Genomic DNA, 55,162 nt, shown 5'->3' on the forward strand with positions numbered 1-55,162 from the left:
CAGCCCCAGAACCTTCGTGTTGCACCAATCCCTGGCCGAAGCGACGGAGACACAGGTAAGTAGTGGTGGGGGGTGTGTCGCGCTGCGCGCGACCTTCGAGCCTGTCCCCGAAGGTCACGGTCGTGTGGTGGGTACTGCTTCCCAGCGAGCGCGGGAACACACCGCGAGATCAACACCACCCATGCAAAGAGCCGCCCCGATCAGCCTGGCAGCTTCCGGGCGGCTCTGAGCGAGCCCAGTGGACCCGCGATGCCCGCGACCCTAGCAGCACGAGTCCAACCCGCGCATGCCGCACACCCGTCAGTCCTCCTCGACGAGCTCCAGCAACAGTTCCGGCGTCCCGAACCCCTCGCGTCGGTACAGCTCCTCGCTGCGTTCCGACGGCCACACGATCACCGTCTCCAGGGGCCTCGCGGCGGCGTATTCCCTGGCCGCGGCCAGTAGTCGGCCACCGTGTCCGCGTCCTCGGTGTTCGGGCACGGTGTAGAAGTTGGTGAGGTATCCCAGGGGCTCGTTGGGTTCGTAGGGGTCCGGCACTCGTTCGACGATGGCGAGGAACACGTGTGCCACGACTTCGCCGTCCTCTTCGGCGACCCAGGCGATCCAGTCGGCGCGGGCGAGGCGTTCGGCGATCCAGCGTTCCGCCGTCGCCGGGTCCTTGGCGGCGGGCCGGTTCGGTGGGGTCGCGTCTTCGGCCTTGAACCGCCAGCGGAGCCTGGCGAGCGCGGCGGCGTCGGCGGGTTCCGCTCGGCGGATCACACCTTCGCCTTGAGGGCTTCGCGGATGACGCCGGGGCGGTCGCTGATGATCGCGTCGACGTTGTGGCGGGCGAGCATGACGGCGTCGGCGGGGTCGTTGACGGTCCAGACGAACACCTTGCGGCCGCTGCGGTGGGCGCGTTCGATCATGTCGGTCCGCTTCTTGACGAGCCTGACGTCGACACCGATCGTTCCCGCGAAGGGCGGGGGCGGGCCCAGGGGGTACTGGAACAGCCAGACGAGCGGTGTGTCGGGTGACATGACGCGGGCTCGGTGGAGCGCCGTGCGGGAGAACGACATGACGGTCGTTTCCACCTGGGGGTAGCGCTTGAGCAGGGAGAACAGTCTGCGTTCGACGCGTGCGCCGTACCGGGTCGGGTGTTTCGTCTCGACGCACAGTTTGACGGGGCGGGGGGCTCCCGCGGCGAGTTCGAGGAGCTGGGGGAGTGTCACGATCTCGCGGTGGGCGGGGCCGGTGGGGACGCCTTCGCGGTTGACGGAGAAGTCGAGTCGTTTCAGCGCCGACAGGGTGAGGTCGCTCACGGCCCCGACGCCGTCGGAGGTGCGGTTGACGAGCCTGTCGTGGTGCAGGACCAGATGCCCGTCCTTGGTGAGCCGCACGTCGCATTCGAGCGCGTCGGCGCCGAGGGCGATGGCCTCGGCGTAGGCGGCGAGCGAATGCTCCGGCAGCGTCTCGTTGGAGCCGCGGTGCGCCACGATCATGGGTTGCCTGCGTGCTTGGCCGGACATGCCGGAAGGCTAACCCACGCGGGCGTGACAGCATGTCCGGGTACGGGAGATCAACAGACGGGGTACGCACATGGACGCCGACGCCACGCGCGCGCTTTTGAGCGCGGTCGCGGCCGGTGAGGTCGCGGTCGAGGCCGCGCTGGATCGCTTGTCGGAGGGCGTCTTCGGCGACGGCGAGGGCTTCGCCGACCTCGGTTTCGCCCGGGTCGACACGCATCGCGCGCTGCGCACCGGCGACCCCGAGGTGATCTACGCGGCGGGGAAGACGCCCGAGCAGGTCGTCGCGATCGCGCGGCGGCTGCATGAGGCGCACCCCGCGCATCCGGTGCTGGTGTCGCGCGCCGACGACGCGGTGCGGGGTGCCCTGCGCGACGCGTTCGGCGGGCTCTGCACCGAGGAGCCGGTGGGGCGGATGGTGGCGGTGGGCGCGCCGCCGGTGGTGAGCGGCGGGAAGGTCACCGTGCTGTGCGCGGGGACGTCCGACCTGCCGGTGGCGACGGAGGCCGCGTTCACCGCGCGCGTCTGCGGCGCCGAGGTCGTGCAGGTCAGCGACGTCGGGGTGGCCGGTATCCACCGTTTGCTCGCGACGCGTCCGGTGCTGGCGGCCAGCGACTGCGTGGTCGTCGTCGCGGGCATGGACGGCGCGTTGCCGAGCGCGGTCGGCGGCATGGTGGGCGTTCCGATCGTGGCGGTGCCGACCTCGGTCGGCTACGGCGCCGCCTTCGGTGGCCTGGCGCCGCTGCTGACCATGCTGAACTCGTGCGCCCCGGGCGTCACGGTCGTCAACATCGACAACGGTTTCGGCGCCGGCCTGGCCGCCGCGCGCATCGTCCGCGGACCACGCGGGAACACGGAGGCAGGCAGATGATCGGCTGGCTCGACTGCGGCGCCGGCGCCAGCGGCGACATGTTCCTCGGCGCGCTCGTCGACGCCGGTGTCCCCCTGGAGATCCTCCAGGAGTCCGTCGACGCGCTCGGTGTCGAACGCGTCGAACTGCACGCCGATCCGGTGACCCGGCACGGCCTGGCGGCCACGCACGTGCGCGTCGAGTGCCCGCCGACGAAGGTCGACCGTCGCTTCGTCGCGATCCGCGAGCTCATCCAGGCGGCGCCCTTGCCGCGGGAGGTGCGCGACGAGGCCGTCGGTGCCTTCACGCGTCTCGGGCACGCCGAGTCGGCCGCGCATCGCGTGGAACTGGAGCGCGTCCACTTCCACGAGGTCGGCGCGCTCGACTCCCTCGCCGACATGGTCGCCGCCTGCGCGGGCATGCACTGGCTGCGCGTCCATCGTGGACTGTCCACGGTGACCGCGAGCCAGGTCACCGTCGGCGGAGGCGTCACACGTGGAGCCCACGGCGGGATTCCGCTGCCGGCACCGGCGACACTCGCCGTCCTCGGCGCCGCCGACGCGCCCGTCAGCGGCGAGGTCCCCTATGAGGCCTGCACGCCGACCGGGGCCGCGCTCATCGCCGCCTTCGCGTCCGGATACGGGCCCCTGCCGCCGATGCGGGTCCGCGCGATCGGTGTCGGCGCGGGCGGCCGCGACCCGAAGGAGCGCGCCAACCTGCTGCGCCTCGTCCTCGGTGAGCCCGCCGGGGCCGTCCCCACCGGGACGGCGACGGTGCTGGAGACCAATGTGGACGATCTGGATCCGCGCCTGTGGCCGGCCGTGCAGCAGGCCCTGTTCGGCGCGGGCGCCTCGGACGCCTGGCTCACGCCGATCCTGATGAAGAAGGGCCGCCCCGCCCACACCCTGCACGTCCTGTGCCGCGACGACGTCGCCGGAGCCGTCCGCGAGGCCGTCTTCGCCCACACGACCGCGATCGGGCTGCGCAGCCTCACCGTCGGCAAGCACGCCCTGGACCGGGAGATGTCGACGGTGGAGGTCGAGGGGAGGCCGGTGAGCATCAAGCTCGCCCGGGTCGGCGACCGCGTCGTCAACGTCTCCGTCGAGTACGAGGACGCCGCCGCGCTCGCCGCCGAGGTGGGCGTGCCGGTCAAGCAGATCCTGGCCGCCGCCACGGCGAAGGCCTACGACCGTTACCGCGACGGTGAAGCGTGAACGGTGTCGCGCTGCTGGCGACCTTCGGGCTGATCTTCATCGCCGAACTGCCGGACAAGACCATGATGGCGACGCTCGTCCTGTCGAGCCGGTACCGGCCGTTGCCGGTGCTGGTCGGTGTCTGCGCGGCCTTCCTGGTGCAGACGGTCATCGCGGTCGCGGCGGGCGGTTTGCTGCGGCTGTTGCCGCAGCAGGCGGTCCTCGCGGTCGTGGCGGTGCTGTTCGCGGTGGGCGCGGTCCTGCTGGTCCGGGAGAGCATGGCCGAAGACGATGACGACGAGGACGAGAACGGCAGGAAGGTCACCGGATTCGGCCGCATCGCGCTGACGAGCTTCCTGGTCCTGTTCGTCGCCGAATGGGGCGACGCCTCACAACTGGGGACGGCGGCCCTGTCGGCACGCTACGGCGACCCGGTCGCCGTGTTCATCGGAGCCTTCGCGGCCTTGGTGACGATCGCGACGATCGCGGTACTGCTCGGGCGGGTCATCGTGCGCTACATCCCGCTGAAGTGGATCCAGCGTGGCGCGGCGGTCCTGTTCGCGATCTTCGCGGTGATCGCGGGCTACGAGGCGATCTTCGGCTAGCGGCCGAGGATCACGATCTGGCCGCCGAATCCGACGACCAGGCGCTGCGAGCCGTCTCTGCTGAATCCCAGCAGCGGCGGGCGCTCACTCAGCCCGAGCTGGTACTCGCCGACTTCCGTGCCCGTCGCGAGGTCGCAGACGCGCAGCGTGCCCTCCCGGTCGACGGTCGCGGCGAGGAGGCTGTTCCCGTCGCGCAGCACCGCGAGGCCGCCGTCGGTGACCTCGGCGCCGAGATCGACGTGGGTCTTCTCGTCGCCGGTCGTCAGGTTCCAGGCGCTCAAACGGCTCCCGACGGCCGTGACCAGGTCGCCGTCGGTGGTGCCCGCGAAAGCCGGGCGGCCGGGAAGCACGAAGCGCGGCGAGGCGGCGGTTCCGTCCCGCAGGTCGAAGCCGGGTGTGACTCCGGTGGCGTCGGCGAAGACCGCGACCGGCACACCGTCGTGGTTGAGGACCCCGGTGTCACCGCTCACGTCCGCGCCCGTGTCGAACCGCTCCCGCAAGGCGCAGTCGCCGAGACTCCAGACGCCGAACTCGTCGCCGCGGCCACTGACCAGGAGCGGGAGTCCGTCGACGATCATGGTCGCCAGTTCGGTGAAGGAGCCGGGATCTTCGATGGTGCAGAGTTCCTCGCCGGTGTCGGTGGCGATGACACGGGCGTAGCCGAACTCGCCCACCACGGCGGTGTCGTGGCCGCCCACATAGGACAGTGCGAGGTCGGTGATCGGCCCGGACCCGGTCTCGAATGTCCCGCTCAACTCGCCGGTGGCCGTCGAGAACACGTCGATCTCGCCGTCCGGTCGCGCGCCGACGGCCATCGCCTCGCCCACGGCGATGTCGGTGTAGGCCGCTGCCGCCTCGGCGGTGGCGAGCAGACGCAGTTTCGGGGCGTCCTCGGTGGCCGGGCGCCACGGCGGACTGACCACCAGCGTCGACGACAGGGCCGCCACGACCGCGAGAGCCGTGAGAACCCGGCGGGCGGTGGCGATCCGGCGCCACGACGGGCCGACCGGCGCCCGGTACCAGTCCGCGCTCGACCGTGCGGCCGCGAGTTCCGCGCCCACGATCCCGGCGGCGACGAAAGGCAGCCGGGCCGCGATCTCCGGCCAGCCGGGCGGACCCGCCAGCACGACGCCCGCATGTGCGGCGACGTAGGCGAGCTGTCCCGTGATGAGCAGCCGCCGGGCGGTGGGAACACGCAGCCAGAGGGGGATCTGCGAGCCCAGGAGGACGATGAGGGCGGCGAAGAGGAGCGGTCCGGCGGCACCGTCGGGTTTCAGGATGTCGGCGTCGCCGATGGTGACGAACGAGACGAGGGTCTCCAGGCCGAGCAGGAAGCCGAGCGACCAGACGGTGAGCGGGATGCGGGCCGTTCGCGGTGCCGGGTGGACGGGCACCGCACGGGGCGGCGGAACCACCGGCGGCCCGGGTGCGGGAGCCGGTGCGGTCGCGGGCGACGGCTGCGGAGCCGCCGGCCCCTCGTCCAGGATCGCCCCATGCGCCACGACCAGCTCGATGTGGTCGGCGAGCACCGGCGCGCGGCCCAGCTCGCGGTGCAGCAGGGTCGCGATGAGGGGCATCCGGCTACCGCCGCCGACCAGGAACACTCCGGCGATCCGCTCGGGCGGGACCCCCGACTCCTCGATGACCGCCGAGGTCACCTCGACCGCCCGTGACAGCAGCGGCGCCGTGATCCGTTCCAGCTCCTCGCGTGTGACGTGGACGTCCCGGTCCGGCAGCGGGATGTGGAGGTCGGCGATGGACCTGCGCGACAGCATCTCCTTGGCCAGCCGCACGTCCTCGCGGAACAGCCGGGCGTGACGCCGGTCGGCGGTCGAGTCCGGTGCCAGGAGACGCACCCAGGAGCCGGGATCGCCGTACTGGGAACGCAAGTGCTGGACGAGTACCTCGTCGATGTCGACGCCCCCGAGGTCGTCGAGCCCGTCGACGGCGAGGACCTCGAAACCGTCGGCGGTGCGCCGGACGACGCTCGCGTCGAAGGTGCCGCCGCCGAAGTCGTGCACGACGACCGTCGCGCCCACCGGCACGTCGTGTCCCAGCTCCCGCGCGTAGTACGCCGCCGCCGCGACGGGTTCGGGGACCAGCCTCGCTGTCGCGAACCCCGCCTTGACCGCCGCCGACCGCAGGATCCGCCGCCGGCGCGGACCCCACGCCGCCGGATGTGTCAGTGTCACCGCCTCGGGCACCGACCGCGCGACTTCCACGCAACGCGACCGGACCTCGGCGAGCACCGCCGCGAACAGATCCTCGACGGGGAACTCGTGCTCGCCGAGCAGGACCGTCCCGTCGTCGATGCGGCGCTTGGGATGCGGTTCGAACGCGGCCGGGTCGTTCCGCGCGGCGTGTGCCGCGTCGGACCCGACCGCGAGAGCGCCGTCCCGCCCGGCCGCGACCCCCGACGGCAGGAGGGCCGTCCCGCCGAACATCAGGGCCTCGACCCGGCCGTCGGCGCGGCGGAGGACGGCCACGGTGTGCGACGTGCCGAAGTCGACACCGAGATGGGGCGGGGCGGGCATCCGCTCAAGCTAGCGGATCCCGGCCAGGCGCGGGCGGTGCCGGAACACCGCCCGTGCAAGGACTTCACACCCCCGCGACCCCCTGCTTGAGCACCTCGTCGAGCACACCGGCCGCCACCCCGAAGCGCGCGCGGATCGCGCTGTCGTCCACAAGGTACGGACGGTCCGACATGTACTCGGTCTCCCCGAGCTCCCCCCAGAACGGGTTGCCGAAGGCGAGTAGTGCGCGATCGCGTTCGGTGAGCCGCTCGAACCGCGGCCGTGGCGAACCGGTCAGTTCGGCGAGCCGTTCGGCGACCTCCCGAGCGCTCGCCTTGATCATGGGCGCGTGCCAGGCACGTCCCCAGTCATCGTCGTCGGAGGAGTCGGCGACGGCGACCAGCGCCCTGGCGGCGTCACCGACCGCGGTGAAGGAGTGCGGCAGGTCGGGGTCGCCCGGGAAGAGGATCAGCCTGCCGGACAGGACATTGGGCTGCGCGAGCAGGCTGAACAGCGAGTAGGCGCCGGCGCCGAGGAAGGATCCGGCCCGCACTTCGGCGGCCTTGACGCGCCCGGCGTCGTCGGCGGCCTTCGCCTCCAGCCACATCTCGGCGCGGACCTTGCCCTTCGGGCCGTCGAAGGCGAAAGGCGAGTCCTCGGTGTAGACGCCTTCCTGGGGGCCGTAGGCGTAGAGGTTGCCGAGCATCACGTACTTCGCGCCGGTGTTCTCGGCGACGGTCAGGATCGACCGGAACAGCGGGGGAATCGTCACCGGCCACGTCTCGTAGGCCGGCATCGCCGCGTTGACCAGGCTCGCCGCGCCTTCGGTGAGGGCGGTCAGCTTCCCGGTCTCCAGCGCGTCGAGGGCGACCCGTTCGACGCCGGGACGGTCCGGGCCGCTTCCCCTGCGCGACACCAGACGGACGGTGTCGCCCCGGTCGGCGAGGATCTCGGCGGCCGCCACGGCCGTGCCGCCCGCGCCGATGATCACGTGAAGTGCCATGTTCTCCACCTTTGTCTCAAAGCCGGTCTTCTCGGTTCGAAAGGCCGGTGAGACCAAGGTTTCCTCGCGGAGGCGGGCTAGGCTAGTGGCCCGAGAGCCAGGTATCCCAAGGATCGAGCCATGACCGATACGCCCCACAAGGTCGCCGTTCTGGCGGTTCCGCCGGTCAAGTCCTTCGACTTTTCCATGCCCTCGACGGTCCTCGGAGCGGTCGCGGTCGAGGGGCGTGCGGGTTATGAGATCCGTGTCTGCACCGCTGATCCCGGCGTCGTCGAGGGCGGGACCGGCGTCGATGTTCTCGTCCGGCACGGCCTCGACGCGCTCGACTGGGCCGAGACGGTCATCGTGCCGAGCACCGGTGCCCGCCACGACGCCGACGGGCGCGCCCTCGACGCGCTCCGCCGTGCCGCCGGGGACGGCAAGCGCGTCGCCTCGATCTGCAGCGGCGCCTTCGTTCTCGCCCAGGCGGGCCTGCTCGACGGGCGTCCCGCGACGACCCACTGGGGCCTCGCCGAGGAGTTCGCCGGGGCCTTCCCCGCCGTTGATGTCCGGCCCGACGTGCTGTTCGTCGACGAGGGTCCGGTCCTGACCTCGGCGGGCGCGGCGGCCGGGATCGACCTGTGCCTGCACCTGGTCCGCTCCGACCACGGGTCGGCGGTCGCCGCCGCCGCGGCCCGCGCGACGGTCGTGACGCCCGTCCGTTCCGGCGGGCAGGCCCAGTTCATCGAGCATCCGCTACCGCCGGAGAACGGCGGATCCCTTGCCGCGACGCGGGACTGGGCCCTCGCCCGGCTCGACCGGACGCTCGGTCTCACCGAACTCGCGGCCCACGCGCGCATGAGCGTGCGGACGCTGACCCGCCGCTTCCGTGCCGAGACCGGGGTGTCACCGCAGCAGTGGCTGCTGCGGCAGCGGATCGAGCGCGCCCGCGCGATCCTGGAGTCGACGACGCTGCCCGTCGACCGGGTCGCGCGCGAGAGCGGCATCGGCAGCGCCGAATCCCTGCGGCAGCACATGATCCGGCATGTCGGGCTGACGCCGAGCGCCTATCGCGCGGCCTTCCGGTCGGCGGCGTAGGGCTCAACCGCCCGGGCGGACGATCCCGTTCTCGTAGGCGTAGACGACGACCTGCACGCGGTCGCGGAGTTCCAGTTTCGCCAGGATCCGGCGGACGTGGGTCTTCACCGTCGCCTCCGCGACGGTGATCGCGTCCGAGATCTCGCCGTTGGACAGGCCGCGCCCGATCAGCGCGAGGACTTCGCGTTCGCGGTCGGTCAGCCGGTCGAGCCTGGTGTCCACAGTGGACTTGCGCGATGGCAGATGCTGGGCGAAGGTCTCGATCAGGTGCCGGGTGACGCTCGGGGAGAGGACCGAGTCCCCCGCCGCGACCGCGCGGATGCCGCCGATCAGTTCGGCGGGCCGGGCGTCTTTGAGCAGGAACCCGCTCGCACCGGCGCGCAGGGCCTCGTAGACGTACTCGTCGACGTTGAACGTCGTCAGGACCAGCACGCGCGCGGTGGGCACCTCGGCCGCGATCGCCCTGGTCGCCTCGATGCCGTTGAGCACGGGCATCCGGACGTCCATGAGCACGACGTCCGGCGACAGCGCCCGGGCCATCCGCACGCCCGAAGCGCCGTCGGCGGCCTCCCCGACGACCTCGAAGTCGGGCTGTGTCTCCAGGACCATCCGGAAACCGGCCCGCAGCAGCGACTGGTCGTCGACCAGTAGGAGCCTCGTCATCGTGCCTCCTCGAACGACAGCCATGCCCGTACCCGCCAGCCCCCGCCGTCGGGCGCCGGCCCGGTTTCCACACCGCCACCGTAGGACTCGGCGCGTTCGGTCATGCCGGGGATCCCCAGGCCCGCGGCGGGTCCGGGCGCGAAGACCCGGCGGGCGCCGTCGTCGTCGATCTCCAGTTCGGCCCGTTCGCGCGTGCAGCGCAGGCGCAGCACGGCGCGGGCGCCGGGACCGGCGTGCTTGATGGTGTTGGTCAGGGCCTCCTGTGCGATCCGGTACAGCGCGAGCCCGGGCCCTCTCCCGCAGCCGCCCTCGTCGCCGTCCCAGTCGAGGACGGTCTCCACGCCCGACGCGCGAACGCGTTCGACCAGGCCGGGGAGATCGGCGAGGCCGGGCTGCGGTTCGTCTACTCTGGACTCGTCGTCGGTGCGGAGCACCCCGAGGAGCCTGCGCATCTCCGACAGGGCCTCCCGTCCCGTGGAGGCGGCGTTGCGCATCGCCTCGGCGGCCCGCTCGGGGGAGCTCGGTACGGTGAGCGAGGCGCCGTCGGCCAGCGCGATCATGACCGCGAGGTTGTGGGCGACGATGTCGTGCATCTCGCGGGCGATCCGTTCCCGTTCGCCGCGCCGGATCCGGGCCCGGACCTCCTCGGCCCACGCCGCCCGTGTCCGGAAGGTCAGGCCGAGGAGGGTGACGGCGCCCGCGACGCTGACCACCGGGATCAGCGTACTGCCGGGCGCGTCCTCGAAGAGGGCGGCGAGGACCACGACGACGGTGACACCGCCGAGCGCGGGAAGCAGGTGGCGCCAGGAGCGGTGGCGGGCGACGGCGTGGAGCGCCACCATCGGCACGATGAGCTGGTAGGCGCCGGGGACGTCGAGCGGTGTCGTGGCCACGGTGTAGGCGTAGACGGCCCAGAACACCGCGCTGGGCGCCTTGCGGCGCCAGACGAGCGGGACGTGAGCGCCGAGGAGCACCGCCCAGCCGAGGACCCCGGCCTTCCCGATGCTTGCCATGGAGATGGCGTCGACCGCCAGCACGTGCCCGAGCATGGTGACGTCGGCCAGGCGCGGGTGTCGGCTCAGGAAGACCGGGATCCGTCGCATCACGGCAATTCTGTCCGCTCAGACGTCCCGGCGGCGCAGGAGCACGGCCCCGGCGGCGACGACGAGGACGACGTAGGCGGCGAGCACGAGCGCGCCTGGACCCGGCCGCAGGTAGGGGATCGGGCCGCCGCCGCCGTCGACGGAGTACATCGCGCCGCCGGCGAACATCGGCGTGTACTTGCCGACCTTGTCGCCGGAGTCGGCGGGCAGGGCCGCGGCCAGCACCGGCGGCAGCATCATCAGCACTCCGATGTAGACGGTGATGGCGAATACCAGGTTCCGCAGCACCACGCCGATCCCGAGGCAGAGCAGTCCGATGCCGACGAGGTACCCGGTCGCGCCGAAGATCGCGCGGACCACGCCCGGCTCGGACAGGCTCACCCCGACGTCACCGGCGAGGGCCTGCGCCAGCAGGAAGGCGGCGAAGTTGGTGACCAGCATCAGCGGCCCGACGACGGCGGTGAACACGATCGCCTTCGCCCACAGCACGGGCAGGCGCTTCGGCACGGCCGTCAGGCTCGCGCGGATCTGACCGGTGCCGTACTCGCCGGTCATGAGCAGGACGCCGTAGACGCCGAGGATGAGGGCGGCGATGTCGACGCCGAACAGGGAGGTCTCGATCGCGGTCTGCGGTCCGGCGGGGATGTCGCCGTCGCGGATCGCCTGGGCCGAGGTGCGGCCGATGAGGCCGCCCGCGGCGACGGTGATGAACACCGTGGTGGCGAGGCTCCACCAGGTGGAGCGCAGGCTGCGCAGCTTCGTCCATTCGGAGCGGATGACGCGCGGAAGCGTGACGCGGTGACGGTTGTCGGCGTTCACGACCGGCCCCCTTCGTATTCGACGGTGTCGCGGGTGAGTTCCATGTACGCCTGCTCAAGGGACGCGCGCTGCGGGACGACCTCGTACAGCGGCAGTCCGGCCGTGGCGGCCAGTTCGCCGATGCGCTCGGCGGGCAGTCCGCCGACCAGCAGCCGCCCGTCCTCGTCGGTCTCGACGGTGGCGCCCGCGCCGGTCAGCAGGTCGCGCAGTGCGGGCGTCCGTGAGGTGCGCACGACGACGGTGTCGACGACGACTCGCGCGATGAGCTCGTCGACGGTCGTGTCGGCCAGGAGCCTGCCGCGGCCGATGATCACGAGGTGTTCGGCCGTCACGGCCATCTCGCTCATCAGGTGGCTGGAGACCAGGACGGTGCAGCCCTCGGCGGCCAGATCCTTGAGCAGGGTGCGGATCCACAGCACGCCGTCGGGGTCGAGGCCGTTGACCGGCTCGTCGAGCAGGATCGTGCCGGGGTCGCCGACGAGCGCGGCGGCCACCCCGAGCCGCTGGCTCATGCCGAGCGAGAAGGTCCCGGCACGCTTGTGCGCCACCGAACTCAGGCCCACGAGGTCGAGCAGCTCGTCGGCGCGGGAGGCCGGCAGTCCGTGCGTCTGGGCGAGCGCGACGAGGTGCGCCCGCGCGCTGCGTCCTTTGTGGACGGACTTGGCTTCGAGGAGGGCACCGGCCTGGCGCAGTGGCGCGGGGTGTGCGGCGTAGGGGATGCCGTTGACGGTGGCGCGACCCGAGGTGGGCCGGTCGAGGCCCACGATCATCCGCATGGTGGTGGATTTGCCCGCGCCGTTGGGACCGAGGAAGCCGGTGACCTGGCCGGGCCGGACGGTGAAGGAGAGGTCGTGCACGGCGAGTTTGTCGCCGTAGCGTTTGGTGAGGGCGTCGACTTCGATCATGTCTTCGACGCTATGGCCGCGTGCGCCCCGGCGCCGACCGTCCCAGGGCTGGTCATGGCCGGTGCGGCGTACGCCCATGGGCGTACCGACTCACCGGAATCTGCCACCCCGGCCGCGATACCCCCGGACTGACGGCGGTGGATGCGATAGTGGCGTTTCCCCCGCTCAAGGAGCCGCCCGTGCCGGTCCGACTCATCGGTCCCGTCGTCATCTCCGCCGCCGAGCCCGTGCCGGTCACGGCGGCCAAACGCGCCTGCGTGCTCGCGGTCCTCGCCGCGCGGCCGGGCGTCCCGGTGTCGAGGGCGGACCTGATCGACCGGGTGTGGGACGGTGCGCCGCCCGAGACGGTGACGAGCGTGCTCTACAGCTACATCACCCGCCTGCGCGCCGATCTGAAGCACGCCGACGCGACGATCCGGCGGGCCGGTTCGCACGGTTACCTGCTCGACGCCGACCCGGAGACCGTTGACGTGCACCGGATCCGGGCGATGGCGGCCCGGGCGGCCGACACCGGTTCGCTGGAGCTGTGGCGCGAGGTGTGCGCCTCGGCGCGAGGCGAGGTCCTCGCCGGCGTCACCGGCCGGTGGGCGAAGGAGTTCCGCGACGGTTTCGGCCACGAGCGGCGCGGCTGGTTCGATGCCCGCTACGCCGCCGAACTGGCCGCCGGGAACGACGCGCTCGTCGCCGACGAACTCATCGCCAGGGCCGCCGGGGAGGTCCTCACCGAACCGCTCGTCGCACACCTGATGCTGGCCCTGCACCGCCGGGGGCGGTCCGCCGAGGCGCTGCGATGGTTCGAGGCGACCCGCCTGCGCCTGCGCGACGGGCTGGGCGCCGACCCGTCCCCGGCGCTGCGCGACCTGCACGTCCGCATCCTCGGCCAGGACCCGGATCTGCTCGCCTCGGGCACCGACGGCGGCGGACGGGCCCCGGCGATGCTGCCGGCGGGGATCCCGAGCTTCACCGGCCGCGCCCGCCAGCTCGACGCCCTCTCGGCGCTCGCCGGACGCGAGGGCCCGGTGTTGCTGACCGGACACGCCGGTGCCGGCAAGACCGCATTGATCGTCCACTGGGGACAGTCGCGTGTGGACGATTTTTCGGGCGGGCTGCTCTACGTGAACCTGCGCGGCTTCGACCGCGGCGACCCGGTGTCCCCGCGCGAGGCTCTCGGGCGACTGCTGCTCGCCCTCGGCGTCGGCGGCGAGGCCGTCCCCGGCGACGTCGACGCCGCCGCCGAACTCTTCCGGTCCCGCACGAGCGGCCGCCGCATGCTCGTCGTCCTCGACAACGCGGGCACCGCCGAACAGGTCCGGCCCCTCCTGCCCGGCGCGGGCTGCTTCACCGTGGTCACCAGCCGCGACAAGCTTCCCGGCCTCGTCGCGGTCGACGACGCGCGCGTCATCGACGTCGGCGTCCTGCCCCGCGAGGACTCGACACTGCTGCTGCGGCGCCTGCTCGGCGACGACGCCGACCCGTCGGCGATCGACGACCTCGCCCGGCTCTGCGGCGACCTTCCGCTGGCACTGCGCATCGGCGCGGCGAACGTCGCCGGCGGCTTCAACGGCCGGATCGTCTCCTACGTCGAGGAACTGCGCCGCGACCGGCTCGCGCTGCTCGCCGTCGACGGTGACGCCGACGCCGCCGTGACCGCCGCCCTCGACCTCTCCCACGCCGACCTCGACACCGCCACGCGGCGACTCTTCGCGCGGCTCGGCGCGATACCCGGCGAGAGCCTCGGTGAACACCTCGTGCTCGCCGTGTCCGGGCTGGAGCCCGAGGCGGCGCGCCGTGCCCTGCGCCGACTCGCCGCCCGGCATCTGATCGAGCAGTACAAGCCGCGCCTGTACCGGATGCACGACCTCGTCCGGCTCCACGCGGCCGCGCGGGCCGAGGCCGAACTGGGCGAGGAGGAGCGCACGGAGGTCGTCGAGGCCTTCATCGAGGCCCTCGACGCCAACCGGGTGACCGAGGACATCGACGAGGAGCTCGGCGTCTTCCCCGCCGTCGAGGCCCTCGAAGGCCATCCCCGGCTGTGGCGCCTGATCCGGCGGTTGGCCACCGCGCTCGCCGGCGGCCGCTTCGTGGACCGCTGCCGGGTACTGGTCCATGAGGGCCTGCGCCGGGCCGAACGCGATGGCGACGCCGAGGGCGTGTTCGAGCTGACCATGATGGCATCCAATGTGGACTCCGCCGTGGGCGACGTCGACGCGTGCCTCGAACGGCTGCGCGAAGCCGTCGGCCTCGCCGCCGGACTCGGTCTCCAGGAACGCATCCGCGCGAAAGGGACCTACGGCCTGCGGATGCTCGACCGCGACCACCGGACCTCGGCCGCCCTGATCGGCGAGGTCGTCGACCTCGCCGTCGCCGAAGGCGACACGGCCAACACGATCGTCTACCGCCGCAACATGGCCTACGTCAGCGCCCCACTCGGCCGGTTCGCCACCGCCGCCCGCCACCTCCACGAAGTCGCGGCGGCCATGGACGGCAGCCTCGCCCAGCGCGCCCGCACCAGCAGCGGCCACACCTGGCTGCTGTTCAACCGCCGCGCCGACGCCGCGCTCCTCGACCACAGCGCGGAGACCATCGGGCTCGCGCGCGAGATGGACAGGCGCATCACCGAGGCGCTGATGCTGCTGTACCGCTCGATCGCGCTGCGCCGGCTCGGCAGGGCCGCCGACGCGCTCGCCGAGATCCAGGACTGCCGGGGCATCCTGCGGGCCGGGCACATGGTCCTGCTGCGGCCCGACCTCGAACTCGCCAACGCCTACACCGCCGTCGGGGAACCGGGCAACGCGCTCGACATCCTCGCGGCCGTCGAGCGGGCATGGCCGACGATGCCGCGCCTCGACCGCTCCGACTACGAGGTGACCCTCGCCCGCGCCCACCGCGCCAACGGCGACCTGGACATCGCCGCGACGCACGCCCGGCGCGCGGCCTCGGCGTACGAAGCGATCGCCGCCCGGGTCCCACAGGCCGACGCCCTCGACGTGCTGGCCGGGATCCTCAGCACGGCGGGCCGGGACGCCGAGGCCGACGCCGTCCGCGCGGCCCTGGCCACATTGGTCGGCGAGTTCGAGGAAGGGTGGGAAGGGCCGGGACGCTAACCCGCCAGTTCCCCCAGAGGCCCCCGCAAGCGTTCCGCCAGCCCCGGATCCACCGCCGCGACCTCCGACAGCAGACCCCGCACCGCCGCCGCGAAGGCCCGCCGCAGCGAGGCCTCGTCGAGCGACCCGACCAGGGCTCCGGTCAGCCCGCGCGTCACCTCCGGCGGCAGCAGGTCCATGCCCCGCCCCTGGCCCGCCGGAACTCCGTGGCGAACGCACGCCAGTGCCAGCACGTGATCGCGCAGGCCGCTGATCATGTACTCGGCCTGCCACGCCTTCCCACGCTCGACGCTCGACCGGGCGTGCAGCGCGTACAGCCACGCCCACCCGATCAGCCCGGTCGTGTCCGGCGGACCCGGCCGGGGACGCTCGACCGCCTCACCGAACAGCAGCCGGAAAGTAGGCGCGATCGCCCCGAACTCCCCCGCCGGAGCGAAGGCCAGATCCACCTGCAAGGTGCTCGCCAGCAGGAACACCCGGTACACGGTCCCGCCCAGACGCACGTCCATGTGCTCGACGGCGCCCGCCTCCGCCCGCATCCACGCGGTCCAGTCGGCGAGGACCGCGTCCTGGTCGGCGCCCTCGGCCAGCCCGAAGAACAGGTCGATGTCCGACCAGCGGTCCTCCGTCCCGCCCGCCGCCGACCCCGTCAGCGCGGCACCCGCCACCCGCGCGTCGGCGCGGGCGCGGGCGATCAGCGCGTCGCGCAGTCTTTCGCGCTCGGCGGGTGTGAACATCTCAGTCGGCCCCGTCGCGGTCGATCGGGCACGACATGCAGCGCGGCCCGCCACGACCCGAACCCAGCTCCGAACCGCTGATCGCGATGACCTCGATCCCGGCCTCCATGAGCCGCTCGTTGGTCTCCACGTTCCGTTCGTAGGCGACGCACAGGCGCGGCCCGACCGCGAGGGTGTTGTTCCCGTCGTCCCACTGCTCGCGCTCGGCCGTCACCGGGTCCAGACCCGTGTCGATGACGCGCAGGACATCGATCTTCATCGCCTCGGCCGCCGCGGCCAGGAACGGCCGCGGACCCGTCACGCGCGGATCCTCACCGTCGTCGGTGATCGTGTACGCCACCAGCGTGTCGGCGATGTTCGGGTACATCACCACCGCGTCGACGTCGACCATCGTGCACACCGTGTCCAGGTGCATCGTGGCGCGCTCCTGCGCGATCGGCACCGCCAGCACCGTGTGCGCGAGCTTCCCCGCGAAGATCCGGCGCGCGAGCCGCTCGGCCCCCGCCGGGGTCGTGCGCTCACCGACGCCGACGGCGACCACGCCCGGCGCGAGCAGCAGCACGTCGCCGCCCTCGACCGACTCAAGGCCGGGCTCGTAGAGCCGCGTCGTCGCGGTGAAACGCGGGTGGTGACGGTAGATCAGCCCGGTCAGTGAGGTCTCACGACGGCGGGCCGGCATCGCCAGGCTCGTCACCGCGACCTGCTCGCCGATCCACACCGAGGAGTCGCGCGTGAACAGCAGGTTCGGCAGCGGGTCGATGACGAAGTCGTGGCGGTCCATCATCATGTAGGCCAGCCCGGTCCCGGTGCGCAGTTCCTCGTGCGCGAGACCGGCCATGAGGGCCGTGGCGAGGTCCTGCCCGTCGAGCCCGTCGAGGTGGGCGCGGACGATCCCGCGCAGCGCCTGCCCGAGCCGCTCGTCGGCGAGGACGTCGGCGATGGCCGACTCGCGCGCGTCGGGCACGCTCAAGGTCTCGGTGAGCAGGTCGCCGAGGTACAAGACCTCGACGCCCCTCCCACGGAGGGCCTCGGCGAAGGCGTCGTGTTCCTCCTGGGCACGCCCGACCCAGGGGATGCCGTCAAACAGCAGCGAATCGTTGTTGCGCGGGGTGAGCCTTTTGAGCTCGGGACCCGGCCGGTGCAGCATGACCGTGCGCAGTCGCCCGACTTCGCTGTCGACGTGATGAGCCATGTGGGGGAGTGTAATGCCGCCGGAGGAATCGCTTTGCGCACAACGGCTCTGACCAGCGTTCCGGACCCGATTCCGCAGGCGCCCTACGTGTTAGGGTGCCCGCTATGAAGCTCGCGGTTCCGCCGAAGCCGGATGCCGCACGGGCGACCGGGCCGACGGCCGAGCGCGCCGGCCTCGTCTCCCGGGCGGCCCTGGTGAACATCGCCACCACGTCCGCCGGACGCGGTCCGAACCGGCACCGCGGACTCCCCGGCGCGCGGTCCCGTGCCGTCCGCGAACGCGGGGTGCCGATTCCGGGAAGCTGACGGAGACTTGTCCCAGAGCGCGGTCGCCCACCCCCAGGTCGGCCGGAGAGGAGTGCGGCCATGCCTTTCGTGGAGCTGACCCTGTCGGGCGACGACGAGTCCGTCGAGGCCGACGGCGCCGTGCTCGAAAGGTGGGCGAGCGCCGTGCGGGGTGCCGGTGATCCCTGCCTGCTCCTCGACGCGCGGGGACTGATCGAGGCGACCTCCCCGGAGGGCCGCAATCTCCTGGGTCTGCCCGAGGGCATCGACAAGGCCGGCCGGGGGCTCATCGACGGGCTGGTGCGCCTCGTCGACTTCACCGTCCAGCAGGGCTCCCTCGCCGACTGGGAGCTGGAGCGGATCCCTCCGCTACAGGCCCTGAGTTCGGGCGCGCTGGCGCGCGGGTTGCTGCGGATCGCGGTCCACCAGACGGTCTACACCCTCGACGCGGTGTCGACGCCCTTGCGGTCGGGGGATCACACGTGCGGGTCGCTGACGTTCTTCAACCGGTGCTGACTCACCGGACCCGGTGAGCGCGCACGTACGCGGCGGGCGATTCGCCGAACTCCCCGCGCCAGCGGCCGAGGCCGCGTTCGGCCTGGGTGCGGCCGCTGCGGACGACGTCCCACAGGGGTGCCAGGAGACGCTGGGTGCCCGGTGCCTCTGAACCTTCGCGGATGCGGGTGGTCAGGCCCGTTTCGGAGAGTCCGAGGAGCGCGCGGCACAGGCCGGCGACCGGTCGTCCGCCCGCCTGGGCTTTCAGGCCGTCGCGGGAGACCTGGCCGGTCGCGGCCTCAAGGTCGTCGAGGGTGAGCCCGTCGAGGAGGTCGATGGCGGCCCGGCGGGACGGCGCGTGGTAGAGCAGACCGGCCCAGAACGCCGGTACGGAGCCGATGTGGGGCCAGAACGGGCCGTCGCAGATCCGGATCTCCAGGGTGCCGCGGACGCGGACCTGCGGCCAGATCTGGTCGAGGTGGCAGTTCCAGTCCGACATGGCGGGGCTCGAACCGTCGCCGAATCCGTCGGTGAGGAGTTCGTCGAAAGTGCCGCCGGGCGCGGGGATGTAGGAGTCGCCGTGCTCGCGGAAGATCATCGGACGGGACAGGGCCCAGGTGACGAAGTCGTCGATGTCCGGTTCGCGTTCGACGGCGAAGGGCAGGACGCCGAAGCGGTCGGGGTCGGTGTGCCGGATCGCGCGCATACGCTGCGACAGCACGCCGTCGAAGGTGCCGTGGGACAGCGGCGAGTTGACGAACATGCCCGCGACGATCGGTGAGGCGAGGGTGATCGCGCGGACCTTCTCGCCGAGGTCGTCGTCGCTGTAGTCAAGGGTGACCTGCGTCGACAGGGTCAGTCCCATCGAGGCGTCGATCAGCGTGGAGTCCTCGCCGGTGGACAGGAAGTGCTCGCGCATGATCCCCAGGCGCCGCTTGGGCACCCACGGGATGTCGATGGTGGGCGTGAAGGGCAGGAAGCCGCCCGACAGGATCGCCGCGCCCTTGGTGTGCGCGACCCGCGCGGCCTGGCGCAGCCGGTGCCCGGTGTGCACGACGGCCTCGGCGACGTTGCCGTGCACGGCCGAGGAGTACTCAAGGGCGCCGCCCATCTCCAGGGAGAAGCGGTCACCGGAGCCGAAATCGACGGCGAGCGGACAGCCGTCCTCGGCCACGACGGAGGCGTCCTCACCGGCGGCGGTCGCGTCACCGGCCAGCGCGGTGATGATCGAGCCGGTGCCGTTCGGGCCCTCGTAGGGGATGCTGTGGCCGGTTTCGGGGTCGACGAGGCCGGCCTCCACTTCGAGGCCGACGTGTTCGCCGGAGGTGCCGGCGAAGGGCTCACCGAGGAGCGTGCGATCGAAAGTCATCGTGGGCATGGCCGTGGTGTACCCAGTTGCGCGGCGGCCTAGCCCCGCCGGTGGCTCAGCCGGTCGGGAATTCGTAGAACGGCGGCACGTCCTCGCAGCCGCAACTCTCGCGGATCACCATCTCGGTGACCAGGACCTCGCCTTGCGCGGTTCCGCTCTCCATCTGTCCGAAGAGCAGCCGCCCGGCCGTGGCGCCCAGGCTCCGCAGCGGCTGCCGGACCGTGGTGAGCCTCGGGGAGAGGTGCAGGGCGATGTTCACGTCGTCCCAGCCGGTGACGGCGACCTCGTCAGGGATGGAGCGCCCCGCCTCGGCCGCGGCCCGGTAGACGCCGGAGGCGAGTTCGTCGTTGGCGCACACGATCGCGTCGACGCCGTTGTCGGTCAGGATGGGCAGGGCCGCGTCGTAGCCGTGCTCGGGCGCCAGTCCTTCGGCCCGCAGGGGTTCGGGGGCGGGCAGTTCGAAGTCCTCGTGGGCGCGTACGAAGCCGAGCCAGCGGTCGCGCACGTCGGGGGACAGGTCGGGGTCGCCGAGGAAGCGCAGGCGCCGGCGGGCGTGGCCGAGGACGTGCCGGGTGATCTTGTGCGCGGAGTCGGCGTTCTCGGTCCGCACGCTCGCCACACCCGGGAGGGACGGCCTGGCCAGGAGCACGACGGGCACGTCGGCGGCGATCTCGCCGACGACCTTGTCCGGAATCGTCTGGTCCATGATGACGAGTCCGTCGACGCGCGTGGACAGGTCACGCACCATCTGCGCCGAGGCGGCCCGGCCGTGGGTGGCGAGGACCATCACGGCGCTGCCCCGGTCGACGACCTCGGACTCGAAACCGGCGATGACGTTGGCGTAGTAGGGCCCCGACAGGTCGGGGAACACGATGGCGACGGTGTCGTTGGCGACGCCGGCGAGGGCCATCGCGGTTCGGCTCGGCGACCAGTTCAGCTCGGCGACGGCGTCGAGGACGCGCTGCCGGGTCTTGGCGGTGACCGCGCCGTCGTCGCGGAGGGCGCGTGAGACGGTCGCGATGGACACGCCCGCCTTCTCCGCGACCTGGTAGACCGTCGGGCGGCGTCTGCCGCCGGTGGCGGCCTCGTCCTGCTCACGGGCCAGCTCCTCGGCGGCGTCGAGGACGCGCTGCCGGGTCGCCGCCGCGACCGAACCGTCCCCGCGCAGGGCGCGTGAGACGGTCGCGATGGACACGCCCGCCTTCTCCGCGACCTGATAGACCGTCGGCCGCCTCTTCATCGCCGGACGCGCGTCGCCGTCCCGCTCCTCTTCGTCCACCCCAGAACACCCCGTCGTTTCCGCTGATCTCGCCCAGGCTAACGCGCCCGGCCCCCGGTTAGGGCCGGGCGGGAGCGCTCCCGCCCGGCCGTGACGCTCATCCGACCGGGGTCAGCTCGATGAGGGATACCCCCGGCATGGGCAGTGTGAACGCGCGGGCGATCGTCCCGCCGACGGCGGGCACGTCGGTGTCGGGCTCGGCGCGGTCGAGGAGATTGGCCTTGTGGAGCTGCGCCCACTGGGTCTCGTCGGGCCAGTCGCCGCCGCCCATCACGTCCCACACGGCCGCGATGTTGGAGTGCCCGGCGTCGATGCGGGAGTGCTCGACCCAGTAGGCGTCGGCGGGCAGGTCCGTGATCTCCAGGTTGATCCGGCGATCGAGGACCCCGACACCGCCCACTTTGGACTGATCGAGGGTCCCGTTCCAGATCAGGACGGTGACGCGTCCGTCGTCGTGCCGGGTGCACCAGGTCTCGATCAGCGAACCGGCGCCGTCGCCGTCGACGACGGCCGGGAGCTCGTGCCGGCCGAGGCGGGCCAGCGCGCTCATCGCCCAGTAGCGGGGTTTGCGCAGGTTCCCGACCGACAGCAGCCCGAAACCGCCGTGGAAGAGCCGCGGCGGGCGGCCCAGCTCCTCGAAGTGGTCGGAGGCCACCCAGTAGGCGAGGGCCTCGATGCGGCCGGCCGCCGAACGCATGCCGCGCAACAGGAACGCCGCCGAGAAGGGGTCGTCGTTGACGGGGTTGAAGTGGGTCGGCGTCACGCCCCACTCGGTCCACAGCAGCTCCAGGTCGGGGCGGCCGTAGTGCTCGGCGAGCGCGCGGAAGTCGAGGGGCGCGCTGCCGTAGGTGTGCGGGGAGAGGAAGTCGACGGGCGCGCCGGTCTTGGCGCAGTGTTCGAGCAGGTCGGCGGTCCAGGCGGCGGCGGCCGAGCCGGGCCCGCCGACCTTGAGGCCCTCGTCGACGGCCTTGACGGCGTGGGCGGTGACCTCGTAGAGGCGCAGGTACTCCTCGCGGGTGCCCGACCAGAAGACGTCCAGGTTCGCCTCGTTCCACACCTCGAAGGCCCAGGTGCGCACCTCGTCTCGCCCGTAGCGGTCCACGAGGTATGCGGTGAGGTCGCCGATCAGGTCGGCCCAGCGGTCCCAGTCCTTCGGCGGGGAGACGATCGCCTCGTAGAAGAAGACCTTCTTCGAGGGATCGGCGGCCAGGTCGCGCGGCATGAAGGACAGCTCGACGATCGGCTTGAGACCGAGGGCGAGCAGGGCGTCGTAGATCTCGCCGACGCGGGTGAAGTCGTGCACCGGTTCGCCGCCGGACTCGCGGTAGACGCCGTTGTCGTCGCAGAGGATCGCGTGTGAACGGACCGTACCGACACCGAGTTCACTGTGGACGGTGGCCAGGGCCTCGCGGAGTTCGGCGCCGATCGGGCGGCCGCCGGTGGTCTCGGTGCTCAGCAGGTGGCTGAGGTGTTCGGCGCCGATCATGGGCGCCCACGGGCGCTGAAGCGCGGTCGTCGGCGCGGACACGTCGACGGTGACGCGGACCTCGCCTTCGCCGCCGGGCAGGGACTTCCCGGCGACGGCCGGGCCGATCTCGCCGACGACCTCGACGTCGGCGAGGGAGGCGATGGCGTACCAGTAGGTCCGGCCCGGTTCGCCCGACGTGTCGGCGTAGGGGCCGTGCGGGACGGCGAGGACGTCGCCGCCGAGGTGGTCGAGGGGGACGAAGGGCCCGTCAACGGAATCGGCGCGGTGCACCAGGTAGCCGATGGCACCGGCCGCGGTGTCCCAGTCGAGGGTCACCTGACCGCGGCCCGCGGACACGCGGATCCCGGTGGGCGGGGCGGGAACGGGCAGGTCGGTGAAGCGTCCTTCGCGGCGGACGGCGGCGTCCCACTCGCTCCGGACGCGGGCCTGCGAGGCGGTGTCGGTGTGCTCGGACATGGCGGGTCGAATCCTTTGGCCGGTCGGGGATCAACGAAGTCGCGGGAGGCCGTGCCCGGCCCCCCGCGCTGCCTTACTGAACGGCGGGCACGCCGAAGGTCTCCAGGCCGAGCAGCGGCTTCAGCCGCCGTCGCGCGCGGCCGACGGAGAAGCGCTCGCGCAGGACCTCGCCGGCCAGGACGTTGCCCAGCGCGCCGAGGATCATGCCCTGGTCGAGGGCCAGGTACCGCTTGGCGACGGTCCCGCTGCGGACGGCCACAGCGTCGTAGAACCCGCCGGGGCCGTAGACGTCGAAGTCCCGGCGGAGCCTCGCCAGCTGGGTCAGCGCGTCGGAACGCGCGTGCCCGAGCGCCAGGAACACCGCGTGCGGGGTGACCACGCCGTCGCCGTAAGACACCGGATCGGGTTTCGGTTCCCGATCCGGGCAGCCCGCGAAGCCGGGATCGACGGTGGTTCGCTCGCGGTCGGAGGTGTACCCGGCGCCGTCGAGGCCCATCGCGTCCACGCCGTACTCGCGGTAGCCGCCGAAGGGGTCCGAGGCGGGCGAGAAGCCCCAGTGCCCGTACTTCGCGTCGTCGAGGCCGTGCGCGATTTGGCCGCGCACGAAGACCTGGTGGTTGCGGCCCCAGCTGGTCTCGCCCCAGCGCGACTCCGGCACGAACAGGCCCGGCATGAGCGCCTCGAACATCGAGCCGCCCCAGGTCGGGACCACTTTCAGGCCGCGGTAGGTGTAGTGGCCCTCGAAGACCTCGATGCCCAGGTGGGTCGCGAAGGCACCCTCCGGTTTCGCCTCCTGCCAGGAGTAGTCGCAGGTCGGCGTGAAGGTCCGCCACATCGCGAAGTAGTGCTCGGCGGGTACCTGCCCGAGCGCGATGCCCATGTAGCTGGCCATCCGCGACTCGCTGTTGAGGGTGCCGTAGTGGTGGCCGGTGTAGAAGACGTTCGGGCCGCAGCCCCGGTAGTTGCCCTCGACGGCGGCGGGCTGGTCCGGTGGGCGTTCCGGCCAGAAGCCACCGCGCATGAGCCCGGCGCCGAGGTCGGGGCCGCGTGCGGCCTCGTCGTAGTAGAAGCCGAAGTCCATGCCCGACAGGAGACGCTCGCCGCGCGGGCGCAGGGAGGCTTCGTCATTGCCGACGACGAGGAGCGCGGCCGCCAGCCAGGCATTGTCCACACTGGACAGGAAGGGATAGACGGGGTTGCCGTTGTCCGGCCAGGTGTGCAGGACCGCGCCGGTCGCCGGGTCGTACCAGTTGAAGAACATCCCCGAGCACTCGTGCCGGTCGAGCCGCGCGAGGGTGTCGAGGACCTTGGAGATGCGGGCCCGGGCGGTGCGGCGGTCGATGACGCCGAGTTCGCGGGCGACGATCGCCGACCACATGAGGGCGCCGATGTTGGTCGGGGAGGTGTAGGCCGAGCGGGTCGCCTCGGCCAGCGCGCCGTCGATGTTGTCGGCGGCCAGGCCGGTCGCGGGGTGGACCATCGCCTCCATGGAACGCCAGGTGTCGCGGGCGTATCCGGTGAGGAGGCGCCGGTCGCCGGTTGAGAGTGGACGGTCGGTCGAAGTGGCGGAGGCGGCCGACGCCGGGGTGGCCGTCAGTGCCGCCGCGGCGGCCGCGGCGGCGCCGCCGATGGCGAGTACGGACCGTCGTTTCACGGTCGGGTCCTCTCTGGGGGAGCGGTCATTTCAGGCCCGTGGTGGCGATCCCGCGCACGAAGTGGCGCTGGAGCAGGATGAACACCACCAGCACCGGCACCACGACGACGACCGAGCCGGCCAGGAGCAGGCCGTAGTCGGTCTCGTTCTGGCCGACGCTGTAGAGCGCCAGCGCGACCGGGAGGGTGTACTTGTCCTCCGTGGTCGCGATCACCAGGGGCCACAGGAAGTTGTTCCAGGAGCCGAGGAAGGTCAAGATCCCCAGCGTGGCGAGGGCCGGACGGCACAGCGGGAGGATGATCCGCCAGAAGATGCGGACCTCCCCGGCGCCGTCGATGCGGGCCGACTCGATGAGCTCGTCGGGGATCGACTGGATGAACTGCCGCATGAAGAACACGCCGAAGGCGCCCACCAGGAACGGCAGGATCAGCCCGGCGAAGGTGTTCGTCAGGCCCATCTTGCTGACCAGCACGAACAGCGGCACGAAGGTCACCATCCCGGGCACCATGACGGTGCCGAGGACGAGCCCCAGAAGTGTTCCGCGCCCGGGGAAGCGCATCTTGGCCAGGGCGTAGCCGGCCGCCGAGCACAGCACGAGGTTTCCGGCCGTGACGGCGGTGGCGACGACGACGGAGTTGGTGAAGTAGGCCGGGAAGTCGAGACGGTCGAACAGGTCGGCGTAGTTGCCGATCGTGAGCCGCCGGGGCCACCAGGTCGGTGGGACCTCGCGGATCTCGCCCTCGGACTTGAAGGACGACAGCAGCATCCACAGGAACGGGCCGACCATGACCAGCAGGCCGACGGCCAGGACGGCGTGCAGGACGAGCTTGGCGACCCGGTCGCGGGGCCGCCGCTTGGCCGGGGAGTCCACAGTGGTCACCGCGCTCACTGGTCCTTCCGTTTGAGGAGCCGGAACCACAGCAGCGAGAGCGCGACGATCGCGACGAACAGCACGTAGCTCATCGCCGAGGCGTAGCCGTAGTTGCCGAAGCCGAACTGCTTGAAGACGTGGAAGGACACCGACAGGGTCGAGTTCAGCGGCCCGCCCTGCGTCATCACGTAGGACTCCTCGAAGAACTGGAGATAGGAGATCGTGGTGATGACCGCGACGAACAGCATCGTCGGCCGCAGCATCGGCAGCGTCACGTGGCGGAACTGCTGCCGGCGGCTCGCGCCGTCGAGCCGCGCGGCCTCGTAGAGGTTCGCCGGGATGGCCTGGAGCCCGGCCAGGAAGATGACCATCTGGAAGCCGAGATTGCGCCAGGCGGCCATGACCACCAGCGAGGGCAGGCTGAGGTTCTCATCGTCGAGCCAGTTCGGGCCGTCGACGCCGACCAGGCCCAGCAGGCCGTTGACGAGGCCGGTGTCGGGCTGGAGCAGGAAGCGCCAGACCACCGAGACCGCGACGATGCTGGTGACGACGGGGAGGTAGTAACCGACCCGGAAGACGGTCTTGAACCTCGTCAGGCCCGAGTTGAGGCCGAGCGCGACCGCCAGGCCCGCCGCCATCGTCAGCGGCACCCCGACCAGCACGAAGAACGCGGTGTTCCCCGAAGCCTTGAGGAACAGGGGATCGCCGAAGACCTTGGCGTACTGGTCGAGGCCGACGAAGTTCACGCCGAGCGGGTCGCGGACGTCGGCGCTGCGCATGTCGGTGAAGCTCATGGCCAGCGAGATCAGCACCGGCCCGGCCATGAACACGGCGAACAGGATGGTGAACGGTGAGACGAAGCCCCACCCGGTCACCGCCCGGCGGAGGCGCGCGGCACGCCGCCCCCGCCGGAGCGCCGCGTCCTGCGGACGCGCGGTCATGTCAGCCACCCGTGCCGATCGAGGTGGCCTGCTCCTGGGCGGACTTCGCCATTTCCGCGGCTGTCATGTCCGTCTTGACCAGCTGTTCCATCAGGTCGTCGAAGCCCGCCGCGATCTGGTCCCAGGTCGCGATGGTGGGCGGCGACTTCGCGTCGTTGAGCTGTGTGCCGAAGGCGGCGAGCATGGGATCGGCCTTGAGCGCCGGGTCCTCCCACGCCGACTTCACCGCGGGCAGGTCGCCGATGGTCTGGAACCACGTGGCCTGCACGTCGGGACGCGACAGGTAGGACACGAACTTCCAGGCGCCGTCCCGGTTCTTCGCGTCCTTGAAGACCGCGAGATCACCACCGCCCACAAAGGACGTTCCCGACACCTTCGTCGGCATGTTCCAGACCTCGTACTTCCCCTCGAAGCCCTGTTCCTTCAGGATTCCGATGTGCCAGGGACCGGAGATGAACGAGCCGATCTTTCCCTTGACGAAGTCGGGTTCCAGCGCGCCCTGGGGCAGGTCGGCCGGCGAGAGCTTCTCGGTGAAGAAGGACTTGTAGTACTCCAGGGCCGCCGTCGCCTCGGGGGTGTCGAAGGCGAAGGAGCCGTCATCCCGCTGGATCGCGCCGCCGTTCTGCCACACGAAGGGCAGCACCGACTGCCACGAGCCGGTCTTGCCGGGCTGGAGGGAGACGCCCCAGTCGGCGCCGCCCTTGTCCTGCATGGCGGTGATCGCCGCCTTCAGTTCCTCCCAGGAAGACGGGGGCGTGTCCACCCCCGCCTTCCGGGCGACGTCCGAGTTGACGTAGAAGAGCCGGGTTTCCACGTACCAGGGGACGCCGTAGGAGGTGCCGTTGACGACGGTGGTGTCCCACGCGCCGGGGTAGAAGTCGGCGGGCTTGATGAGGTTCTCGGGGGTCGGGTCGAGGCCGCCGGTGCGGGCGAACTCGCCCATCCAGGTGGTCCCGATGAGGGCGACGTCGGGGGTCTCGCCGCCGGCGATCGCGGTGGAGATCTTGTCGTGGGCGCCGTCCCACGGGATCGGCGTGACCTTGACGGTCGCGCCGGGGTTGTCCTTGGTGAAGCCGTCGACCAGTGCGGAGAGCTTCTCGCCCTCGGCGCCCATGGCCCAGATGTTGATCTCGCCGGTGGCCGGTCCGTCACTGACGGCCGTGCCGGGGCCTTCGTCCTGCGCGCCTTCGGCGTCGCGCCCGCAGGCGGCGACGGCGAGCAACGCGGTGGCCAGCCCGAGCGCGGCGACCGGCCGTGTCCAGCCTCTCATTCGAGGCACCTCCAAGAGATGTGACAAACGCCTGGCGCCGGGGGGTCGAGGGGGATCGGCGACGGCGAATGTATGTAAGCGCTTCGTTTCAGGGATGTTAGTGACGCGCGTCTCGGCGGTCAAGGGTTGTCGACGGTCACAGTTCGGTCACGGTGACCTTGGGTTGGCTTGCTACGCAAGGAAACCGGAGGTCACCGCGGGTGCGGGGCCGGTACCGTACGCCGCATGTGCGTCTCATCCCTGCCCGCGCGGCTCAGTGACACGATCGTCTACCTCGGCCGGACGTCGCATCCCGCGCACGGCGACATCGAGGTGCTCGGGTACCAGAACACCGCCGCCAGCGAGGCCGACGGGCCCAACGCGATGCTGCTGCACCTTCCGGCGGGCGCGCGCATGACGAGCGGGAACTTCATCAATGTCGGCCGCGTCGCCGACCCCCTCGCCGACATGGCCGCGGCGGTGGCGGGTCCCATCGCCACAGCGAGGGGCGGGATCGACTGGATGAGCGCGGAGGAGACCGTCGAGGTCTTCGAGCACGACGTCTACACCGTCGTGCTGGCCGGTGATCCCGCGCTGATCCCGGCGGCCTTGGAGCGGGTTCCGGTCGAGCGGCGACCGGTGATCACAGGCGAGCTGCTGGACTTCTACGCCCGGACCTTCCCCGGGTACACGATCGCGCTGTGCTGCTTCGACAACGCCGACGCGCTGCGGGCGCGGCCGCTCATGCTCTGGTACGAACCGGCCGATCCCGGCGAGTTGCGCATGCCCGGACTGGACTGCCACAGCGGAGGAGTGCCCGTGCCGGGGATGCGCGTCGAACGCGACCACCTGCTGCTCTTCGGCGGGGACGAGGCGCCGGAGGAGACGACCTCGCCGGTGACCTACCGGCCGGGGATGCGGCACAGGCTGCGGCGGTTCCTGCCCGGGCGGGTGCACGGGATCCGCGTCAACGAGGTGGAGACGCCGGAACTGTTCGCGAACGGGGACTTCGTCCTGCCGCTGGACGACCTGCGGGCCGGGCGGTTCCGGGTGCGGGTGGGGTGAGGGGCGGGCCGCCCCGCGAAAAGGCCGGGACCCCAGGGGATCCCGGCCTCAACGAGTCACGAACCACCGGCTACCGCAGTGTCAGCTGACGCCCGATCAGCCCGTCCCGCGCACGCCGCTGCGCGGCGTCGAGCGGCTCCTCCGATGCCAGCGCCTCGGCGTACCGCTTCGCGAAGCCGGCCACCGGCTCCTCGCAGTCCTCGGCCTCGACGCCCAGCGGGAGGTCCCACACGGGCACGAGCACGCCGTGCGCGCGGAACATGCCCGCGAACTTCGTGTCGATGCCCAGGCGCAGGCCGCCGTCGGCGGACAGTCTGGCCAGCGCGGCCAGGGCCTTCGGCTCGGTGTCGGGCAGCACGATCCGCAGGTGACAGCGGTCGGTCACGTCGCACCAGTACGCACCGGGCATCGCCGCGACCTTCTTGGTCGGGTAGATCGACGCGTCGGCGCGCTCCAGGCTCGCCTTGACCTGCGGGTCCTCGGTGGCGTCGGCGTCCACCCAGAACTCGAAGGTGTCGTGCAGCGTGAAGTCGATCGGCTCGTCGACCAGCATGTCCTGCAGTCGCGGCCCCTCACCGGGCAGCGCCGGGACGGCGACGGTCTGACCCGGTTCGGTCTCCAGCGCGGCGATCAGCGAGGCCGCGATGTCGCGGCTGACGTCGCCGGACTGGAACTGCCGCTGGAGCGCCACGAGCACGCGCCCGTCGGGTTTGGTCATCGCCGGCCAGGCCAGCGGCAGGACCGTGGCGAGGGTGACCTCGCGCCCGGCGTACCGCGACGCGAACGGCTCGGCCAGCTTCAGCGGTGCGGTGGCGGCCGGGACGAGCTCGCGCAGCGCGACCCACTCCACCTCGTCGGGCAGGCCCTCGAAAGGACGCGCCACATAGATGTCCTTCACCCGCTGCTTGGGTTCACGGGTCTTCTGCTTGCGTCGCTGCTTGCTCACGGCGACCAAGCCTAGGCGAGGGCGTGACGGCTCATGCACCCGACCGCCCCCGCCGTCCCCACAACACCAGCGCGAACGCCCCCGCGGCGAGGCCGGCGCAGCCCCACGGGAACCAGTCGCCGGTCCGCGTGTAGAAGGTCGCGCCCGGCCCGGCGGGGACTTCGGCGACCACCGTGACGAAGTCGTGGGTCTTGTCGGCGTCGGCCTCGGCGAGGATCCGCCCGTAGGCGTCGGTCAGCATGAGGGTGCCCAGCTTCGACGACCAGGCCAGCGACATCCCGTGCTCCATCGCCCGCAGGACCCCGGCGACGGCGTGCTGGCGTCCGTTGACGACCTGGTCCTGCGCCGGCAGCAGCCACATCCGCGCGCCCGCCTCGGCGTAGGACGCGGCCGGGTCGGGGAAGTTCACGTCACGGCAGACGCCGAGGGCGAGGGTGCCGCCGCCCGGGACGAACGCGAGCTCACCGCCCCGGCTGAGCTTGCTGCCGTCGGTGTTGGCGTTCCACATCCGGTACACCGACGGCGTACCGCTCGCGGGGATCGCGATCGCCGTGTTCCATTTCGTGCCGCCCCGGTCGGGACCGCCGTCCTCGAAGAGGATCAGCCCGGCGACGATGTCGACGCCGTGCTCGGCCGCGACCGTCCCCAGTGGACCGGTGAGCTCGCCGAGGGTGTCGTCGAAGGCGCTGAAGGCGCCTTCGGGGAGGACGACGAGGTCCACTTCCGCCGGGAGCGCGGCGATCTGGGCTGCGTAGGCGGCGACGGCCTCCGCGCCCTCGGGGAGCGCGACGTCGGGCGCCCAGGCGGCGTTGTCGCGCACGAGGAGGGCGACGTTCCGGCTCTCACCGGGGTCGGCGCTCATCCGTGCGATGCCGAAGCCAAGGGCGAGGACGAGGACCGCGCCGGTCACGACGGCCGCCCGGATCCGCCGGGACCGAGGGATTCCGTGGCTCACGGCGGCGGCGATCCCGGCCGGGACGAACAGGACCAGGAACTCCACGCCCCAGCCCCCGGTCACCGACGCGAGCTGGAGCGTCGCGGGCAGGTCGGTCTGGGTGGTCATGAGCTGGCCGATGACGCCGACCGGGCTCACCTTGCCGATCAGGAAGCTCGCCCCGGTCCACAACGCCGGTGCGGCGAGGGATGCGAGCACGACCCGGCCCGGTACGGCCAGCGCGCGAAAGAGCCACACCGACAGCGCGAACAGCAGCGCGCAGCCGACGAGGATGCCCAGCGCGATGGGCAGTGGAACGTCGTAGGAGTCGAGGTAGTACGCCCAGGTGTTGGACGACCCGAGGAACCAGGCCAGGCCCGCGACCGGCACCGCGACGGGTGTGCCGACGCGCGTCGCCAGCCACAGCACGGGAAGCGGCGCGACCCAGGTCAGGATCGAGACCGGCCGGAAGCCGGTGCCGACGTAGAACAGCGCGGTCGAGGCGGCCAGCGCGATTAACGGCGGCCACAGTTTCTCAAGCCTTGATGCCATCGAAGATCCTCCATCCGGTGCGGCGGCACAGTTCGCGGAAGTCCGGCTCGGGCAGGCCGATGCGGCCGCCGAGGTAGAGCTGCACGAGTCCCTGCGTCGAGGACGTGAACGACAGCGCGACCTCAAGGGGGTCGTCCTCGCGCAGTACGCCGTCGCGCATGCCCTCCTCGACGGCGGCGACCACGTGCCGGTAGATCGGTGAGCCCTCGTGCCCGAAGTCCTGCGGGAAGCGCCGGGCCCGCTCGCGCCGGTCGGTGAGCAGGAAGGCGTAGAGGTGGGGACGGCCGAGGGCGAAGTCCAGGAAGTCGTCGAGGAGCCCGTTGAAGCGCGAGGTGAAGTCGTCACCGCCGCGCCTGCCCCAGGCCGCGCCCACCTCGGCGAAGGCGGCGTCGGCGACCGAGCGCAGCAGCGCCAGGCGGTCGGGATAGTGCTTGTAGATCGCCATCGGGGTGATGCCCGCGTCGGTGGCGACCCGGCGCATCGAGACGGCGCCTTCACCCTCGTCGACGAGGATCGCCAGGGCCGCGGCGGCGATGCGCGCGGCGGTCGGCTGCTCGGTCATGGTCTACACCGTACACCACGGTGGTATACGGCGTAGACCGATGGCGCCCGGCTCCGGCGCGAGAGATCATGACGAGCATGAGCCTCACTCCGGAGATCGCCGCCCGCCTCGCCGAACTCGACACCACCGCCGTCACCGACGCCGACAAGTCCGTCCGCGTCCTCTCGCCGCGGACCGCCTTGCGCTCGGCCAACGGCGCCATGCTCGGCACGGCCTTCACCGTGCGCTGCGAAGGCGACCACTTCGGCATCGTGCGGGCCCTGGAGCAGGCCGCCGCCGGCGACGTCCTGGTGATCGAGGGCGGCCGCCACCCCCTCGCCTACGCCGGGGAGATCTTCGCCAAGGCCGCGATGGCCAAGGGACTCGCCGGGATCGTGCTCGACGGCGGCTACCGCGACCTCGCCTACGTCAAGGACTGCCCGCTGCCGATCTACTCGACCTACGTCTACCCCAAGACCGGCACCACCCGGCTCCTCGGTGAGATCGGCGCGACCGTGACCGTCGGCGGCGTCGCCGTCTCACCCGGCGAGATCCTGCTCGCCGACGACAACGGCGTCCTCGTGCTCGAACCGGACACGCTCGACGGGATCATCGCCCGCGCCGAACAGATTCACGCCGCCGAGGCGAAGGTCCTGGCCAAGATCGAGGCGGGCGCCGGGATCGGCGAGGTGATCAACTCGGCCGAACACGCGGCCAGGCTGACGGCGGGGGAGGAGACGGCGCTGCGGTTCACGGTCTAGGCGAGGAAGCCGCGCGGCCCACCCGCGCGGCTAGCAGCAGCCGCCGTCGACCCAAGGCCCTTTGGACCCGTTGGTGCAGACCTTGCGCACCAGCCGGACGCCGCCCCTGGGGCACGAGCTGTTGGCCGAGTACTTGCACACCTGCTCGGTGAAGCACACGACCGCGTGCGCGCGGGCCGTGGGAACGAGCCGTGCGAGCAGCCGCTCGCCGATACCGCCGAGAACCTTCATGTCCGTTCCGATCTGTCGATCCGGGATGGTGACGCGGTCAGTGTGCCGCCGTCCCGAGCGGAATTCCTTGAGTCGACCTTGAGCGGATCTCACGCGGCGAGCCCCGCGACCAGCACGCCGACCACCTTGCGCGCGTCGTAATCGGGATCCTCCGCGCCGATGCAGAGGTTCCCGACCCCGCGCAGCACCTCCAGCGCGGTCGGTCCGGCGCGGACCTCGCCCGCGTCGGCCGCCGCGTCGAGCAGGGCCGCGCAGACCGGCACCAGCCGGTCGAGGAAATGCGCGTGCAGCGCCTCGAACTGGGCGCCGTCGGAACGCAGGGCGGCGGCGAGCCCGTGCTTGGTGACCAGGAAGTCGACGAAGAGGTCGATCCACCGCCCGAGCGCGGCGTGCGGGGTCGGTCCCTCCGCCAGGAAGCGCGGCCCCGCCTCGGCGCAGGCCTCGATCTGGTGCCGGTACACCGCCACGATGAGGTCGGCGCGCGTCGGGAAGTGCCGGTAGATCGTCGCCGTGCCCACACCGGCCTCGGCCGCGATCGCCCGGATCGGCGCCTCGACGCCCGAGGCGACGAAGACCTTCGCGGCGGCGTCGAGCAGCGCCGCCTGGTTGCGGCGGGCGTCGGCGCGCCTGGGCCTGTCGCTCATCGCGCTCCCTCGGTCTCGAAACGGGACGTCGGCCCGTTCGCCCATTCTGGCAGAACCCTACTGCCCGTACGACAGTCGCAGCCGCTCGTTGACCAGCACGTTCATCCGGAATCGCAGGTGCCCGAGGCGGCTCGCCGTTGGCTCCTCGCCCTCCGACAGCAGCGTCCATCGCAGCACGCTTCCACCGCCGTCGGGGGTGATGTCGAAGCGCACGCGGTCGTCCGGCCGGTCCGGCCACAGTGAGGACCACACGAGCAGCCGCGGCTCCTCGGCCTCCAGCACGCGCGGGGGCACCTCGTCGGTGAGCAGCTCCAGCCACGGACGCGCCGCCGGGTCGCCGGGGTCCGTGAGGGACCTCCAGACGACCGGCGGCGGAGCGGGCTGCCGGCGGGCGCGCGAGCCCAGTGTTTTCACGGGCGCGATGCTACGCCCGCGACTCAGGTCAGTTCGACGACCGCGTGCATGCCCTGCGCGGTGTGGTATTCGCCCGTCTCGTGGTCGTGGGCCCAGCTGACGAGGGCGTAGCGGCCCGGCGCGAGGTCCAGATCGACGACCTGCGTCAGCCCGGGGGACAGCACGACCATTCCGCTCGGGCCGCCGGTGAACGGGTACGGCCGGCTCATGTCGGCGAACCAGGCCGCGACGTCCGCACCGTCGAGTCCGTCCCGCAGCGGCATGAGGATCGCCTCGTTGAGCTGCGTGGACACGTTCGTGACCCGCAGCGGTGCGCCCGCCGCGATCCGTTCGGGCGCCAGGAAACCGGTGCCTTCGGCGGTCGGGTACATGACGACGTGCGAGCGTGCCGAGGGCATCGCCGTGCTCCAGCGGCCCGACACGCGCAGTTCGCGGACCGTCGAGGCGAGTCCCGGTCGGCCGACCTCCTTGTAGTCGATGAGGTGGTAGGTCCCGGGGGCGAGGTACTGCGAGGTGCTCGCGGTCTGTCCATTGAGGACGGCCACGCCACCGTACGCGGTGACGTCCCGTTCGACCTCGCGGCTCGCCTCGCCCGAACCCGGTCCGCCCGCGAAGGCGATCGTCAGGTCGTCGAGGTACTCGCCGAGGGTGACGCCGGATCGCAGGCGCACCAGGCCGATCCATGCGCCCTCGGGGTCTGATGTGGACACGTTGAGGGTCACCGCTCCAGGTGCGGCCGACGCGGGGGCGGTGAAGCCCGCGGTGGTCACCGTGACGTCGACAGTGGACGGTGGGGCGGCCTGCGCGGGAGCCGCGACGGCGATGGTGACAGCGGCGGCGGCGGCGGCGGCCAGGACCAGGATGTGGGCGCGTGTTCTCGTCATGGCCGGAAAGCTATGTGCGCCAAGGGGTCGGGGACATCGGTCCGCGGAGGACACCTGCCCCCTAGGGGCCGCAACCCGGGCCGTACGGGCGGCTACCCCACCGGTCGATCACTTCGGGGCCTTACCGGTGTTGATGTACTCCGGGTTGGCCGGCGCCCACGCGTCCATCTCGTCGGCGGCGATCGCGTCCCACAGGCCCTGCGCGTCCGGTTCGATCAGGTTGATCACCGACTGGTCGCCGACCGTGCCGACATCGGACGGCACGCGCACCATCGTCATCGACTCCGGCGAGATCCCGCGCAGCGCGTAGGCCAGGTCGACCGGGTCGATGCCGTTGGTGTCGACGGTCAGCGACTGCCCGACGGCCGCCAGCAGGTCACCGACCTTCGTCACGTCGGTGACATAGCCCTGCGCGATGGCCTCCCTGAGCAGGTTCTTGATGAACTGCTGCTGCATGCGCTGGCGGGCGTAGTCGCCGTCGGCGTACTGGTAGCGCTGCCGCACGATGTCCAGCGCGTCGTCCTTGCCGTAGCGGGCGCAGCCCTTCTCGAAGGTCTTGCCCGTGTGGATCGAGGTGATCGTCTTCTCCAGGCACAGCTCGACCGTCCCGATCACGCCGACGACGTTGGCGAAGCCCTCGAAGTCGACGATCGCGCCCCCGTCGAAGGTCAGGCCGGTCAGCCCGTGCACAGCCTCCGACAGCGACTTGAAGGAGGCGCCCCGGTCGGTCCCGCCGCAGGTGTAGGAGGCGTTGATCTTGCTGTAGTACACGTTGCCGTTGCAGTCGATCTCCAGCCACGTGTCGCGCGGGATCGACACCAGGAAGGCCCTGTCCATGCCTTCGGGGATGTGCAGGACGATGATCGTGTCGGCCAGGCCGGGCTTCGTCGAGTTCACGCGCTGGTCGGAGCCGACGAGCAGGTAGTTGAGCGGCCCGTGCAGGTCGACCTCGTGTTCGGAGCGGGCGCCCTCACCGAGCAGGTCGTCCTGCCCGACGGCCTCGTTCACCTTGTCCTGGGCGACCTTCCCGGCCACGAAGGCGCCGCCGCCGGCGACCATGAGGATCGCGCCGAAGACGACCATGATCTTCGCCCACAGCGGGGATCGCCGTTTACGCTGCCGCCGCTCCATGCCAGCCGCCCATCGCCCGGACGGCGCGCGCCGCCCCTATAGGGAAGACGCGCGAACGGGGCCGGTCAGTTGCGTGACCGGCCCCGTTCGTTTCAGTCACGTCGGTTCATTTAACCGCGTCGGGGTTGGCGGCGACCCAGTCCGCCATGGAATCGAGGCGCATTTTCATGTACAGGTCACCGGCCAGGGCGTCGTCCGACACCACGATCGACTCGCCGCTCGGCGACTGGCCGGTGCCGGTGTTCGGGCTGGTCAGGAACACGAGGTTCTCCGCGCCGAGGCCGCGGAACTGGATGGCCACGTCGAGCAGGCTGAAGTTCTCGTCGACGGTGACGGCCTTGATGACGGTCTGGAGGAAGGCGTCGAGCTTGCCCGGGTCGGTCATCACGCCGGCGCTGGTCGCCTGGTTCATGATGGCCTTGATCAGCTTCTGCTGGTTCTTCATCCGGTCGAAGTCGCCCTTGGGCAGCTGGTAACGCTGCCGGACGTAGTCGAGGGCCTCGGCGCCGTTGAAGTGGTTCATGCCCTTCTCGAAGGTCCGATAGGGCTTGTGGATCGACTCGATCGTGTCGTCGACCTTCATGTCCACGCCGCCGAGGGCGTCGACGACGTCCTTGAGCCCGGCGAAGTCGATCTCCACGAAGTGGTCGATGCGGACGTTGGTGTAGTTCTCCACGGTCGAGATCAGCAGCGGGACACCGCCCCACGCGAAAGCCGCGTTGATCTTGGCGTCCTCGCCGCCGTTGCCCTGCGCGTCGGTCGGGACCGAAACGTAGAGGTCGCGCGGGATCGAGACGATGTACGCCTTCGAGTGGTCCGAGGGGATGTGCAGCATCATGATCGTGTCCGTGCGGGCGTTGCCGCCGCCGGTCGGGTTGTCCGGGTCGCGCGAGTCGCTGCCGACCACGAGCACGTTCATGTCGCCGTCGACCTCGTCGACGGGCCGGTCGCCGACGAGCGCGGCGAAGGCGTCGACGCGGCTCATGTCGTCGTTGAGACCGTTGGCGTAGGAGTAGATGCCGATCCCGGCCGCCGCGGCGGCCAGGGAGAGCACGAGCCCGGCGACGAGCGCGATGCGTCCCCAGCGCGGCTTGACGCCGCCGCCCTTGCGCGGCGGGCGCTGGCCGCCCCTGCCGTAGGCGGTGCCGCGGGTCGGGGGCGGTGGGGGACCGCCGACCTGTCCGCTCCGGTACGTCCCGGAGGCACGGCCGGAAGAGGGCACACGGGCGGATCCTCGTGGTCCGCGCAGCCTTGGGTCGTCGCTCATGGAATCCAGATTACGGTCCGATCACAACAGTCCCGGGATCTAGGCACGCGAAATGGCCGAAATGTCGGATCGGAAATAGTCGATCGTCGCCTGTAGACCGTCCTCCAAGGTGACCAAGGGCTCATATCCCAGGCGCTGCCGAATCAGGGACAAATCAGGACGACGCTGGCGCGGGTCGTCGGCGGGCCTCGGCACGTACTTCACCGTCGAGGTGCCCCCGGCCAGGCGAATGATCGTCTCGGCCAGCTCGGTCATGGTGATCTCGTAGGAGGTCCCGCAGTTCATCGGGCCGGACTCGCCGGAGTCGAGGAGGAGCAGGATCCCGCGGACGAGGTCGTCGATGAAACAGAGGGAGCGCGTCTGGGCGCCGTCGCCGGTGACGGTCAGGGGCTCACCGCGTAGCGCCTGCGTGATGAACGTCGGCACGGCCCGGCCGTCGTCGGCGCGCATGCGCGGGCCATAGGCGTTGAAGATGCGCACGACGCCGACGTCGACGCCGTGGTGTCGCTGGTAGGCGAAGGCGGCGGCCTCGGAGAAGCGCTTGGCCTCGTCGTAGACGCTGCGGACACCGGTCGGGTTGACGTTGCCCCAGTAGGTCTCGGGCTGGGGGTGGACGTGCGGGTCGCCGTAGACCTCGGAGGTCGAGGCCAGCAGGAAGCGGGCGCCGTCGGCCTTGGCGCGGTCGAGGGCGTGGAAGGTACCGAGGGAGTCGACGCGCAGGATCTCGATCGGGATGCGCTCGAAGTCGACCGGGCTGGCCGGGCACGCGAAGTGCAGGACGGCGTCGAAGCGGCCTTCGGCGGGGATCCCGTCGGAGACGTCGGCCTCGACGAAGGTGAACCGCGCGTGCGAGGGCAGGTTCTCCTTGCGGCCGGTGACGAGATTGTCGACGGCGACCACCTCGTCGCCCCGGTCGAGGAGGGCCCGCACGAGGTGGGAGCCGATGAACCCGGCCCCGCCGGTGAGCAGGACGCGCTTGGTCATGGCCTTCACCTTTCGCAACGCGACACCTCCGCCGCGGAAGCCTGGGCGTCGAGGGGGGTTCAGCCTACGTTAAACCGCCGTTCCCCGGGGATTACCGCTGTCGTCGGCTTCCACGCTAGCCGAACTCCACTCCGAAATGGTCCCGCAGCCGGCGCAGCGTCGCCTCCTCCAAGCGGTCGGGCCACGCCGCTTTCGTGTTCTCGGCCAGGGCCCGCCCACGCCGGATGAACTCGGCGCAGATGACCCGGTTGGCGGCGACGATGTCGGCCGGGTCGGTGCCGGCCGCCGGGATCGACTCCAGGAACGCGCGCTGCTCGGTGGACAGATAAGTGTTCAGTCGCTTCAGCCCGCCGGTTCGCCGCACACCCCGTTCGGCGCGCATGAGCTTCACGAGCTGGTCGCGGACGGCGACGATCCCGCTGTTGCCGACGACGCGCTCGTCGCGGCCGAGGACGGTGACGAGGTTGCCGAGGAAGTAGAAGAACAGGTTCACCGCGGGCAGCGGGAAGTAGGGCTCCCCGTGCTCGGCGGCGGGCCTGCGGGCGGGCGGCAGGAGGTCGCCGGTCCGGTCGAAGAGGGGGAGGACGGCCTCGTAGTCGGCCGGCTCGTACTCCGACAGCGGGTGGGCGATGAGGTCGACGTGCAGCCAGTCCTCGGTGATGCCGAGCCCGCCGATGAGGCCGGGGATCGGGTCGGCGAGCACGAGCGGCCCGGCGAGGTCTTCGAGGACGCGGGCGAAGTCGGCGCGGAAGGAGTCGGCGGCGTCGTCGGCGATGACGACGTGGACGTCGACGTCGGAGTAGGCGTCGTCCTCGCCGCTGGCGTGCGAGCCGATGAGGAAGACGCCGAGGACGCGCTCGTCCTTGGGCAGTTCGGTGCGGGCACGGTCGATGACCGCTAGCTGGGCGTGGTGGGTCACGGGGTGGAGGTTAGCGGGTCGGGTCATCGTGCGCTATCGTTCAAGTTCTGAATGATTTAGTTCATGAACGAAATGAGTCGTGATGACAACCGTGAAGAACCTCAACGGCGGACTGTTCTTTCTGCTGGAGCTCGCCACCTACGCCGTCGCCGCCTGGTGGGGTTTCGCGACCTTCGCCGCCTGGCCGCTCAAACTCCTCGCCGGACTGGGCGCGCCGGCGCTACTGATCACCATCTGGGTCCTGTTCGGCGCGCCGAATGCCACCCACCACCTCGACGGTCCTGCGCGCGCGGTGCTGCTCGCCCTGTGGTTCGGCAGCGCCGTGGCGGGACTCGTGGCCCTCGGCAGGCCGGGCCTGGCCCTGGGATTCGCGTCCGTGGCGGTCCTGGTCTCGGCGGGGGACCTCGCCTGGAGCGGGACGTGAGCGCCCAAAGTCGCCCCAAGGAGGGGACGCGGCCGCTGCGCGATGCTCGGGTGTCCACCCCCGCCCGGCCTCGTCTCCCAGCCCCCGGAAGCCGTCGCCGACTACGCCGCCGAACTCAGGGTCGGCGTCGCGTCCTGCCGCGCCGCGTCAGTTGGTGCGCGGCCCGACCCGCCGGGGCGCGGCCCACCGGCCGCGCCCCATCGGCGTCACGCCGCCGTCGCCAGCTCCTTGTTCCCGGCGGCCGCGGCGGGATCCGGCTCCGAACCCCGCAGCGGCACCTCCCGCACCCGCCACGCCGCCACGAAGGCCAGCGCCGCCAGGACCGTCGCCCCCAGCACGACCCAGTGCAGACCGCTGACGACTCCGTCGCGGAACGCGTCGCGAGCCGCCTCGGGCAGGGCCGCGACCTGCGCGGGCGTCAGCTCCCCACTGGTCAGCTCCGCGGCGAACATCGCCCCGAGCGCCGAGATCCCCAGCGAACCGCCGACGGTCCGCATCAACGTCACCGTCCCGCTCGCCGCGCCCATGTCACGCGGGGCCGCGCTGTTCATCGTCACGATCATGGTCGCCTGCATCGCGAACCCGATCCCGGCGCCCGCGAACACGCTCAGCCCCGAAGCCAGCCACGTCGGCGTTCCCGCGTCGAGCATCAGCAGCGTCAGGCTCCCGCCCGTCATCAGCGCCCCACCGAGGATCGGATAGATCCGGTACCGGCCGTTGCGCGCGATGAGCCGCCCCGAACCCAGCTGCGCCACCAGCATCCCGAACAGCAGGGGCAGCAACAGCAGCCCGCTCGCCGTCGACGACGCGCCCTTCACGAACTGCATGTACTGCGGCAGGTAACCCGACAGGCTCATCATCACCGCGCCGCCCAGGAAACTCAGCACCTGCGCGACGGTGAAGTTCCGGTCGGCGAACAGCCGCGGCGGAATGATCGGCTCGGCCGCCCGGCGCTCGGCCCGCACGAACCACACCAGCGCGGCGACCGCGACCAGCGCCAGCCCCGCGATCTGCCACGAAACCCACGCGTACACCGACCCGCCCCAGGTCGCCACCAGCGTCACCGCCAGGATCGCCACCGTCAGCGTCACCGCACCCAGCACGTCGACGCGCGCCCGGATCCGCTCCGACCTCAGCCGGATCTTCCACGCGACCAGCGCCAGCGCGACCGCGCCGACCGGGATGTTCACGTAGAACGTCCACCGCCAGTCCAGCTGATCGGTCAGGAAACCGCCCAGCAGGGGCCCGCCGATGAACGCCACCGGCATCATCACCCCGATCATCGACTGCGCCTTACCGCTCTCGCGCGGCGGCAGGAGCACCCCGATGATCGACATCGCGCCGACCATCAGGCCGCCCGCGCCCAGACCCTGCACCGCCCGGAACGCGATCAGCTGGCCCATGTCGGCGGCCATCCCCGAGAACGCCGAACCGAGCAGGAACAACACGATCGACGACATGTAGGTCGCCTTGCGCCCGACCAGGTCGCCCAGTTTGCCCCACAACGGCGTGGTCACCGCGGCGGCGATCATGTACGCGGTCACCACCCACGCCAGCTGATCGAGACCGCCGAGCTCGCCGACGATCGTCGGCAGGGCCGTGCCGACGATGAGGCCGTCGAGCATCGCCAGGAACATCCCGAGCATCAGCCCGAAGACACCGACGTACAGACCGCGTTGCGGCTTGGCCGTCTCCATGTCAGGCCACCTCTTCCAGGGCCTTGCCGAACGGCCGGACCGCGCGGGCGTCGCGCAGCGCCAGGCCCCACCAGGCGAGCTGGTCGAGCATCGCCACCGCCGCGCCGTCGGCGGCCTCGTCGACGCAGGCGCCCTCGCCGTCGAAGCGCTGCCAGACGCCGGCGAAGGAGACCGTCTCGCGGATCGTCATCGCGTTGAGTTCGGCGAGCACGAGCCGCAGCGCCTCGACGGCCCGCAGTCCGCCGGAGATCCCGCCGTAGGACACGAAGCCGACCGGCTTGCCGTGCCATTCGACGCCGTGCCAGTCGATGGCGTTCTTCAGCGAGGCCGGGAAGCTGTGGTTGTACTCGGGGGTGACGATCACGAAGGCGTCGGCGGCGGCCAGGCGTGGGGACACCGCGGCCAGCAGCTCCTCGGTGCCCGGCTGCGGCGGCGCGCCGAAGTCGGGGAAGACGACCGGCAGCGGCGTCTTGACGAGGTCGATCACGTCGACGGTCATGTCGTCGCGCCCGTCGATGTGCCGGGTGAGCCACGAGGTCACGACGGGGGCGAAACGGCCGTCGCGGGTGCTTCCGACGAGAACGGCGATCTTCAAGGGGGTCATGTGGGGTCAACTCCTGTGTACGTCGTATCTGCTGAGATACAACGTACACAAGGATGTGTACGTTGTCCACTCGCGGTACGCTGTACACATGGTCGCGAAGAAGAACACCGACGAAAGATCCCTCTGGGAACGCCTGGAGAACCCCGCCCCCAGTCCGCGCCCGTCCTTGAGCGCGCGGAAGTTCGCCTGGACGGCCGTCGGAATCGCCGACGCCGAAGGCCTGGACGCGATCACCATGCGCCGGCTCGCGACCGAACTCGACGTCGCGCCCATGGCCGCCTACCGCTACGTGGCGGGCAAGGACGAGGTCCTGCTGCTCATGGGCGACCTCGTCTACGCCGAACTGGAGATCCCCGAGGCGGGCCTCGGCTGGCGCGAGGTGCATCGCCTGGTCGCCCTGCGCACCCGCGAGCTGCTGCTGCGCCACACCTGGCTGGCCCGGCTGCCGCCCGAGGCCGTGCTCACGCCCAGCCCGAACCGGCTCAACATCAGCGAGCGCTGCATGGCCTCCTTCGACGGTCTCGGCATCGACGCCGACGAGAAGATGGCGGCGTACCGGACCGTCGACTCCTTCGTCGGGGGCGCCGCCGGGACCGAGGTCGCCGTCGCGAGTCTCATGGGTGAGAAGGGCTGGGCCAGCGGCGACGACGTACGCGGCGGTCTGGCTCCGCAGATGTCGTACCTGGTCCAGAGCGGCCGCTACCCCTCGTTCCGCGCCTGGTCGATGGAGGCGGTTCGCAAGGACGACCGCGCCTGGCAGTTCGAGCTCGGCCTGGAATGCGTCCTCGACGGGCTCTCCGCGCGCCTCGGCATCTGAGCCGCGCGCGGCCCCCGGCCGTGATAGGCAGACTGCGAGCCCTTCGTCCTCGACGCCGAACCGCCCGGGCCCGCGCCGGCCCGGGCCCGACCGACCGGGAGCACGCATGAGGATCCACCGGACCAGCGTCTTCGTCGACGACCAGGAGAAGGCCCTGCGCTTCTACACCGAGGTGCTCGGCTTCCAGAAGAAGGACGACGTCCCACTCGGCGAGGACCGCTGGCTGACCGTGGTCTCCCCCGAAGAGCCCGCCGGTACCGAACTGCTCCTGGAGCCCAGCCGCCACCCGGCGGTGCGGGCCTTCCAGGAGGGCCTGGCCGTCGACGGCATCCCGGCCACGTCCTTCGCCGTGGACGACCTCGACGCCGAGGTCGAGCGGCTGCGCTCGCGCGGTGCCGTCATCGTCCGGGACCCGGTGGAGACCGGGCCGGTGTCCACCGCGATCATCGACGACACCTGCGGCAACCTCGTCCAGCTGCTCCAGTACCTGTGAGAAACGCGAAACGGCCGGGCCCGCGAAGGGCCCGGCCGTTTCTCTCGCGTTCTAGTAGGCGCCCTTGCGCTGGAGCACGACGAGCACCGTCCGGAAGAGGATCTGCAGGTCGGTGGTGAGCGACCAGTTGTCGACGTAGTACAGGTCGAGGCGGACCGCGTCGTCCCACGACAGGTCCGAGCGGCCCGAGACCTGCCACAGCCCGGTGATGCCGGGGCGGACGAGGAGGCGGCGGCGGACGTCGCCGAGGAAGTCGCCGTTCTCGGCGACCAGCGGACGCGGCCCGACGAGGGACATCTCGCCGCGCAGGACGTTGATCAGCTGCGGGAGCTCGTCGAGGGACGTCCGCCGCAGGAAGCGCCCGACGGGCGTGATGCGCGGGTCGTCCTTCATCTTGAACAGCAGGCCGTCGGACTCGTTCTGGTCCATCAGCGTCGCCAGCCGCTCCTCGGCGTCGACGTACATGGTCCGGAACTTCCAGCAGCGGAAGGTCTTGCCCTCCATGCCCACGCGCGGCTGGCGGAAGAAGACCGGGCCGGAGTCCTTCGACTTGATCGCGATGGCGATCGCGATGAACACCGGCAGCAGGACCATCAGCCCCGCGAAGGCCGAGACCTTGTCGAGCATGTTCTTGATGAACCAGCCCATGCCCGACAGGGTCGGTTCCTCGACGTGCAGCAGCGGCACGCCCTCGACCGGGCGGATGTGCACGCGCGGGCCGGCGATGTCGGTGAGCTGCGGCGCGACGACCAGGTCGATGCCGGTGCCTTCGAGCTGCCAGGCCAGGCGGCGCAGCCCGCCGCGCTCGGCCGAGGCCGAGCCGCACACGGCGATCGTGTCGGCGCCGAGGGTTTCGGCCAGGGACACCAGGTCCGTGCCCGAATAGACCGGGACGGGCGTTTCGATGCCGCGCGCGGCGGCCGCGCCCTCGGTCAGGTACACCCCGATGGGGAGGAAACCGGCCTGCGGGACGCGCGACACGGCGGTGTTGACCTCAAGGGCCTCGTGCAGGGTGCCGACGAGCAGCAGGTGATGCACGGCCTGCTTGTGCCGGCGTAGCGCCACGAGCACCCGCCGGGCCACGAAACGGCCGATGACCAGGTACAACAGCGCCGACGACAAGGCGACGGCGACGGCGTAGCGCGACAGGTCGGTCTTGAACAGCAGGGCCGTGAACGACACGATCGACACCACGACCAGCGAGGCCCGCACGACGCGTTTGAACTCGTCGGTGCCGACGCCGAGGTAACGGCGGTCGTAGCAGCCGTTGCCCCACAGGGTGAGAATCCAGGTCAGCGGGAGAGCGCCGTAGGCGATCACGTAGAAGACCGTCTCGACCTTCATCTCCGGCCCGTACTGGCCGAACTTGGGATAGCCGTCGAAGCCGGTCGTGGCGGTACCGGTGGTGATCACGGCGGTCATGCTCGCGGCGATCACGGCCAGGACGTCGATGCCGAAAAGGGCGGCGACGTACGTGCGGTGCCAGGTGGCGGCGCGGACAGTGCGTTGCCACGGGGAACGCGGCACCCCGCTCGTCGTCGGCTCTTCGACTCTCACGTCACCCGAGATTCCGCTTCGCTCGCCTCGTGTAGGAGGACGCTGGAGGCTGGTCGTCAATGTTCATCCCTCCGCGCGCGTGCCATGCGGTGGCCGCAAGACAGTGTGCCACGCAACCGCCCCCTGGCAAGGGGCACCTCGCCGGTTCGGCCGATGCCGCCCTTGGCGGGTTTCGCCCGTTTCGGCGTGATCGCGGCCGCCGTGGTCGTTCCGGCCGCACGGGTTAGGGTGACGTGTCCTGGTTGCCGTCAGACGAACGTGGGCGTCCTCATGAAAGTAGTCATCGCGCACAACCGGTACGTCTCGGCGCAGCCGTCGGGCGAGAACACCGTGGTGGACGCCGAGATCGAGCAGCTGCGCGGTGCCGGGGTGACCGTGCTGCCGTACCTGCGCTCGTCGGACGAGATCGCCGATCTGTCCACTGTGGGCAAATTGCGGCTGGCGGCCTCGCCGGTCTACGCCGGGGGAGCCCAGAAGGAGCTGTCGGCCCTGTTGCGCGCCGAGCGGCCCGATGTCCTGCACGTGCACAACGTCTACCCGTTCCTGTCGCCGGCGGTGGTGAACACCGCGCACCGGCACGGTGTCCCGGTCGTCCAGACGATCCACAATGTACGGCACGAGTGTCTCAACGGCCTCTACTTCCGGGACGGGAGGATCTGCCACGACTGTTCCGGGAAGCGTTTCGACCTGCCGGGCATCGTGCACGGCTGCTACCGGGGTTCGCGGGCGCAGAGCGTCATCATGGCCACTTCCCTTGCCGTGCACAAGGGGACGTGGCGAAGTGTGGACCGTTTCGTCGCGCTGACGCCCTGGATCGCCGACTACCTCGTCCGTTTCGGCGTCCCGCCGGAACACATCGCGATCAAGCCGAACTCCTCGCCCGACCCCGGCCCGCCGACGCCCCCCGGCGACGGCTTCGTCTACGTCGGGCGCCTGTCGGCCGAGAAGGGCATCGAGCAGCTGCTGGAGGCCTGGAACCGTTACCCGGTCGGCTCTCTGGGTGGGCTGACGCTCGTCGGCGACGGGCCGCTGCGGGCCCGCGTCGAGGAGGCGGCGACCATGCGCGCCGACATCAACTACCTCGGCAGGCAGCCGCGCGAGCACGTCGACGCCGCCGTCCGCGCGGCCTCGGCCCTGCTGCTGCCGTCGATGTGGGAGGACATCCTGCCGACGGTGGCGATCGAGGCCCTGGCCAACGCCCGTCCGGTGCTGGCCACGAACCTCGGCGGCATGCCCTTTCTGCTGGGGCACGGGGAATCGGGCCCGACCGCGGGCTGGATCGTCGAGCCCTCCGTCGAAGGGCTCGTCGGCGGCTTGCGCGTCGCGGCCGAGGAGGCGTCGTCGCTGTCGCAGATCGCCCGGGCGCGCTACGAGTCGACCTTCGCGCCCGAGGTGGTCACCGGGCGGCTGATCGAGATCTACCAGGGGGTCTCGCGTGTCCGATGAGGTGCTGAGCCGGTGGGCGCCCGCGGGCGAGACCGTCCACTATGGACCCCTTGACGAGCAGGTCGTCGAGTACTGGCACGGTGGTTCGCGTGGGCTGATCGCCTTCGTACACGGCGGTTTCTGGCGCGCCGCTTTCGATCGCGCGCACGTCCGTCCACTGTGCAATGACCTGGCCGCGCGTGGTTTCACCGTCGCGGCCGTGGAGTACCGGCGGGCTTCGCCCGGCGTGCCCGGCTGGCCCGCGACCTTCGACGACCTCGACGCCGCCCTGGCCGCGCTGCCGGGCGAGCTGCCGCTGGTCGTCGCAGGTCACTCGGCGGGCGGCCACCTCGCGCTGTGGGCGGGGTCGCGCACCCCGCGCGTCGCCGGAGTGCTCGCGCTGGCCCCGGTCGCCGACCTCGGCACCGCCTTCCGCGAGGACCTCGACGAGGGCGCCGTGCGGGACTTCCTGGGAGGCTCGCCCGAGGAGCACCCCGAGCGCTACGCCGCCGCCGACCCGATGCGCCTGCCCGTTCCGGCACGGACCGTGCTGATCCACGGCGACGCCGACGACGAGGTCCCGCCCGCGCAGTCCCGCGCCTACGCGAAGGCGACGGGAGCACGGCTGGTCGAACTGCCCGGGGCCGGTCACTACGCCGTGATCGACCCGAAGTCCGCGGAGTGGCCGACGGTCGTCGCCGAGCTGGAGAGCCTGTTCGGGTGATGTGACGGCCTGCCCGAGGAGGGCACCGCGCTGTTCGGCCGACGCCGGCGGGTCCAGCGGGTCGCCGGGTGCGTGCTCCGCTGTTCGGCCAGGCCGGTGTCCGGCCGGACGACCATCCGCCGCTCATGGACGTCGGTGCGGTTCGCCGGACGCCCGGTGCGGTGTCACCGTCCGGACGCGGTCGCGTGGGTACGCCCCGCTCGCCGTGCCGTCCGGGTACGAGCTCGCGCGACTCGGCGAGTAGGTCCGGCGGATGTCGGCTGGGGTGCCGCCGCTGTCGAGGGCGCGGAACGGCCCGTGGCGGGCCCCGTGGCGGCGACCCCGCCCGGCCCCTCTAAGCCCTCGTCCTCCGGCGGCGTCTTCCCCGAAGGACGCCTCAGCGCCGCCCGCATCCGCTCGCGCATGCTCGCCGGGTCGTAGGTGAGCGGTGGTTCGGCTTCGGCGCCGCCCGCTTGCGCGGCGGGTTTCGGCGGGGCGGCGAGGTAGCGGCTGCGGCGGCGACGGCTGCGGTCGGCGGGATCGTCGGGCATCGCCCGATTCTGCCGCTTGGCGCACGACAAGCCCGCATATCACCCGGTGTGTCGCGCACGCGAACGGCCGGCCCGAGGGCCGGCCGTGTCGTGACGCGTCAGGCCTTGAGCAGCGCGTCCAGCTTCGTGAACGAGCTTTCCCAGCCGGCGCGGGTCATCTCGACCATCTCCGGCGTGAACGGGCCCTGCGTGATGGTGATCCGCGTGCCGCCCTCGGCGTCGGCGAACTCCACCTTCATGGTCATCTCCTGGCCCTGGAAGATCTCCCGGCCGATCATCAGCTCGTTCTCGACGACCTCGATGAAGGTCGAGTCGATCGGCGAGCTCATCGACGGGTCCTCGTCGCTGACCATGGTCATCTTGTACTCGCCGCCGGCGTGCGGGGCGACCGTGATGCTGTCGCGCGGCACGCTCCAGCCTTCGGGGCCGAACCACTGCGCGATCTGGTCGGCGTCGGTGAACGCCTGGTAGACGAGCTCGCGGGGAGCGTTGAAGGTGCGGGTGAGGATGAGGGTGTCGGTGCTCATGTCGTTGTTCCTTCCGGTGTCGGCGCCGCCATCAGGCGCCTGAGGTGATCGTCCAGCAGGTCGAGTCTGACGTCCCAGAACTCGCGGTACGTCTCCATCCACGCGACCGCCTCCCGGAGGGCTTCGGCCCGCAGGCGGCTGGTCCGCCACCGCGCCGACCGGTTCCGCGTGATGAGGCCCGCGTGTTCGAGGACCTTCAGGTGCCGCGAGACGGCCGGGAGGCTGATGGAGAACGGCTCGGCGAGTTCCGTGACGGTGGCGTCCCCGGTGGTGAGCCGGGCGAGGATCGCCCGGCGGGTCGGGTCGGCGAGTGCCGCGAAGATCGTGCTGAGCCGGTCGGTGGCCATAGTATTCAACCCACTCTTTAATTAACCGATGCGTTAAATATAGCGCATGGTGAGGTGATGTCAAGCCCTGAACCCGGCAACATTCGCCGTTCACCTCGACGTCACGAATTGTGGTGATTCGCCCGGCAAGATCGCCCCATGGCCTTGATCGCGCACCTCAGCGACCCGCACGTGACGACCGGACCGCTCGCCGCCGCGCACCTGCGCGCGGCCCTCGGCCGCGTCCTCGCCCTCGACCGGCGGCCCGAGCTCGTCGTCATCACCGGCGACCTCGCCGGCGAAGGCCTCCCCGAGGAGTACGCGAAGCTCGCCGAGGTGCTCGACGGCTTCCCGCTGCCGCTGCACCTCGTCGCCGGCAACCACGACGACTCCGCCGCGCTCGCCGCCGCCTTCGGTCTCGCCGACACCCGCTACGTCGTCGACCACGCCGACGTGACCCTCGTCGTCCTCGACTCGCGCGTGCCCGGCAAACCCGGCGGGCTGCTCGGCGCCGGACAGCTCAGGTGGCTCGACGCCGTCCTCACCGAACGGCCCGGGAAGCCCGCGTTCGTCGCGGTGCACCACCCGCCGATCGCGGTCGGGATTCCCTTGCTGGACGGGATGCGGCTCGACGACGGCCCCGGCCTCGCCGAGGTGCTCGCGCGGCACCCGCACGTCGCGCGGGTCCTGTCCGGGCACGTCCACCGGCCGGTCGTCGCGCCTTTCGCGGGTACGGTCCTGGCCGTCGCGCCCAGCACCTTCCGGCAGACCGGGCTGACCCTGCTCGCCGATCCACCCGCCGGTCCCGTCGACGAGCCCGCCGCGTTCCTCCTGCACGCCGAGGTCGAGGGGACGTGGGTGACGCACACCGTGCCGGTCGGCTAAACGGGCTTGCCGGGCCGTGCGCGCCGGGTGAGGATGTCGCGATGACCTCCGAGTACCTCGCCATGCAGTCGCTCGTGCAGCGGCTCGGCAACGACCATCGCTGGCATCTGGGCGACATGGGCTGGTCGTACCACTCCATCACCGGCGCCGCCGAGGGCCGCCGCATCAAGGTCTGGGAGGACGGCGGCGAGGTCGTCGCCTTCGCGTGGCTCGACCTGCCCGGCCACGTCGACCTCCTCGTCGACCCGGCCCGTCCCGAGTACGCCGCCGAGGCCCTGGCCTGGTCGGACACCGAGGCGAGGGAGGGGAAGCGGACGGCCACCGCGCTGGAGACCGAGACGCACCTGATCGCCGCCTTCGAGGCCGCCGGGTACCGCGAGACCGACGCGCCCTTCTTCACCCACCATCACCACGACCTGGCCCACATCGACGAACCCGTGCTGCCGCAAGGGTTCCGGGTCCGGCACGTCGAGCGCGACGAGGTCGAGGCGCGTGCCGGGGTGCATCGCGGCAGCTGGTCGGACCTCGCTCCTTCGCGGGTGACGGCCGAGAGCTACGCCGCGGTCATGAACGCCTGGCCGTACGCGCCGGAGTTCGACTGGGTCGTCGAGACCGACGGCGGCGAGATGGTCGCCTCCAGCCTCGGCTGGTTCGACGAGGTGAACAGGACCGGGCTGCTCGAACCGGTCGGCTGCGTCCCCGCCTATCGCCGCATGGGCCTGTCGCGGGCGTGCAATCTGGCCGTGCTCAAGGCTTTCCGCGACGCCGGGGCGGTCGAGGCGCGGGTCTGCCCGCGCGGCGACGACGGCTACCCGATCCCGGGGAAGCTGTACCGCGCGATCGGCTTCGTGCCGGGCGCGCGTACGCGGACGTACGCGCGCCCGTAGCGACTAGCAGCCGCCGCAGTTGTAGTAGAGGATGTCCCAGTGGTTGCCCTCGTCGGTGTAGAGGTTCCCGGCACCCGAGCGGTACTGGTAGCCCCAGCCGGAGATGTAGCCGACGTAGGTGAAGTGCGCCTTGATGTAGTTACCGATGCACGCGTACTTGCTGATGTCGAGCTTGTAGCCGTTCCAGTGGCTGTAGGTGCCGCCGGAGTGCCCGGTCTCCGTGCCGCCGGTGACGTTGAGCGCGCAGCCGCTGGAGGACTTGAGGGTCTTGATGCCCGAGATCGTCACCTGCCGGACGCTGGTGAACGACGTGCAGGTCGGGTTGTTGCGGTCACTGCATCCACCACTCGACGACCAGGTGATGCCCGACGCGCTGAGCTGCGACGTCGCCTCGCCGTGGGTGAGGAAGGTGGCGGCGCTCGCCGGAGACGCCATGAAGAACAGGAGGGCCGCGGCGGCACCGATGAGGACGGCGGCCGCGCGTTTGGCTAAGCGGGGCATTCTGCTTCTCCCGTGGTAGTAAAACTGCCGGATCCCCGAGGGGAAGTGAAGGATTTCTACCATGAGTGACGCGGTGGACACCAGGTCGCGCGGTCTGTCGAATCCTTGACGGCCGTCGATTCGGCGTGACACGCTCGACCCATGGCGGGACCGGCGAGCACTTCCCAGTTGCTGTCGTCGTCGGCGCGGGCGCACGCGTCCCGCGTCGCCGTGGAGGGTCCACAGGGGACGGTGACCTTCGCGCGCCTCGCCGACCGGGTCGCGCGTCTCGCCGCCGGGCTGCGGGATTTGGGCCTGTCGCCGGGCGACCGGGTCCTCGACCTCCAGCCCAACCAGAACTCCTCGATCGAGCTCGACCTGGCCACGTCCTGGGCCGGGCTCGTGCGCGTGCACCTCAACTACCGCCTGCACGAACGCGACTGGGCCCGCATCGCCGAGGACGCGGGCGCCACCGCGCTGGTCTACGACGCGCGCTTCGCCGACCGCGCCGAGTTCCTGCGCGACGCCATGCCGCACGTGTCCATAGGGGACGGTCCGGGCGTCTCCTACGAGAAACTCGCCGAAGGCCCGGCGATGCCCGCCGAGACGCGCGACCTGGTGTCCCTCAACTACACCAGCGGCACCACCGGCAACCCCAAGGGCGTCCGCCGCGAACACGCCAACCGGCTCGCCTCGGCCGCCGCCATGGCCGCCGACGTCTGCCCGGGTCTGTCCACCGAGGACGTCTACCTGCACGCCGGGCCGATCACCCACACCTCCGGCCTGTTCGTGCTCCCCTTCCTGGCCGCCGGAGCCCGCCAGCTCGTCCTGCCCGCCTTCGACACCGGCGACGTCCTCGAAGCCGTCCGGGAACGAGGCGCCACGCACACCGCGCTCGTCCCGACCATGATCGCCCGGCTGCTCGCCGACCCCGCCCTCGACGCGCCCCTCGGGCTGAAGATGCTCGCCTACGCCGGCGCGCCCATGCCGCCCGCCCACATCCGCGACGCCTTCGAGCGCATCACGCCGAACCTCGTCCAGTACTACGGCCTGGTCGAGGCGATCCCGCCGATCACCGTCCTGTCGCCCGCCGACCACCGCGAAGCCCTCACCTCGCGACCCGAGCTGCTCGCCTCCGCCGGGCGCGCCGCCACCGGCGTCGAACTCGCGATCGTCGGCGAGGACGGCGGATCCCTCGGCATGGGCGAGATCGGCGAGGTGCTCGTGCGCGGCGACGCCGTCATGCGCGGCTACTGGAGCGGCGCCGCCGACGCCCGCCCCGTTCGCGACGGATGGCTGCACACCGGCGACCTCGGCCGCGTCGAAGCCGACGGTCACCTGTACCTGGTGGACCGCAAAGGCGACATGATCATCACGGGTGGCTACAACGTCTACCCGCGCGAGGTCGAAGAGGCCCTCGCCGGAGCCGAAGGCGTCGAGCAGGTCGCCGTCGTCGGGCTCGCCGATCCCGAATGGGGACAGCGCATCGTCGCGTTCTACACCGGTACCGCCGCCGAGTCCGAAGTGGACGCGCACGCGCGTCGCGAACTCGCGTCGTACAAGAAGCCCAAGGAGTACCGGCGTCTCGACGCCTTCCCCCTCAACTCCACCGGGAAGATCGACAAGAAGTCGCTGAGGGCCTCATGAGCGAGCAGCCGGGCGAGTTCCCCTACACGCGAGGCATCTCCGCCGAGCCCAAGCCCTGGATCATGGGTCAGTACGCCGGTTTCGCCACGGCCGCCGAGTCCAATCGCCGCTTCCGCGAACTGCTCGCCGCGGGCCAGACCGGGTTCTCCGTCGCCCTCGACCTCCCGACCCAGCTCGGCCTCGACTCCGACGACCCGCGCGCCGCCGGTGAGGTCGGCCGCGTCGGCGTCGCCCTGGACTCCCTGGCGGACCTGGAGATCCTCCTCGACGGCATCGACCTCGCCGCCGTCACGCAGGTGCGCACCACGGCCAACTCGATCGGCTACCTGTGGGCCGCGATGTTCCTGGCCCTGGCCGAAAAGCGCGGGGTCGTCCCCGACGACTTCGGCCTGTTCATCCAGAACGACGTGCTCAAGGAGTTCATCGCGCGCGGCACCCAGATCTTCCCGCCCCGGCCGTCGCTGTCGCTGGCCGTCGACACGATGGAGCACCTGTCGAAGCACGCGCCCCGGTGGGTTCCGCTGGCCATGTCGGGCTACCACATGGCCGAGGCGGGCGGCGACGCCGCGACCGAGGTCGGCTATACCTTCGCCAACGCCATCGCCTACCTGGACTCCCTTGTGGACAGAGGGGTGGACGTCGACGCCGTCGCGCCGAGCCTCTACACCTTCCTGTCGGTGGGGATGGACTTCCTCGGCGAGGTCGCCAAACTCCGGGCCGCCCGCCGCGTGTGGGCGAAACTCGTGCGGGACCGCTACGGCGCCACCGATCCCCGCTCGGGACAACTGCGCATCTTCGCCTTCACCGCGGGCTCGTCGCTCACCGCGCAACAGCCCCTCAACAACGTCGCCCGCACCGCGATCGAAGCCCTGGCCGCCGCCTGCGGCGGTGTGCAGACGCTGCACGTGTGCGCCTACGACGAAGCCCTGGGCGTCCCGACCGCCGACGCCGCCACCCTCGCGCTGCGGACGCAGCAGGTCGTCGCCTTCGAAACCGGCCTGACCGAAGTCGCCGACCCCCTTGGCGGCTCCTACGAGGTAGAGGCCAGGACCGACGCCTGCGAAAAGGCCATCGCCGAGGTCATGGCCGACATCGAGGCCCGCGGCGGCGCCCTCGCCTGCATCGAGGCCGGATACCAGTCGGGAAGACTCGCCGACGCCGCCTACCGCCAGGCCGTGGCGGTGGAGTCCGGCGAGAGGACCGTCGTCGGCGTCAACCGCCACGCCTCTCCACCTGAGCCACTGGACGTCTTCCGCATCGACCCCGCCGCCGAAGCCGGGCAGATCGAGGCGGTACGGCGCCTCCGCGCGACCCGCGACGCTTCGGCCGTCGAGGCCGCGCTCGCGGAGGTCGAAACGGCCGCCCGCAAAGGCGAGAACATCGTCCCCGCCTGCGTCACCGCCATGGCGTCCTACGCGACCCTCGGCGAGGTCGTCGCGAGACTGCGCGCGGTCCACGGCAGCTGGGTGGCGGCGCCGGGGGTGTAAGGGGCGCGCGCGACCAGGCGACGACGTCGTCGCCGGCTCGCTACCGTTCGGACATGAACCATGCCGACCGCCTCGCCCTTCTCGCCTTCCTGCGCGCCCGGCTCCGCGACGGCGGCGACGAAGGCGCGGCGGCGGCGCTGCGAGGGGTGATCGATCTGGCCGAGACCGCCTTTACCGACGACGAGGAGTGGTCGCTCGTACCCGATCCGGTCGCCCAGACGGTCCCGTCCGCCCTCCACCTGCGCCTCCTCTCCGCCACCGGTGCCGCCACGGCCTGCGCGGCCGCGGTCGTCGGTTTCGCCTCGACCGTCCCGCGCTCCGGCGAACCCGCCTCCGCGGCCGGGTTCGCCGCCGCCTTCCTGCTGCTCGCGGGCGCCCTGTGGATCACCGTCGCGGGCAGCCAGGCAAACTTCGCCGTCGTCGGGTTGCCGCTCTGGGCCCACTGGTAACTCGCGACGTCGCTCGCCGACCAGCCCGCGCGGCCGTGGTGGTCGCCGCTGCTCGTGGTCGCCGGAGTGGTCACCGTCGTGGCGGGCATCGTCGGCGCCGTCGCCTACTTCTCCGTCGACGGGCGGCTCGCACTGGTGTCGCTGGCGACCGTCGCCGTCGGCGCGTGCGTCATGGGGTTCAGCCCGGACGGCGCCGACGACGTCGAGTTCGACCCTTCGACGGTGAGCGTCTTCGTCAAGCAGGGGCTACCGGAATTCGCGCGCTTCTCCTGGCTCGCACTCGTTCTCGTGGCCGGTCTCGCTGCCGGCGGTGTGTTCGTGGCGCGCAAGGCACGGCGAGGACCGATGACGCGCGCACTGGCGGCCGCGGGCGCGACCTTCCTGTCCGGTGCCGCCGCCGTGGCCGCCGTGCTGTCGGCGGCCTCCGGCGGCGGCGTCACCGTGGTGAACGGTGCCGTGTGGTGGCTGGGGATCGGCGCGGCGAGCGTCTTGCCGCTCGCGCGGACGCCGGTCGTCACCGCTGTGCGCGGTGACCGGCCTGCGGGAGTTCGCGAACCTGACGTGGCCGCTGCTCGGAGCTGTCGGCGTGCTGGCCGCCTTCGGCGGCGCGGCCCTCGTCGCCGCCGGTGCCCGCGTCCCGGTCTTGTGGGCCGGCTACTTGTGCACGACCGCCAGCCCCTCCCGCACCGGCACCGCCGGCCGCAGGTAGTCCGTCTTCGAGTACAGCCGCACGCCCAGTTCGGTCAGGGCCCTGGCCGCCTCGATACGTTTCGTGCACGGGAATCCCTCCGTGCACGCCGTCTTGCAGCGCATGAATCCGCCCGTGTGGTCGTGGGCATCGTACGTCGTCCGCCACAGGCCGATCAGGTCGTCGGCGTTCGTCGTCACGTAGATGGTCATGGTGAGCTCCCCATCGGTCGTGGTGCGGGCCTCATGCGGACCCGCTTATGTAACCGCCGGGGAGGCTTTTCATGACGGACAAGGGGTCCGGCATTATCCCGAAAGGGTTAAATCCGTGAACCGATCGCGAAGAGGCTCTGCCCGAAAGGCGGGCGCACGACCTTCTCCCCGAGGCGGACGGCGGGGACGATGAGCCGGTCGTAGACGCGCAGGGCGGCGCCGTCGCGCGGGGATCCCTTGAGTAGTCGCATCATCAGCAACCAGGCGAACCAACCCGCCCAGTTGACGTGGTGCAGCTTCTCGACACGCAGACCCGCGTCGGTGAAGGCCTTGCGGAGGGTCGAGCGGCGGTAGCGGCGCACATGTCCGACCCGCACGTCGAAATCGCTCATCAGCATGGGGAACGCCGGCACGAGGATGACGACCTTGCCACCCGGCCGGACGAGCCGGGCCATGGTGCGCAGGGCGGCGACGTCGTCGGGGATGTGTTCGAGGACGTTGTAGGCCAGGGCGGCGGAGAACCGTCCATCCACATCGGACGGCAGCAGCATGGCGCCGACGGTGACACGCGGGTCCGCGGCGAAGCGTTCGCGCAGGACGGTGAGCCGCCCGGGATCGGCGTCGGTGGCGGTGAAGGCCCCGACCCGCGGCAGCCACTCGGCGGCGTAGTCGCC

Annotated in this window: 57 protein-coding genes (1 of these 57 cut by a window edge); 20 read left to right on the forward strand and 37 right to left on the reverse strand. The window is 71.4% G+C overall.

The features are described 5' to 3' along the window. Positions 1-300: 300 nt before the first annotated feature. A complete protein-coding gene (locus HNR73_RS14310) occupies positions 301-759 on the reverse strand; it encodes a GNAT family N-acetyltransferase (RefSeq protein WP_203685754.1) in 459 nt (152 codons plus the stop codon). Further along, positions 756-1,508, reverse strand: coding sequence for a glycerophosphodiester phosphodiesterase (locus tag HNR73_RS14315; RefSeq protein WP_184787939.1), 753 nt, complete (start codon positions 1,506-1,508; stop codon positions 756-758). The genes HNR73_RS14310 and HNR73_RS14315 overlap by 4 nt, the downstream gene beginning before the upstream one ends. Positions 1,509-1,578: 70 nt before the next feature. Here HNR73_RS14315 and larB point away from each other — a divergent pair, with 70 nt between their 5' ends. Genes larB through HNR73_RS14330 form a run of 3 tightly spaced genes read left to right on the forward strand, consistent with a single transcriptional unit; the run spans position 1,579 to position 4,153 of the window. Beyond that, the gene (larB, locus tag HNR73_RS14320) at positions 1,579-2,376 is read left to right on the forward strand and encodes a nickel pincer cofactor biosynthesis protein LarB (protein ID WP_184787940.1); all 798 of its coding nucleotides are present in this window, start codon (positions 1,579-1,581) and stop codon (positions 2,374-2,376) included. Continuing rightward, positions 2,373-3,569 (forward strand): nickel pincer cofactor biosynthesis protein LarC, encoded by a 1,197-nt coding sequence (gene larC, locus HNR73_RS14325; protein WP_184787941.1) that lies wholly within the window; start codon positions 2,373-2,375, stop codon positions 3,567-3,569. Before larB ends, larC begins: the two co-directional genes overlap by 4 nt. Continuing rightward, a complete protein-coding gene (locus HNR73_RS14330; protein ID WP_239121932.1) occupies positions 3,566-4,153 on the forward strand; it encodes a TMEM165/GDT1 family protein in 588 nt (195 codons plus the stop codon). The genes larC and HNR73_RS14330 overlap by 4 nt, the downstream gene beginning before the upstream one ends. Here HNR73_RS14330 and HNR73_RS14335 read toward each other — a convergent pair. Both HNR73_RS14335 and HNR73_RS14340 read right to left on the reverse strand, forming a co-directional pair. Next, positions 4,150-6,687 carry an Hsp70 family protein gene (locus HNR73_RS14335; RefSeq protein ID WP_184787942.1) on the reverse strand — a complete coding sequence of 846 codons (2,538 nt, stop codon included), beginning with the start codon at positions 6,685-6,687 and terminating at the stop codon, positions 4,150-4,152. The genes HNR73_RS14330 and HNR73_RS14335 overlap by 4 nt on opposite strands. Before the next feature lie 64 nt (positions 6,688-6,751). Further along, complete coding sequence (locus HNR73_RS14340) at positions 6,752-7,669, reverse strand: Rossmann-fold NAD(P)-binding domain-containing protein (protein ID WP_203685752.1); 918 nt, start codon at positions 7,667-7,669, stop codon at positions 6,752-6,754. A 120-nt stretch (positions 7,670-7,789) separates the two neighbouring features. Between HNR73_RS14340 and HNR73_RS14345 the strand changes: the two genes are divergently transcribed. Further along, positions 7,790-8,746 carry a GlxA family transcriptional regulator gene (locus tag HNR73_RS14345; RefSeq protein ID WP_184787943.1) on the forward strand — a complete coding sequence of 319 codons (957 nt, stop codon included), beginning with the start codon at positions 7,790-7,792 and terminating at the stop codon, positions 8,744-8,746. Positions 8,747-8,749: 3 nt separating this feature from the next. Here the strand turns inward: HNR73_RS14345 and HNR73_RS14350 are convergent, their stop codons facing one another. Genes HNR73_RS14350 through HNR73_RS14365 form a run of 4 tightly spaced genes read right to left on the reverse strand, consistent with a single transcriptional unit; the run spans position 8,750 to position 12,236 of the window. After that, a complete protein-coding gene (locus tag HNR73_RS14350; RefSeq protein ID WP_184787944.1) occupies positions 8,750-9,409 on the reverse strand; it encodes a response regulator in 660 nt (219 codons plus the stop codon). Further along, positions 9,406-10,512: a sensor histidine kinase gene (locus tag HNR73_RS14355; protein ID WP_184787945.1), complete on the reverse strand. Its 1,107-nt coding sequence runs from the start codon at positions 10,510-10,512 to the stop codon at positions 9,406-9,408. The genes HNR73_RS14350 and HNR73_RS14355 overlap by 4 nt, the downstream gene beginning before the upstream one ends. A gap of 18 nt (positions 10,513-10,530) precedes the next feature. Continuing rightward, a complete protein-coding gene (locus HNR73_RS14360; RefSeq protein ID WP_184787946.1) occupies positions 10,531-11,331 on the reverse strand; it encodes an ABC transporter permease in 801 nt (266 codons plus the stop codon). Next, the gene (locus tag HNR73_RS14365) at positions 11,328-12,236 is read right to left on the reverse strand and encodes an ABC transporter ATP-binding protein (RefSeq protein WP_184787947.1); all 909 of its coding nucleotides are present in this window, start codon (positions 12,234-12,236) and stop codon (positions 11,328-11,330) included. Before HNR73_RS14365 ends, HNR73_RS14360 begins: the two co-directional genes overlap by 4 nt. Before the next feature lie 179 nt (positions 12,237-12,415). Here HNR73_RS14365 and HNR73_RS14370 point away from each other — a divergent pair, with 179 nt between their 5' ends. Next, complete coding sequence (locus tag HNR73_RS14370; RefSeq protein WP_184787948.1) at positions 12,416-15,340, forward strand: AfsR/SARP family transcriptional regulator; 2,925 nt, start codon at positions 12,416-12,418, stop codon at positions 15,338-15,340. Here the strand turns inward: HNR73_RS14370 and HNR73_RS14375 are convergent. Beyond that, the gene (locus tag HNR73_RS14375; protein ID WP_184787949.1) at positions 15,337-16,077 is read right to left on the reverse strand and encodes a nucleotidyltransferase domain-containing protein; all 741 of its coding nucleotides are present in this window, start codon (positions 16,075-16,077) and stop codon (positions 15,337-15,339) included. The genes HNR73_RS14370 and HNR73_RS14375 overlap by 4 nt on opposite strands. 1 nt (position 16,078) lies before the next feature. After that, the gene (locus tag HNR73_RS14380) at positions 16,079-17,269 is read right to left on the reverse strand and encodes an arginine deiminase (protein ID WP_184787950.1); all 1,191 of its coding nucleotides are present in this window, start codon (positions 17,267-17,269) and stop codon (positions 16,079-16,081) included. Positions 17,270-17,373: 104 nt separating this feature from the next. Between HNR73_RS14380 and HNR73_RS14385 the strand changes: the two genes are divergently transcribed. Together HNR73_RS14385 and HNR73_RS14390 are read left to right on the forward strand one after the other, a co-directional pair. Then, positions 17,374-17,574 carry a hypothetical protein gene (locus HNR73_RS14385; protein ID WP_184787951.1) on the forward strand — a complete coding sequence of 67 codons (201 nt, stop codon included), beginning with the start codon at positions 17,374-17,376 and terminating at the stop codon, positions 17,572-17,574. A 60-nt stretch (positions 17,575-17,634) separates the two neighbouring features. Then, positions 17,635-18,069, forward strand: a complete 435-nt coding sequence (locus HNR73_RS14390; RefSeq protein ID WP_184787952.1) for a hypothetical protein — start codon at positions 17,635-17,637, stop codon at positions 18,067-18,069. 1 nt (position 18,070) lies between these two features. Here HNR73_RS14390 and HNR73_RS14395 read toward each other — a convergent pair whose 3' ends face one another. The 7 genes from HNR73_RS14395 to HNR73_RS14425 form a co-directional block, all read right to left on the reverse strand. After that, positions 18,071-19,426: a glutamate-cysteine ligase family protein gene (locus tag HNR73_RS14395; protein ID WP_184787953.1), complete on the reverse strand. Its 1,356-nt coding sequence runs from the start codon at positions 19,424-19,426 to the stop codon at positions 18,071-18,073. A 46-nt stretch (positions 19,427-19,472) separates the two neighbouring features. Further along, positions 19,473-20,696 (reverse strand): LacI family DNA-binding transcriptional regulator, encoded by a 1,224-nt coding sequence (locus tag HNR73_RS14400; protein ID WP_184787954.1) that lies wholly within the window; start codon positions 20,694-20,696, stop codon positions 19,473-19,475. A gap of 97 nt (positions 20,697-20,793) precedes the next feature. Continuing rightward, a complete protein-coding gene (locus HNR73_RS14405) occupies positions 20,794-22,641 on the reverse strand; it encodes a GH39 family glycosyl hydrolase (RefSeq protein WP_184787955.1) in 1,848 nt (615 codons plus the stop codon). 73 nt (positions 22,642-22,714) lie between these two features. Continuing rightward, positions 22,715-24,295, reverse strand: coding sequence for a glucoamylase family protein (locus HNR73_RS14410; protein ID WP_184787956.1), 1,581 nt, complete (start codon positions 24,293-24,295; stop codon positions 22,715-22,717). A 25-nt stretch (positions 24,296-24,320) separates the two neighbouring features. Further along, positions 24,321-25,175 carry a carbohydrate ABC transporter permease gene (locus HNR73_RS14415; RefSeq protein WP_239121931.1) on the reverse strand — a complete coding sequence of 285 codons (855 nt, stop codon included), beginning with the start codon at positions 25,173-25,175 and terminating at the stop codon, positions 24,321-24,323. A 5-nt stretch (positions 25,176-25,180) separates the two neighbouring features. Continuing rightward, positions 25,181-26,107, reverse strand: a complete 927-nt coding sequence (locus HNR73_RS14420; RefSeq protein ID WP_184787957.1) for a carbohydrate ABC transporter permease — start codon at positions 26,105-26,107, stop codon at positions 25,181-25,183. Between the two features lies 1 nt (position 26,108). Further along, complete coding sequence (locus HNR73_RS14425; protein ID WP_184787958.1) at positions 26,109-27,377, reverse strand: sugar ABC transporter substrate-binding protein; 1,269 nt, start codon at positions 27,375-27,377, stop codon at positions 26,109-26,111. Between the two features lie 225 nt (positions 27,378-27,602). Between HNR73_RS14425 and HNR73_RS14430 the strand changes: the two genes are divergently transcribed. Next, the gene (locus HNR73_RS14430) at positions 27,603-28,421 is read left to right on the forward strand and encodes a hypothetical protein (protein ID WP_184787959.1); all 819 of its coding nucleotides are present in this window, start codon (positions 27,603-27,605) and stop codon (positions 28,419-28,421) included. A 70-nt stretch (positions 28,422-28,491) separates the two neighbouring features. On the opposite strand, the gene HNR73_RS14435 is transcribed toward HNR73_RS14430, so the two are convergent. From HNR73_RS14435 to HNR73_RS14445, 3 genes are read right to left on the reverse strand one after another with little or no spacing between them, the layout of a single operon-like run. Further along, positions 28,492-29,367: a DUF5926 family protein gene (locus HNR73_RS14435; protein ID WP_184787960.1), complete on the reverse strand. Its 876-nt coding sequence runs from the start codon at positions 29,365-29,367 to the stop codon at positions 28,492-28,494. 31 nt (positions 29,368-29,398) lie between these two features. Then, complete coding sequence (locus HNR73_RS14440) at positions 29,399-30,853, reverse strand: nitrilase-related carbon-nitrogen hydrolase (RefSeq protein WP_184787961.1); 1,455 nt, start codon at positions 30,851-30,853, stop codon at positions 29,399-29,401. Continuing rightward, positions 30,837-31,415: a TetR/AcrR family transcriptional regulator gene (locus HNR73_RS14445; RefSeq protein ID WP_184787962.1), complete on the reverse strand. Its 579-nt coding sequence runs from the start codon at positions 31,413-31,415 to the stop codon at positions 30,837-30,839. The genes HNR73_RS14440 and HNR73_RS14445 overlap by 17 nt, the downstream gene beginning before the upstream one ends. 77 nt (positions 31,416-31,492) lie before the next feature. Between HNR73_RS14445 and HNR73_RS14450 the strand changes: the two genes are divergently transcribed. Next, entirely contained in the window at positions 31,493-32,155 is a 663-nt protein-coding gene (locus tag HNR73_RS14450; RefSeq protein WP_184787963.1) for an RraA family protein, read from the forward strand. 30 nt (positions 32,156-32,185) lie between these two features. On the opposite strand, the gene HNR73_RS14455 is transcribed toward HNR73_RS14450, so the two are convergent. From HNR73_RS14455 to HNR73_RS14490, 8 genes are all read right to left on the reverse strand, one after another. Further along, positions 32,186-32,386, reverse strand: a complete 201-nt coding sequence (locus tag HNR73_RS14455; RefSeq protein ID WP_184787964.1) for a hypothetical protein — start codon at positions 32,384-32,386, stop codon at positions 32,186-32,188. Positions 32,387-32,475: 89 nt separating this feature from the next. Beyond that, a complete protein-coding gene (locus HNR73_RS14460; RefSeq protein WP_203685750.1) occupies positions 32,476-33,075 on the reverse strand; it encodes a TetR/AcrR family transcriptional regulator in 600 nt (199 codons plus the stop codon). A gap of 12 nt (positions 33,076-33,087) precedes the next feature. Beyond that, on the reverse strand, positions 33,088-33,444 hold the full coding sequence (locus HNR73_RS14465) for an SRPBCC family protein (RefSeq protein ID WP_184787966.1): 357 nt from the start codon (positions 33,442-33,444) through the stop codon (positions 33,088-33,090). Positions 33,445-33,467: 23 nt separating this feature from the next. After that, complete coding sequence (locus tag HNR73_RS14470) at positions 33,468-34,328, reverse strand: hypothetical protein (protein WP_184787967.1); 861 nt, start codon at positions 34,326-34,328, stop codon at positions 33,468-33,470. A 108-nt stretch (positions 34,329-34,436) separates the two neighbouring features. Continuing rightward, positions 34,437-35,459, reverse strand: coding sequence for an LCP family protein (locus tag HNR73_RS14475; RefSeq protein ID WP_184787968.1), 1,023 nt, complete (start codon positions 35,457-35,459; stop codon positions 34,437-34,439). Positions 35,460-35,565: 106 nt separating this feature from the next. Beyond that, on the reverse strand, positions 35,566-36,726 hold the full coding sequence (locus HNR73_RS14480; RefSeq protein ID WP_184787969.1) for an LCP family protein: 1,161 nt from the start codon (positions 36,724-36,726) through the stop codon (positions 35,566-35,568). A gap of 39 nt (positions 36,727-36,765) precedes the next feature. Beyond that, positions 36,766-37,710 (reverse strand): UDP-glucuronic acid decarboxylase family protein, encoded by a 945-nt coding sequence (locus HNR73_RS14485; protein ID WP_184787970.1) that lies wholly within the window; start codon positions 37,708-37,710, stop codon positions 36,766-36,768. A gap of 115 nt (positions 37,711-37,825) precedes the next feature. Next, a complete protein-coding gene (locus HNR73_RS14490) occupies positions 37,826-38,629 on the reverse strand; it encodes a nucleotidyltransferase domain-containing protein (RefSeq protein ID WP_184787971.1) in 804 nt (267 codons plus the stop codon). 82 nt (positions 38,630-38,711) lie between these two features. On the opposite strand from HNR73_RS14490, the gene HNR73_RS14495 reads away from it, so the two are divergent. Further along, positions 38,712-39,053 carry a YrdB family protein gene (locus tag HNR73_RS14495; protein ID WP_184787972.1) on the forward strand — a complete coding sequence of 114 codons (342 nt, stop codon included), beginning with the start codon at positions 38,712-38,714 and terminating at the stop codon, positions 39,051-39,053. Positions 39,054-39,259: 206 nt separating this feature from the next. Here HNR73_RS14495 and HNR73_RS14500 read toward each other — a convergent pair whose 3' ends face one another. Together HNR73_RS14500 and HNR73_RS14505 are read right to left on the reverse strand one after the other, a co-directional pair. Beyond that, positions 39,260-40,750 carry an MDR family MFS transporter gene (locus HNR73_RS14500; RefSeq protein WP_203685748.1) on the reverse strand — a complete coding sequence of 497 codons (1,491 nt, stop codon included), beginning with the start codon at positions 40,748-40,750 and terminating at the stop codon, positions 39,260-39,262. A gap of 1 nt (position 40,751) precedes the next feature. Next, the gene (locus HNR73_RS14505; protein WP_184787973.1) at positions 40,752-41,354 is read right to left on the reverse strand and encodes an NADPH-dependent FMN reductase; all 603 of its coding nucleotides are present in this window, start codon (positions 41,352-41,354) and stop codon (positions 40,752-40,754) included. Positions 41,355-41,442: 88 nt separating this feature from the next. On the opposite strand from HNR73_RS14505, the gene HNR73_RS14510 reads away from it, so the two are divergent. After that, a complete protein-coding gene (locus HNR73_RS14510; RefSeq protein ID WP_184787974.1) occupies positions 41,443-42,171 on the forward strand; it encodes a TetR/AcrR family transcriptional regulator in 729 nt (242 codons plus the stop codon). A gap of 106 nt (positions 42,172-42,277) precedes the next feature. After that, entirely contained in the window at positions 42,278-42,664 is a 387-nt protein-coding gene (locus tag HNR73_RS14515) for a VOC family protein (protein ID WP_184787975.1), read from the forward strand. A gap of 51 nt (positions 42,665-42,715) precedes the next feature. On the opposite strand, the gene HNR73_RS14520 is transcribed toward HNR73_RS14515, so the two are convergent. Then, complete coding sequence (locus tag HNR73_RS14520; RefSeq protein WP_239121930.1) at positions 42,716-44,221, reverse strand: sugar transferase; 1,506 nt, start codon at positions 44,219-44,221, stop codon at positions 42,716-42,718. Between the two features lie 270 nt (positions 44,222-44,491). Here HNR73_RS14520 and HNR73_RS14525 point away from each other — a divergent pair, with 270 nt between their 5' ends. From HNR73_RS14525 to HNR73_RS39780, 3 genes are all read left to right on the forward strand, one after another. Continuing rightward, a complete protein-coding gene (locus tag HNR73_RS14525; RefSeq protein WP_184787977.1) occupies positions 44,492-45,667 on the forward strand; it encodes a glycosyltransferase family 4 protein in 1,176 nt (391 codons plus the stop codon). Beyond that, positions 45,657-46,370 (forward strand): alpha/beta hydrolase family protein, encoded by a 714-nt coding sequence (locus HNR73_RS14530; RefSeq protein ID WP_184787978.1) that lies wholly within the window; start codon positions 45,657-45,659, stop codon positions 46,368-46,370. Before HNR73_RS14525 ends, HNR73_RS14530 begins: the two co-directional genes overlap by 11 nt. 297 nt (positions 46,371-46,667) lie before the next feature. Continuing rightward, positions 46,668-46,790 (forward strand): hypothetical protein, encoded by a 123-nt coding sequence (locus HNR73_RS39780; RefSeq protein ID WP_260337176.1) that lies wholly within the window; start codon positions 46,668-46,670, stop codon positions 46,788-46,790. 208 nt (positions 46,791-46,998) lie between these two features. Here the strand turns inward: HNR73_RS39780 and HNR73_RS14535 are convergent, their stop codons facing one another. Together HNR73_RS14535 and HNR73_RS14540 are read right to left on the reverse strand one after the other, a co-directional pair. Beyond that, positions 46,999-47,427 carry an SRPBCC family protein gene (locus HNR73_RS14535; protein ID WP_184787979.1) on the reverse strand — a complete coding sequence of 143 codons (429 nt, stop codon included), beginning with the start codon at positions 47,425-47,427 and terminating at the stop codon, positions 46,999-47,001. Next, the gene (locus HNR73_RS14540; RefSeq protein WP_184787980.1) at positions 47,424-47,774 is read right to left on the reverse strand and encodes an ArsR/SmtB family transcription factor; all 351 of its coding nucleotides are present in this window, start codon (positions 47,772-47,774) and stop codon (positions 47,424-47,426) included. The genes HNR73_RS14535 and HNR73_RS14540 overlap by 4 nt, the downstream gene beginning before the upstream one ends. A 138-nt stretch (positions 47,775-47,912) precedes the next feature. Here HNR73_RS14540 and HNR73_RS14545 point away from each other — a divergent pair, with 138 nt between their 5' ends. Both HNR73_RS14545 and HNR73_RS14550 read left to right on the forward strand, forming a co-directional pair. Continuing rightward, on the forward strand, positions 47,913-48,638 hold the full coding sequence (locus HNR73_RS14545) for a metallophosphoesterase (protein WP_184787981.1): 726 nt from the start codon (positions 47,913-47,915) through the stop codon (positions 48,636-48,638). Positions 48,639-48,679: 41 nt separating this feature from the next. Further along, positions 48,680-49,525 (forward strand): GNAT family N-acetyltransferase, encoded by an 846-nt coding sequence (locus HNR73_RS14550; protein WP_203685746.1) that lies wholly within the window; start codon positions 48,680-48,682, stop codon positions 49,523-49,525. Between the two features lie 3 nt (positions 49,526-49,528). Here HNR73_RS14550 and HNR73_RS14555 read toward each other — a convergent pair whose 3' ends face one another. Further along, positions 49,529-50,026, reverse strand: coding sequence for a hypothetical protein (locus HNR73_RS14555; protein ID WP_184787982.1), 498 nt, complete (start codon positions 50,024-50,026; stop codon positions 49,529-49,531). A gap of 141 nt (positions 50,027-50,167) precedes the next feature. Between HNR73_RS14555 and HNR73_RS14560 the strand changes: the two genes are divergently transcribed. The 3 genes from HNR73_RS14560 to HNR73_RS14570 are packed head-to-tail and all read left to right on the forward strand — an operon-like array spanning position 50,168 to position 53,588. After that, on the forward strand, positions 50,168-51,652 hold the full coding sequence (locus HNR73_RS14560) for a class I adenylate-forming enzyme family protein (RefSeq protein ID WP_184787983.1): 1,485 nt from the start codon (positions 50,168-50,170) through the stop codon (positions 51,650-51,652). Continuing rightward, positions 51,649-53,139 carry an acyl-CoA mutase large subunit family protein gene (locus tag HNR73_RS14565; protein ID WP_184787984.1) on the forward strand — a complete coding sequence of 497 codons (1,491 nt, stop codon included), beginning with the start codon at positions 51,649-51,651 and terminating at the stop codon, positions 53,137-53,139. Before HNR73_RS14560 ends, HNR73_RS14565 begins: the two co-directional genes overlap by 4 nt. Before the next feature lie 53 nt (positions 53,140-53,192). Beyond that, positions 53,193-53,588, forward strand: coding sequence for a hypothetical protein (locus HNR73_RS14570; RefSeq protein ID WP_184787985.1), 396 nt, complete (start codon positions 53,193-53,195; stop codon positions 53,586-53,588). A gap of 104 nt (positions 53,589-53,692) precedes the next feature. Here the strand turns inward: HNR73_RS14570 and HNR73_RS14575 are convergent, their stop codons facing one another. The 3 genes from HNR73_RS14575 to HNR73_RS14585 form a co-directional block, all read right to left on the reverse strand. Beyond that, positions 53,693-54,106, reverse strand: a complete 414-nt coding sequence (locus HNR73_RS14575) for a hypothetical protein (protein ID WP_184787986.1) — start codon at positions 54,104-54,106, stop codon at positions 53,693-53,695. A 136-nt stretch (positions 54,107-54,242) separates the two neighbouring features. Then, positions 54,243-54,488, reverse strand: a complete 246-nt coding sequence (locus tag HNR73_RS14580; RefSeq protein ID WP_184787987.1) for a hypothetical protein — start codon at positions 54,486-54,488, stop codon at positions 54,243-54,245. Positions 54,489-54,595: 107 nt separating this feature from the next. Next, positions 54,596-55,162, reverse strand: partial view of a class I SAM-dependent methyltransferase gene (locus tag HNR73_RS14585; protein WP_184787988.1) — the 3' portion only. Its footprint extends 141 nt past the window's final position; 567 of the gene's 708 nt are visible here — the last part of the coding sequence; its start codon lies beyond the right edge, outside the window; the stop codon is at positions 54,596-54,598.

Origin of the sequence: Phytomonospora endophytica (genome assembly GCF_014202425.1) — a bacterium.
In the GTDB taxonomy this organism is placed as follows: domain Bacteria; phylum Actinomycetota; class Actinomycetes; order Mycobacteriales; family Micromonosporaceae; genus Phytomonospora; species Phytomonospora endophytica.

Bases quoted from the DNA above. Each gene is read 5' to 3' on its own strand.
- HNR73_RS14315 (WP_184787939.1), bottom strand. From the start codon at position 1,508: ATGTCCGGCCAAGCACGCAGGCAACCCATGATCGTGGCGCACCGCGGC.
- larB (WP_184787940.1), top strand. From the start codon at position 1,579: ATGGACGCCGACGCCACGCGCGCGCTTTTGAGCGCGGTCGCGGCCGGT.
- larC (WP_184787941.1), top strand. From the start codon at position 2,373: ATGATCGGCTGGCTCGACTGCGGCGCCGGCGCCAGCGGCGACATGTTC.
- HNR73_RS14335 (WP_184787942.1), bottom strand. From the start codon at position 6,687: ATGCCCGCCCCGCCCCATCTCGGTGTCGACTTCGGCACGTCGCACACC.
- HNR73_RS14340 (WP_203685752.1), bottom strand. From the start codon at position 7,669: ATGGCACTTCACGTGATCATCGGCGCGGGCGGCACGGCCGTGGCGGCC.
- HNR73_RS14345 (WP_184787943.1), top strand. From the start codon at position 7,790: ATGACCGATACGCCCCACAAGGTCGCCGTTCTGGCGGTTCCGCCGGTC.
- HNR73_RS14350 (WP_184787944.1), bottom strand. From the start codon at position 9,409: ATGACGAGGCTCCTACTGGTCGACGACCAGTCGCTGCTGCGGGCCGGT.
- HNR73_RS14355 (WP_184787945.1), bottom strand. From the start codon at position 10,512: ATGCGACGGATCCCGGTCTTCCTGAGCCGACACCCGCGCCTGGCCGAC.
- HNR73_RS14365 (WP_184787947.1), bottom strand. From the start codon at position 12,236: ATGATCGAAGTCGACGCCCTCACCAAACGCTACGGCGACAAACTCGCC.
- HNR73_RS14375 (WP_184787949.1), bottom strand. From the start codon at position 16,077: ATGTTCACACCCGCCGAGCGCGAAAGACTGCGCGACGCGCTGATCGCC.
- HNR73_RS14380 (WP_184787950.1), bottom strand. From the start codon at position 17,269: ATGGCTCATCACGTCGACAGCGAAGTCGGGCGACTGCGCACGGTCATG.
- HNR73_RS14385 (WP_184787951.1), top strand. From the start codon at position 17,374: ATGAAGCTCGCGGTTCCGCCGAAGCCGGATGCCGCACGGGCGACCGGG.
- HNR73_RS14390 (WP_184787952.1), top strand. From the start codon at position 17,635: ATGCCTTTCGTGGAGCTGACCCTGTCGGGCGACGACGAGTCCGTCGAG.
- HNR73_RS14395 (WP_184787953.1), bottom strand. From the start codon at position 19,426: ATGCCCACGATGACTTTCGATCGCACGCTCCTCGGTGAGCCCTTCGCC.
- HNR73_RS14405 (WP_184787955.1), bottom strand. From the start codon at position 22,641: ATGTCCGAGCACACCGACACCGCCTCGCAGGCCCGCGTCCGGAGCGAG.
- HNR73_RS14420 (WP_184787957.1), bottom strand. From the start codon at position 26,107: ATGACCGCGCGTCCGCAGGACGCGGCGCTCCGGCGGGGGCGGCGTGCC.
- HNR73_RS14425 (WP_184787958.1), bottom strand. From the start codon at position 27,377: ATGAGAGGCTGGACACGGCCGGTCGCCGCGCTCGGGCTGGCCACCGCG.
- HNR73_RS14430 (WP_184787959.1), top strand. From the start codon at position 27,603: ATGTGCGTCTCATCCCTGCCCGCGCGGCTCAGTGACACGATCGTCTAC.
- HNR73_RS14440 (WP_184787961.1), bottom strand. From the start codon at position 30,853: ATGGCATCAAGGCTTGAGAAACTGTGGCCGCCGTTAATCGCGCTGGCC.
- HNR73_RS14445 (WP_184787962.1), bottom strand. From the start codon at position 31,415: ATGACCGAGCAGCCGACCGCCGCGCGCATCGCCGCCGCGGCCCTGGCG.
- HNR73_RS14450 (WP_184787963.1), top strand. From the start codon at position 31,493: ATGAGCCTCACTCCGGAGATCGCCGCCCGCCTCGCCGAACTCGACACC.
- HNR73_RS14455 (WP_184787964.1), bottom strand. From the start codon at position 32,386: ATGAAGGTTCTCGGCGGTATCGGCGAGCGGCTGCTCGCACGGCTCGTT.
- HNR73_RS14460 (WP_203685750.1), bottom strand. From the start codon at position 33,075: ATGGGCGAACGGGCCGACGTCCCGTTTCGAGACCGAGGGAGCGCGATG.
- HNR73_RS14470 (WP_184787967.1), bottom strand. From the start codon at position 34,328: ATGACGAGAACACGCGCCCACATCCTGGTCCTGGCCGCCGCCGCCGCC.
- HNR73_RS14475 (WP_184787968.1), bottom strand. From the start codon at position 35,459: ATGGAGCGGCGGCAGCGTAAACGGCGATCCCCGCTGTGGGCGAAGATC.
- HNR73_RS14480 (WP_184787969.1), bottom strand. From the start codon at position 36,726: ATGAGCGACGACCCAAGGCTGCGCGGACCACGAGGATCCGCCCGTGTG.
- HNR73_RS14485 (WP_184787970.1), bottom strand. From the start codon at position 37,710: ATGACCAAGCGCGTCCTGCTCACCGGCGGGGCCGGGTTCATCGGCTCC.
- HNR73_RS14495 (WP_184787972.1), top strand. From the start codon at position 38,712: ATGACAACCGTGAAGAACCTCAACGGCGGACTGTTCTTTCTGCTGGAG.
- HNR73_RS14500 (WP_203685748.1), bottom strand. From the start codon at position 40,750: ATGGAGACGGCCAAGCCGCAACGCGGTCTGTACGTCGGTGTCTTCGGG.
- HNR73_RS14505 (WP_184787973.1), bottom strand. From the start codon at position 41,354: ATGACCCCCTTGAAGATCGCCGTTCTCGTCGGAAGCACCCGCGACGGC.
- HNR73_RS14510 (WP_184787974.1), top strand. From the start codon at position 41,443: ATGGTCGCGAAGAAGAACACCGACGAAAGATCCCTCTGGGAACGCCTG.
- HNR73_RS14515 (WP_184787975.1), top strand. From the start codon at position 42,278: ATGAGGATCCACCGGACCAGCGTCTTCGTCGACGACCAGGAGAAGGCC.
- HNR73_RS14525 (WP_184787977.1), top strand. From the start codon at position 44,492: ATGAAAGTAGTCATCGCGCACAACCGGTACGTCTCGGCGCAGCCGTCG.
- HNR73_RS14535 (WP_184787979.1), bottom strand. From the start codon at position 47,427: ATGAGCACCGACACCCTCATCCTCACCCGCACCTTCAACGCTCCCCGC.
- HNR73_RS14540 (WP_184787980.1), bottom strand. From the start codon at position 47,774: ATGGCCACCGACCGGCTCAGCACGATCTTCGCGGCACTCGCCGACCCG.
- HNR73_RS14545 (WP_184787981.1), top strand. From the start codon at position 47,913: ATGGCCTTGATCGCGCACCTCAGCGACCCGCACGTGACGACCGGACCG.
- HNR73_RS14550 (WP_203685746.1), top strand. From the start codon at position 48,680: ATGACCTCCGAGTACCTCGCCATGCAGTCGCTCGTGCAGCGGCTCGGC.
- HNR73_RS14555 (WP_184787982.1), bottom strand. From the start codon at position 50,026: ATGCCCCGCTTAGCCAAACGCGCGGCCGCCGTCCTCATCGGTGCCGCC.
- HNR73_RS14560 (WP_184787983.1), top strand. From the start codon at position 50,168: ATGGCGGGACCGGCGAGCACTTCCCAGTTGCTGTCGTCGTCGGCGCGG.
- HNR73_RS14565 (WP_184787984.1), top strand. From the start codon at position 51,649: ATGAGCGAGCAGCCGGGCGAGTTCCCCTACACGCGAGGCATCTCCGCC.
- HNR73_RS14570 (WP_184787985.1), top strand. From the start codon at position 53,193: ATGAACCATGCCGACCGCCTCGCCCTTCTCGCCTTCCTGCGCGCCCGG.
- HNR73_RS14580 (WP_184787987.1), bottom strand. From the start codon at position 54,488: ATGACCATCTACGTGACGACGAACGCCGACGACCTGATCGGCCTGTGG.